The sequence below is a fragment of the Methylobacterium sp. 1030 genome (genome assembly GCF_040544715.1).
Lineage (GTDB): Bacteria > Pseudomonadota > Alphaproteobacteria > Rhizobiales > Beijerinckiaceae > Methylobacterium.
This window is the reverse complement of the sequence record NZ_JBEPKM010000001.1, coordinates 167,569-222,419: the sequence shown is the minus strand read 5'-3', so window position 1 is coordinate 222,419 and position 54,851 is coordinate 167,569. Positions and strand designations below refer to the sequence as shown.

General features: G+C 73.7%; 56 protein-coding genes and 1 pseudogene (2 of these 57 only partly in view). 41 read left to right on the top strand and 16 right to left on the bottom strand.

Annotated elements, in window-relative coordinates; translation table 11 throughout:
* Positions 1-1,806 carry the 5' portion of a S9 family peptidase gene (locus tag ABIC30_RS01050; protein ID WP_354453668.1) on the bottom strand. 330 nt of this gene lie to the left of the window's left edge, so only the first 1,806 of its 2,136 coding nucleotides appear in the window; it begins with the start codon at positions 1,804-1,806; the stop codon falls past the left edge of the window.
* Positions 1,807-2,270: 464 nt separating this feature from the next.
* Between ABIC30_RS01050 and ABIC30_RS01045 the strand changes: the two genes are divergently transcribed.
* The 3 genes from ABIC30_RS01045 to ABIC30_RS01035 all read left to right on the top strand — a co-directional run bounded on the left by ABIC30_RS01045 (position 2,271) and on the right by ABIC30_RS01035 (position 5,275).
* Positions 2,271-3,968: a porin gene (locus ABIC30_RS01045; protein ID WP_026604586.1), complete on the top strand. Its 1,698-nt coding sequence runs from the start codon at positions 2,271-2,273 to the stop codon at positions 3,966-3,968.
* A gap of 137 nt (positions 3,969-4,105) precedes the next feature.
* A complete protein-coding gene (locus tag ABIC30_RS01040; protein ID WP_103984631.1) occupies positions 4,106-4,333 on the top strand; it encodes a hypothetical protein in 228 nt (75 codons plus the stop codon).
* Between the two features lie 99 nt (positions 4,334-4,432).
* Entirely contained in the window at positions 4,433-5,275 is an 843-nt protein-coding gene (locus ABIC30_RS01035) for a DUF6456 domain-containing protein (RefSeq protein WP_419149861.1), read from the top strand.
* A 6-nt stretch (positions 5,276-5,281) separates the two neighbouring features.
* On the opposite strand, the gene ABIC30_RS01030 is transcribed toward ABIC30_RS01035, so the two are convergent.
* Both ABIC30_RS01030 and ABIC30_RS01025 read right to left on the bottom strand, forming a co-directional pair.
* A complete protein-coding gene (locus ABIC30_RS01030; protein ID WP_020090933.1) occupies positions 5,282-5,710 on the bottom strand; it encodes a SufE family protein in 429 nt (142 codons plus the stop codon).
* An 80-nt stretch (positions 5,711-5,790) separates the two neighbouring features.
* A complete protein-coding gene (locus tag ABIC30_RS01025; RefSeq protein ID WP_026604585.1) occupies positions 5,791-6,882 on the bottom strand; it encodes a sensor histidine kinase in 1,092 nt (363 codons plus the stop codon).
* Between the two features lie 359 nt (positions 6,883-7,241).
* Between ABIC30_RS01025 and ABIC30_RS01020 the strand changes: the two genes are divergently transcribed.
* The 3 genes from ABIC30_RS01020 (at position 7,242) to ABIC30_RS01010 (ending at position 9,595) form a co-directional block, all read left to right on the top strand.
* Positions 7,242-7,544 carry a DUF3761 domain-containing protein gene (locus ABIC30_RS01020; protein WP_091676159.1) on the top strand — a complete coding sequence of 101 codons (303 nt, stop codon included), beginning with the start codon at positions 7,242-7,244 and terminating at the stop codon, positions 7,542-7,544.
* A 115-nt stretch (positions 7,545-7,659) separates the two neighbouring features.
* The gene (locus tag ABIC30_RS01015; RefSeq protein WP_103984632.1) at positions 7,660-8,322 is read left to right on the top strand and encodes a helix-turn-helix domain-containing protein; all 663 of its coding nucleotides are present in this window, start codon (positions 7,660-7,662) and stop codon (positions 8,320-8,322) included.
* Positions 8,297-9,595 carry a DNA-packaging protein gene (locus tag ABIC30_RS01010; RefSeq protein ID WP_234082951.1) on the top strand — a complete coding sequence of 433 codons (1,299 nt, stop codon included), beginning with the start codon at positions 8,297-8,299 and terminating at the stop codon, positions 9,593-9,595. The genes ABIC30_RS01015 and ABIC30_RS01010 overlap by 26 nt, the downstream gene beginning before the upstream one ends.
* Positions 9,596-9,956: 361 nt before the next feature.
* On the opposite strand, the gene ABIC30_RS01005 is transcribed toward ABIC30_RS01010, so the two are convergent.
* On the bottom strand, positions 9,957-10,199 hold the full coding sequence (locus ABIC30_RS01005) for a hypothetical protein (protein WP_234081909.1): 243 nt from the start codon (positions 10,197-10,199) through the stop codon (positions 9,957-9,959).
* A 58-nt stretch (positions 10,200-10,257) separates the two neighbouring features.
* Positions 10,258-11,328, bottom strand: coding sequence for a hypothetical protein (locus ABIC30_RS01000; protein ID WP_354453664.1), 1,071 nt, complete (start codon positions 11,326-11,328; stop codon positions 10,258-10,260).
* Positions 11,329-11,358: 30 nt separating this feature from the next.
* On the opposite strand from ABIC30_RS01000, the gene ABIC30_RS00995 reads away from it, so the two are divergent.
* From ABIC30_RS00995 to ABIC30_RS00985, 3 genes are read left to right on the top strand one after another with little or no spacing between them, the layout of a single operon-like run.
* The gene (locus ABIC30_RS00995; RefSeq protein WP_234081912.1) at positions 11,359-12,552 is read left to right on the top strand and encodes a phage portal protein; all 1,194 of its coding nucleotides are present in this window, start codon (positions 11,359-11,361) and stop codon (positions 12,550-12,552) included.
* 41 nt (positions 12,553-12,593) lie between these two features.
* Positions 12,594-13,148 carry an HK97 family phage prohead protease gene (locus ABIC30_RS00990; RefSeq protein WP_020090926.1) on the top strand — a complete coding sequence of 185 codons (555 nt, stop codon included), beginning with the start codon at positions 12,594-12,596 and terminating at the stop codon, positions 13,146-13,148.
* Between the two features lie 24 nt (positions 13,149-13,172).
* On the top strand, positions 13,173-14,459 hold the full coding sequence (locus tag ABIC30_RS00985) for a phage major capsid protein (RefSeq protein ID WP_020090925.1): 1,287 nt from the start codon (positions 13,173-13,175) through the stop codon (positions 14,457-14,459).
* Between the two features lie 15 nt (positions 14,460-14,474).
* Here the strand turns inward: ABIC30_RS00985 and ABIC30_RS00980 are convergent, their stop codons facing one another.
* Positions 14,475-15,047 carry a hypothetical protein gene (locus ABIC30_RS00980; protein ID WP_020090924.1) on the bottom strand — a complete coding sequence of 191 codons (573 nt, stop codon included), beginning with the start codon at positions 15,045-15,047 and terminating at the stop codon, positions 14,475-14,477.
* Between the two features lie 702 nt (positions 15,048-15,749).
* Here ABIC30_RS00980 and ABIC30_RS00975 point away from each other — a divergent pair.
* Positions 15,750-17,405 (top strand): porin, encoded by a 1,656-nt coding sequence (locus ABIC30_RS00975; RefSeq protein WP_205833838.1) that lies wholly within the window; start codon positions 15,750-15,752, stop codon positions 17,403-17,405.
* A 152-nt stretch (positions 17,406-17,557) separates the two neighbouring features.
* On the opposite strand, the gene dps is transcribed toward ABIC30_RS00975, so the two are convergent.
* The 3 genes from dps to ABIC30_RS00960 form a co-directional block, all read right to left on the bottom strand.
* A complete protein-coding gene (dps, locus tag ABIC30_RS00970) occupies positions 17,558-18,103 on the bottom strand; it encodes a DNA starvation/stationary phase protection protein Dps (RefSeq protein WP_012321876.1) in 546 nt (181 codons plus the stop codon).
* Between the two features lie 148 nt (positions 18,104-18,251).
* Positions 18,252-19,163 carry a S1 family peptidase gene (locus ABIC30_RS00965; protein WP_020090922.1) on the bottom strand — a complete coding sequence of 304 codons (912 nt, stop codon included), beginning with the start codon at positions 19,161-19,163 and terminating at the stop codon, positions 18,252-18,254.
* Positions 19,164-19,312: 149 nt separating this feature from the next.
* Positions 19,313-20,074 carry a S1 family peptidase gene (locus ABIC30_RS00960; protein WP_020090921.1) on the bottom strand — a complete coding sequence of 254 codons (762 nt, stop codon included), beginning with the start codon at positions 20,072-20,074 and terminating at the stop codon, positions 19,313-19,315.
* 25 nt (positions 20,075-20,099) lie between these two features.
* On the opposite strand from ABIC30_RS00960, the gene ABIC30_RS00955 reads away from it, so the two are divergent.
* The 7 genes and pseudogenes from ABIC30_RS00955 (at position 20,100) to ABIC30_RS00925 (ending at position 23,061) form a co-directional block, all read left to right on the top strand.
* Positions 20,100-20,663, top strand: coding sequence for a head-tail connector protein (locus ABIC30_RS00955; RefSeq protein WP_020090920.1), 564 nt, complete (start codon positions 20,100-20,102; stop codon positions 20,661-20,663).
* Positions 20,664-20,686: 23 nt separating this feature from the next.
* Positions 20,687-21,040: a head-tail adaptor protein gene (locus ABIC30_RS00950; protein ID WP_020090919.1), complete on the top strand. Its 354-nt coding sequence runs from the start codon at positions 20,687-20,689 to the stop codon at positions 21,038-21,040.
* Positions 21,037-21,465 (top strand): tail completion protein gp17, encoded by a 429-nt coding sequence (gene gp17, locus ABIC30_RS00945; protein WP_020090918.1) that lies wholly within the window; start codon positions 21,037-21,039, stop codon positions 21,463-21,465. Before ABIC30_RS00950 ends, gp17 begins: the two co-directional genes overlap by 4 nt.
* A gap of 11 nt (positions 21,466-21,476) precedes the next feature.
* The gene (locus ABIC30_RS00940) at positions 21,477-21,887 is read left to right on the top strand and encodes a phage major tail protein, TP901-1 family (protein WP_020090917.1); all 411 of its coding nucleotides are present in this window, start codon (positions 21,477-21,479) and stop codon (positions 21,885-21,887) included.
* A gap of 5 nt (positions 21,888-21,892) precedes the next feature.
* Entirely contained in the window at positions 21,893-22,255 is a 363-nt protein-coding gene (locus tag ABIC30_RS00935; RefSeq protein ID WP_020090916.1) for a gene transfer agent family protein, read from the top strand.
* Positions 22,256-22,308: 53 nt separating this feature from the next.
* Positions 22,309-22,473: pseudogene (locus tag ABIC30_RS00930) on the top strand (phage tail assembly chaperone); the annotation flags it as partial.
* A 9-nt stretch (positions 22,474-22,482) separates the two neighbouring features.
* A complete protein-coding gene (locus ABIC30_RS00925; RefSeq protein ID WP_020090915.1) occupies positions 22,483-23,061 on the top strand; it encodes a phage tail tape measure protein in 579 nt (192 codons plus the stop codon).
* 18 nt (positions 23,062-23,079) lie between these two features.
* Here the strand turns inward: ABIC30_RS00925 and ABIC30_RS00920 are convergent, their stop codons facing one another.
* Positions 23,080-23,997: a TauD/TfdA dioxygenase family protein gene (locus ABIC30_RS00920; RefSeq protein ID WP_020090914.1), complete on the bottom strand. Its 918-nt coding sequence runs from the start codon at positions 23,995-23,997 to the stop codon at positions 23,080-23,082.
* A gap of 384 nt (positions 23,998-24,381) precedes the next feature.
* Between ABIC30_RS00920 and ABIC30_RS00915 the strand changes: the two genes are divergently transcribed.
* From ABIC30_RS00915 to ABIC30_RS00905, 3 genes are read left to right on the top strand one after another with little or no spacing between them, the layout of a single operon-like run.
* Entirely contained in the window at positions 24,382-25,023 is a 642-nt protein-coding gene (locus tag ABIC30_RS00915; RefSeq protein WP_354453658.1) for a phage distal tail protein, Rcc01695 family, read from the top strand.
* Positions 25,024-25,037: 14 nt separating this feature from the next.
* Positions 25,038-25,913 carry a phage/gene transfer agent baseplate hub protein gene (locus ABIC30_RS00910; RefSeq protein WP_234081918.1) on the top strand — a complete coding sequence of 292 codons (876 nt, stop codon included), beginning with the start codon at positions 25,038-25,040 and terminating at the stop codon, positions 25,911-25,913.
* Complete coding sequence (locus ABIC30_RS00905; protein WP_020090911.1) at positions 25,910-26,458, top strand: NlpC/P60 family protein; 549 nt, start codon at positions 25,910-25,912, stop codon at positions 26,456-26,458. Before ABIC30_RS00910 ends, ABIC30_RS00905 begins: the two co-directional genes overlap by 4 nt.
* Here ABIC30_RS00905 and ABIC30_RS00900 read toward each other — a convergent pair.
* Together ABIC30_RS00900 and ABIC30_RS00895 are read right to left on the bottom strand one after the other, a co-directional pair.
* Positions 26,389-26,673, bottom strand: a complete 285-nt coding sequence (locus tag ABIC30_RS00900; RefSeq protein ID WP_354453656.1) for an addiction module antidote protein — start codon at positions 26,671-26,673, stop codon at positions 26,389-26,391. The two genes, ABIC30_RS00905 and ABIC30_RS00900, sit on opposite strands and share 70 nt — an antisense overlap.
* Positions 26,673-26,975 carry a type II toxin-antitoxin system RelE/ParE family toxin gene (locus ABIC30_RS00895; RefSeq protein ID WP_234081919.1) on the bottom strand — a complete coding sequence of 101 codons (303 nt, stop codon included), beginning with the start codon at positions 26,973-26,975 and terminating at the stop codon, positions 26,673-26,675. Before ABIC30_RS00895 ends, ABIC30_RS00900 begins: the two co-directional genes overlap by 1 nt.
* A 75-nt stretch (positions 26,976-27,050) precedes the next feature.
* Between ABIC30_RS00895 and ABIC30_RS00890 the strand changes: the two genes are divergently transcribed.
* Both ABIC30_RS00890 and ABIC30_RS00885 read left to right on the top strand, forming a co-directional pair.
* Positions 27,051-30,959: a baseplate multidomain protein megatron gene (locus tag ABIC30_RS00890; protein WP_354453654.1), complete on the top strand. Its 3,909-nt coding sequence runs from the start codon at positions 27,051-27,053 to the stop codon at positions 30,957-30,959.
* A gap of 31 nt (positions 30,960-30,990) precedes the next feature.
* Positions 30,991-32,247 carry a DUF2793 domain-containing protein gene (locus ABIC30_RS00885; RefSeq protein WP_354453652.1) on the top strand — a complete coding sequence of 419 codons (1,257 nt, stop codon included), beginning with the start codon at positions 30,991-30,993 and terminating at the stop codon, positions 32,245-32,247.
* 37 nt (positions 32,248-32,284) lie between these two features.
* On the opposite strand, the gene ABIC30_RS00880 is transcribed toward ABIC30_RS00885, so the two are convergent.
* Positions 32,285-32,845: a GDSL-type esterase/lipase family protein gene (locus ABIC30_RS00880; protein ID WP_234081924.1), complete on the bottom strand. Its 561-nt coding sequence runs from the start codon at positions 32,843-32,845 to the stop codon at positions 32,285-32,287.
* 79 nt (positions 32,846-32,924) lie between these two features.
* Between ABIC30_RS00880 and ABIC30_RS00875 the strand changes: the two genes are divergently transcribed.
* The 17 genes from ABIC30_RS00875 to ABIC30_RS00795 all read left to right on the top strand — a co-directional run bounded on the left by ABIC30_RS00875 (position 32,925) and on the right by ABIC30_RS00795 (position 49,800).
* Entirely contained in the window at positions 32,925-33,431 is a 507-nt protein-coding gene (locus ABIC30_RS00875; RefSeq protein WP_234081925.1) for a phage tail tip lysozyme, read from the top strand.
* Between the two features lie 60 nt (positions 33,432-33,491).
* Positions 33,492-34,025, top strand: coding sequence for a hypothetical protein (locus ABIC30_RS00870; protein WP_049961863.1), 534 nt, complete (start codon positions 33,492-33,494; stop codon positions 34,023-34,025).
* A gap of 54 nt (positions 34,026-34,079) precedes the next feature.
* Entirely contained in the window at positions 34,080-34,424 is a 345-nt protein-coding gene (locus tag ABIC30_RS00865) for a hypothetical protein (protein WP_020090903.1), read from the top strand.
* Position 34,425: 1 nt separating this feature from the next.
* Positions 34,426-34,644, top strand: coding sequence for a hypothetical protein (locus ABIC30_RS00860; RefSeq protein WP_020090902.1), 219 nt, complete (start codon positions 34,426-34,428; stop codon positions 34,642-34,644).
* Between the two features lie 197 nt (positions 34,645-34,841).
* On the top strand, positions 34,842-35,213 hold the full coding sequence (locus ABIC30_RS00855; protein ID WP_020090901.1) for a PepSY domain-containing protein: 372 nt from the start codon (positions 34,842-34,844) through the stop codon (positions 35,211-35,213).
* A gap of 35 nt (positions 35,214-35,248) precedes the next feature.
* Positions 35,249-35,926: a response regulator transcription factor gene (locus ABIC30_RS00850; protein ID WP_012321897.1), complete on the top strand. Its 678-nt coding sequence runs from the start codon at positions 35,249-35,251 to the stop codon at positions 35,924-35,926.
* Complete coding sequence (locus ABIC30_RS00845) at positions 35,923-37,083, top strand: 2-methylaconitate cis-trans isomerase PrpF family protein (protein ID WP_354453649.1); 1,161 nt, start codon at positions 35,923-35,925, stop codon at positions 37,081-37,083. Before ABIC30_RS00850 ends, ABIC30_RS00845 begins: the two co-directional genes overlap by 4 nt.
* Positions 37,084-37,098: 15 nt before the next feature.
* Positions 37,099-38,517 carry an ATP-binding protein gene (locus ABIC30_RS00840; protein WP_020090899.1) on the top strand — a complete coding sequence of 473 codons (1,419 nt, stop codon included), beginning with the start codon at positions 37,099-37,101 and terminating at the stop codon, positions 38,515-38,517.
* Between the two features lie 219 nt (positions 38,518-38,736).
* Positions 38,737-40,224 (top strand): c-type cytochrome biogenesis protein CcmI, encoded by a 1,488-nt coding sequence (gene ccmI / locus ABIC30_RS00835; RefSeq protein ID WP_234081931.1) that lies wholly within the window; start codon positions 38,737-38,739, stop codon positions 40,222-40,224.
* A gap of 230 nt (positions 40,225-40,454) precedes the next feature.
* A complete protein-coding gene (gene ccmE, locus ABIC30_RS00830) occupies positions 40,455-40,967 on the top strand; it encodes a cytochrome c maturation protein CcmE (RefSeq protein WP_020090897.1) in 513 nt (170 codons plus the stop codon).
* A 10-nt stretch (positions 40,968-40,977) separates the two neighbouring features.
* Positions 40,978-42,978, top strand: coding sequence for a heme lyase CcmF/NrfE family subunit (locus ABIC30_RS00825; protein WP_354453646.1), 2,001 nt, complete (start codon positions 40,978-40,980; stop codon positions 42,976-42,978).
* Complete coding sequence (locus ABIC30_RS00820) at positions 42,978-43,442, top strand: cytochrome c-type biogenesis protein (RefSeq protein ID WP_020090895.1); 465 nt, start codon at positions 42,978-42,980, stop codon at positions 43,440-43,442. The genes ABIC30_RS00825 and ABIC30_RS00820 overlap by 1 nt, the downstream gene beginning before the upstream one ends.
* Positions 43,443-43,538: 96 nt before the next feature.
* Positions 43,539-44,195, top strand: a complete 657-nt coding sequence (locus ABIC30_RS00815; protein ID WP_020090894.1) for a glutathione S-transferase family protein — start codon at positions 43,539-43,541, stop codon at positions 44,193-44,195.
* Positions 44,196-44,595: 400 nt separating this feature from the next.
* Positions 44,596-45,069 carry a formate dehydrogenase subunit gamma gene (locus ABIC30_RS00810; protein ID WP_354453643.1) on the top strand — a complete coding sequence of 158 codons (474 nt, stop codon included), beginning with the start codon at positions 44,596-44,598 and terminating at the stop codon, positions 45,067-45,069.
* Positions 45,066-46,625 carry a formate dehydrogenase beta subunit gene (locus tag ABIC30_RS00805; RefSeq protein ID WP_354453641.1) on the top strand — a complete coding sequence of 520 codons (1,560 nt, stop codon included), beginning with the start codon at positions 45,066-45,068 and terminating at the stop codon, positions 46,623-46,625. The genes ABIC30_RS00810 and ABIC30_RS00805 overlap by 4 nt, the downstream gene beginning before the upstream one ends.
* 10 nt (positions 46,626-46,635) lie before the next feature.
* Positions 46,636-49,497 (top strand): formate dehydrogenase subunit alpha, encoded by a 2,862-nt coding sequence (gene fdhF, locus ABIC30_RS00800; RefSeq protein ID WP_234081939.1) that lies wholly within the window; start codon positions 46,636-46,638, stop codon positions 49,495-49,497.
* 9 nt (positions 49,498-49,506) lie between these two features.
* Positions 49,507-49,800 carry a formate dehydrogenase subunit delta gene (locus tag ABIC30_RS00795; protein WP_020090890.1) on the top strand — a complete coding sequence of 98 codons (294 nt, stop codon included), beginning with the start codon at positions 49,507-49,509 and terminating at the stop codon, positions 49,798-49,800.
* Positions 49,801-50,161: 361 nt separating this feature from the next.
* Here ABIC30_RS00795 and ABIC30_RS00790 read toward each other — a convergent pair whose 3' ends face one another.
* On the bottom strand, positions 50,162-50,824 hold the full coding sequence (locus ABIC30_RS00790) for a 3-oxoacid CoA-transferase subunit B (RefSeq protein WP_042671934.1): 663 nt from the start codon (positions 50,822-50,824) through the stop codon (positions 50,162-50,164).
* A 24-nt stretch (positions 50,825-50,848) separates the two neighbouring features.
* Entirely contained in the window at positions 50,849-51,589 is a 741-nt protein-coding gene (locus tag ABIC30_RS00785; protein ID WP_020090888.1) for a CoA transferase subunit A, read from the bottom strand.
* A 304-nt stretch (positions 51,590-51,893) separates the two neighbouring features.
* Here ABIC30_RS00785 and ABIC30_RS00780 point away from each other — a divergent pair, with 304 nt between their 5' ends.
* Positions 51,894-53,729 (top strand): AsmA family protein, encoded by a 1,836-nt coding sequence (locus ABIC30_RS00780; RefSeq protein WP_234081940.1) that lies wholly within the window; start codon positions 51,894-51,896, stop codon positions 53,727-53,729.
* A 67-nt stretch (positions 53,730-53,796) separates the two neighbouring features.
* Positions 53,797-54,576, top strand: a complete 780-nt coding sequence (locus ABIC30_RS00775; protein WP_234081941.1) for a DUF1499 domain-containing protein — start codon at positions 53,797-53,799, stop codon at positions 54,574-54,576.
* Between the two features lie 13 nt (positions 54,577-54,589).
* On the opposite strand, the gene ABIC30_RS00770 is transcribed toward ABIC30_RS00775, so the two are convergent.
* A protein-coding gene (locus ABIC30_RS00770) for an MBL fold metallo-hydrolase (RefSeq protein ID WP_419149862.1) crosses the window boundary here: on the bottom strand, positions 54,590-54,851 show its end. Its footprint extends 617 nt past the window's final position; the window shows 262 of its 879 coding nt (coding positions 618-879); its start codon lies off the right edge, out of view; the stop codon is at positions 54,590-54,592.

Here is a 54,851-nt window from a genome sequence, read left to right as displayed (position 1 = left end):
CGGCAGCTCCGCGTCGAGCATGGTGTTGAGCACGTCGACGAAGGGCACGTCGGCGACGATGCCGGCGAACAGCTCGGGCGCGAGGTTGGCCACAGCCCCCATCAGCATCCCGCCCGCCGACCCGCCATGGGCGACGATGCGTTTCTCGGCGGTGTAGCGCGCCGCGATCAGGGCGCGGGCGCAGGCGATGAAGTCCGTGAAGGTGTTGGGCTTCTTCTCGCGCTTGCCGTCGAGGTACCAGCGCCAGCCCTTCTCGGTGCCGCCGCGGATATGCGCGATGGCGTAGACGAAGCCGCGGTCGACGAGGCTCAGCAGGTTCGTGCGGAACGCCGCCGGCATCAGCGTGCCGTAGGAGCCGTAGCCGTAGAGCAGCAGCGGCGCGCTGCCGTCGAGGGCGAGGTCCCGCCGGTGCAGCAGCGAGATCGGCACCTGCTCGCCGTCGGGCGCGGTGACGAAGAGCCGCCGGGTCACGTAGGCGGCCGGGTCGTGCCCGCTCGGCACCGCCTGCCGCTTGCGCAGGAGCCGGGTGCGGGCCGCGCAGTCGTAGTCCCAGGTCTCCGACGGGGTCGTCATCGACGAGTAGACGAAGCGGATCGTGGCCGTGTCGAAGGCGAGCCCGGCCCGCAGGCCGAGGGAGTAGGCCTCCTCGGCGAAGGCGACGCTGTGCTCGGTGCCGTCAGCGAGGTCTCTCACGACGATCCGCGGCTTGGCGTTCTCGATCTCCAGCCGGACCAGGTGGCCGGCCAGCAGGTGCAGGTGGCGGATCATCACCCCGGGCCGGTGCGGCACGAGGTCGGTCCAGTTGGCGCGGCCCGGATCGTCGAGCGGCGCGGTGACGATCTTGAAGTCCTCGGCGCCGTCCGCGTTGGTGCGGATGAACAGGCGGTCGCCGCGGTGCTCGACGCCGTAGATCAGCAGCGGCGTGCGCGGCTCGACGAGGCGCAGGGGGGCGTCTTCCGCGTGCCGGTCGAGCAGCCGGACCTCGGAGGTCTCGTGGTCGCTCACCGTCACGTCGAGGAAGGCGCCGGACTGCGTCTTGCCGATGTGGACGAAGTAGCCGGCATCGGCCTCCGTGTAGACGGTCTCGTCCTCGCTCTGCCCCGTGCCGACGCGGTGGCGCATCACCTTGGCGGGGCGGTGGTTGGCGTCCACCGCCACGTACCAGAAGCTCGCGCCGTCCGCGGCCCAGACCGCCTCGCCGGAGGTCGCCTCGACCCGGTCGTCGAGATCGAGGCCGGTGGCGACGTCGCGCACCCGGATCGTGTAGAGTTCCGAGCCCTTGGTGTCGGCGCTCCAGGCGAGCCGGGCGTGGTCGTCGGAATGCACCGCGGCGGCGATCTCGAAGAACGGCAGGCCCTCACCCTCGCGGTCGCCGTCGATGAGGATCGTCTCGTCCGGGTCCAAGCCCGACTCGGGCACGTCGGGTGATGTGGCCGGCCGCCGGCAGATCAGCGGGTGCTGCCCGCCCTCGCGGTGGCGGGTGTAGTAGGCGAAGGGCCCGTCCGGCTCGGGGACGCCGCTCTCGTCCTCCTGGATCCGCCCGCGCATCTCGGCGACGAGCTGCCGCCGGAGCTCCGCGCTCCCGGCGAGCGCCGCCTCGGCGAAGGCGTTCTCGGCGTTCAGGTAGGCGGCGATGTCCTCCGGCAGCGCGGCCGGGTCCTTCAGGACCGTCTGCCAGTTCTCGGCCTTCAGCCACGCGTAGTCGTCGGTGATCTCCTGCCCGTGGACGCTGAAGCGTCGCGGCCGGGCCTCGGCCACCGGCGCGCCGGTCCTGTGAGCGAGCAAGCCGTGGCCGATCTCCGTCATCGTCTCTCCCGTCGGGTCCCGTCGCGCGCGGGTGTCGCGTCCGGGTGAGGGGATGTGTCCCGCCGGGCGCGCGGATGCAAGGCGTCCGGGGGCGCGGCCGGGGCGGGCGGCGCGTATCGCCGGCCGGGACGGCGCGGCCACGGGACCGGGGCCGATCCGTTGCTTTCCGGCATCGGTGGCGCGGGAAACGGTCCGGCCGACGACGCGATCCGCCGGCGCGGTTCCGCGCCGGAGCGGCGTCTGGAGCCGCGCCGGGGCGGCCCGATCGTGCGGTCTCGGCGAAGGTCCCGAACCCGCCAGGGACTTGGCGCAGCGGCCGATTTCGGCCTCAACGCGGCACCGGAACGCCGCGGGTGCGCCACAGATCCTGACAAGTCGAGCCGAGCACAGGCCCGAGAAAATCGCTCTGGGATTATCCGGCTCCGCGATCCGTCCGACATGAAGGGGGACTTGCGGATGGTGGAATGGCCGATTCGATGCATGTTGTGTGTGCGGAGTACCGGAAACATCGTGCGAAGCGGGGGACAACGGGCGTACTGGCGGGTGTTGCGGGGTTGCTGAGTCTGCCGGCGGAGGCGGCGGAACTTCCCGATCGGCGAAAATCGCAGCTCATCGAGCACGTGCGGATCTGCTCGGCCTACGGCCAGGCCTTCTTCTTCATCCCCGGCACCGATACCTGCCTGCGCCTCTCCGGCCGCGCGCGCTACGAGTACGCCTACCAACCTTCCTACAGCCGTTCGGGGAGTGCGACCGCCACCCCGGGGGATTACAGCGGCTACCAGGGCCGCCTCCGGATCAACCTCGACGCCCGGTCCCAGACGTCCTACGGCACCCTGCGCGCCTTCCTCCGCCTCGACGCCGGGAGCCGGACCGGTTTCGCCACCATGCATGCCGGCGCGCTGAACCGGATCGGCGGCGCCTTCCCGGCCCTGGGCGTCGACCAGTTCGGGCGGGCCCAGCAGCAGTTCAACGTCGACAAGGCCTTCATCCAGTTCGCCGGCATCACCGCCGGCCGCGCCTCCTCGTTCTTCGATTTCTACGCTCACGACTTCGAGTTCATCGTCGCCTCCATCGGCTCGGACAATCCCTCGACCAACCTCGCCGCCTACACGGCGACGCTAGGCAAGGGCCTGTCCGCCTCGCTGTCGATGGAGGACCCGGTATTCCGCCGCACGCCGGTCTACGCGTCCCAGAACGCCGCGGCCTCGGCGTTCCCGAATCCCGGCGCGATCCTCTCGCCCGGGAACCCCGTCGCCCCGGTCTTCGTCGGCTACGACGCCGCCGGCCGCCCGACCGGGGTGGGCTTCGTGGACACGGTCCAGCGCAGCCGCATGCCCGACATCGTCGGCGTCCTGCGCTCCGACCAGTCCTGGGGCTCCGCGCAGCTCTCGGGGGCCGTGCACGAGGTCAACCACGGCCTGCTCAGCAGCGTCTCGTTCGCCGGCACCAACCTGGGGGCGCCCGTCTCGGTGGGCAACAACCGCACCCCGGGCGGCGCGGCCTCCGCCCTCGGCTGGGCCGTGCAGGGGGGCGTGAAGATCAACCTGCCAGCGATAGCGACCGGCGACACGCTCTACCTGCAGGGCGCCTACGGGGAGGGCACCGCCCTGTATACCGGCCTGCCGGCCTATAACGGCCCCTGGGCGCAATCGGCCACCGCGGTGCAGGGGGCGGCCTTCTCCCAGTTCTTCAGCGACGGCGTGATCAACCCCTTCACGCAGCGCCTGGAGCTGTCGACGAGCTACTCGTTCACGGCGGCGATGCTGCACTACTGGACGCCCGCGGTCCGCTCCGCCTTCTTCGGCTCCTACGGCGCCCTGAGCTTCGCCCGCGGCGCCCGCGCGGCGCAGGGCGCCTATTTCGGCGTGACCGGGACCGGGCCGGGCACCCCCGGCACGCGGTTCTTCGACCTGAGCCAGGTCCTGCGGGACAGCTACCGCTTCGTGGTCGGCGGCAACCTGATCTGGTCGCCGGTGAAGGAGTTCGATATCGGCGTCGAGGCGATCTACACGCGCTACGGGCCGCAGAGCGGCCGCATCCTCGACCTGGGCCGGTATCCCAACCAGAACGCGGCCTACGTCAACAACCTCGCCAACCCGGTCTCGACCGCCCGCCACGTCGACGTCATCCAGGTGCGCGCGCGCGTGCAGCGGGACTTCTGAGGGCGGCTGCGGATCCGGGGTGATCCAAGAGGGCTGGCGGCGATGCCGGCTCGGCCGGGAGCCGGTTCCGGCCTGGGGCGTTGAACCGCGGGCCGTGGCTTCGACCACGGTCGCCGGTTCGATCCCGAGGTGCCGACATGGACGCGACCCCCGATCCGCAGCCGGATCCGCAGGACGATCACCCCGCCGCGGACCTGGAGCGGGTGAACGACATCCTCGCCGCCTGGGCGGCGCGCTCCGCCACCGAGAGCGCCGCGCTGATCGACCGGTTCGAGGCGATGGGCTACGAAGTCCGCGGCAAGTCGGAGGGTGAGATCGCCGACATCCTGCACCGGCCGCCGACGCGCGCGGCCGTCGCTAGATAGCTGTGGGTTGTAGGTAAAAAAGCCTTGACCTTCTGATTTTTCCTGAGAAACTGGAGGCTTCGCACGTCCGTCGTCGCACACACGGAACAAAACATGAACATGCGAGTGAAGAGCGGCCGTTCCGCCTCCGCGGGGACGCGTCGCCGCGGCGCCGCTCCGGGGGATCTCCCGTCGGAGGCGGGGCGCCTGCTGGCGCGGCTCGGGGAGCCCGGCGCCTACGCGCGGCCCGACCCCCTGGTCGAGGACGCGCTGGTCGCCCGGCGCGGCGGCGACGGGATCTCGGTGGGGAGCGGCCGCTTCGCGGCCGCCTCCGGGCGCGCCCTGGCGGCGGCCGATCTGGCGACGTGGAACGCGGCCGGCACGCGCCTGACGATCAGCGAGGCCGGGCGGGCGCGCCTGCGCCGGGAGGCCCGGCCGGGCGACTTGGCCTTCGCGGACCAGCACCGCGACCTCGCCGTCGTGGAGGGCGGCGCCGGGCCGACCCTGCGCAACGCTGCCGAGAACCCCCTGGCCTGGATGGTGCGGCGGCGCGACCGGGACGGCGCGCCGCTCATCGACGCGGCCGCCTTCGAGGCCGGGGAGCGGCTGCGGCGGGACATGACCACCGCCGCCCTGCTGCCGCGGATGGGCGCGGATCTCGGGGCGCCCCGGATCGACGGCGGCGGCCCGCGCGACCCGGCCTCCGCGGCCGACCACGTGATCGCGGCCCGGCAGCGGGTGCGCGGCGCCCTCGACGCGGTCGGGAGCGACCTCTCGGGCCTGCTGATCGACCTCTGCGGATTCCTGAAGGGCCTGGAGCGGATCGAGGCCGAGCGCCGCTGGCCGGCCCGCTCCGCCAAGGTCGTGGCCCGCATCGCCCTGGGGCGGCTGGCCGAGCATTACGGGCTGGAGCGGGAGGCGACCGGTCCGGACCGAGCCCGCCTGCGCCTCTGGCGCGGGTGAGGCCGCTCAGGCCTCGGCGGCGAGCCGGACCGCGTCGCGGTGGATGCGCTCCGCCATCGCCCGGACGCCGTTGGAGCGCTTCGACGTGACGTGGGCGCCGAAGCGGAGCTGCCGGAACAGGTCGAGGCCGTCGGTCTCGGCGGCCTCCTGGGGCGTCTTGCCGGTGTAGAGCGCGATCATCAGCGCCACGAAGCCGCGGACGATGAACGAGTCGCTGAAGCCGTGCAGGACGAGGCGCGGCGTGCCGTCCGCCGGCTCCGCCCGCGTGTCGATCCAGACCTGGCTCTCGCAGCCGTGGACGCGGTTCGCCTCGGTCCGCTCCGATTCGGGCATCGGCGGCAGGGCGCGGCCGAGCTCGATCAGGTATTCGAGCCGCATGTCGTCGTCTTCGACGATCTCGAAATTCTCGATGATGGTGTCGATGGGAGGGAGCATGCTCGGCCGGGTCCGGAAAGGTCTGGGCCGCTATAGGCCGGCCGCGCCGTTGTGGCGACGGGGTCCGGCGCCGCGGGCGCTCATTGCGGGCCTGGGCGCGCCGCCGGCAGGGTCAGCCACAGGGGGTCGCCCGGGCTGGCATCGCCCGCGACGCTGATCTCCGCCTGGGCCGCGTAGGCGGCGATGAGGCGGGGGCCGAGCTTCGGGACGTTCGGTCGGCCCGACTCGGCCGTGTCGCTCACCTTCGAGACGATCGAGAGGCGCAGCGGCGCGGCGGCCTCGATGTCGATGGCGATGGCGCAGGCGACGTGCTCGGCGGTGGCGTCCAGGCACTCGGCCACGATCTCCGCGACGATCATGCCCAGGGCGTTGGCGGTGCGCGGCTCCACGAGACCGTTCCCCGAGCCGCCGACCTGGACGCCGATCCGCCCGGCCCGCCGGAGCTGCCCGAGCCCGGAGGCGAGGCGGTGCAGGTAGTCCTTGAGGTCGATCGACGCGATGTGCGGCGCCTCGTGCAGGTGCTGCTGCACCAGCGCGATCGCCCGGACCCGCTGGCCCAGCGCCTCGAAGCTGCCGCGGCAGGGGTCGGGGGCCGCCCGCCCGTAGAGGCCGATCAGGCTAACCATCACCTGGAGGTTGTTGCGGACCCGGTGGTAGACCTCGGCCAGCAGCGCCTCCTTCTCGGCCAGCGCGTGCTCGATGTGCTCCTCCGCGTGCTTGCGGTCGGTGATGTCGAAGCAGGAGCCGAGATAGCCCTGGAACCGGCCGTCCTCCACGAGGGGGCGGGCGGTGTCGAGCAGCCAGCGGTACTCGCCGTCGTGTCGCCGGAGGCGGAACTCGACGGTGAAGGGCGCCCGCGCCTCGAACGCCTCGGCGACGATCCGGGCGTGCCGCTCGAAATCCTCGGGATGCAGCCCGCTGCGCCAGCCCAGGCCGAGCTCCGCCTCCAGGGGGCGCCCGGTGAATTCCAGCCAGCACTCGTTGTGGTGGATCGCCTGACCGGCCTCGTCCGAGCGCCACATCATCAGCGGCACCACGTCGGCGAATCGCCTGAAGCTGTCGCTGAGGGCGGCGGCTTCCGCGGTGCCCTGCGCCGGGCCCCGACCAGGATCCCCCGCGGGGCCGTTGCCCAGCGGGTCTTCCGCGCCGGACCCTGGTGGCTCACCGACCATTCTGTACCCGATTCACTCTGACGAACTGCGTGAAAGGCGACGCCTGCGTGCGGATGGCGCCGGTCAACGTGTCGACCGGACGGCCGTTCCGGTCCTGAACCGCGTTCAGATCTGCCATTCACCGGGACATTAGCGGCAATACCTTTCGAGCCCGTTCAGCATCCCGCCGACATGCGGGGCCGCACCGGGCGCGCGGACGCGGCGGAGAGCCGGTCGGACGACCCCGGCCGAGGTCCGGCCCGCGCGCACCCCGTGACCCACGCGCACAACCTGTAGCTGGCTTCTGGATAACCACAGATAGTTCGTGACGCCCCGATCCGGTTGTGTCTCTTGGCAGATGATACAACCTTGAGGGTGCCGTGCTGCCTGTCCCGACCGCGACGAACGCCGCCCGCTGGCCGGTGCTCGCCGGCCTCGTCCTCCTCGGCCTGTCGGGCGGCGCCGTCGCCCGGCCGTTCTCGGAGCCCGACGACCGGAACCTCGACCGCCACGGCCACTACCGCAGCCGGGACGGGTCCGACGTCCACCGGCCGGCCAAGAGCCTCGACGGCAGGAAGCCCGCGGGCGCCACGGCCAAGTGCCGGGACGGCACGTGGAGCTTCAGCCACACCCGTCGAGGCACCTGCTCGGGTCACGGCGGCGTGGCGCACTGGGCGGGCTGAGACCGAACGATGCCTTAAGTCCTAGATCAGTCGAGAAATAGGAATTAACGCTTGACACCGGCGCGCTGCCGGGGTATCAACCAGGCACGGTCGAGACGTGTGCGGAGAGACCCCGATGTGGCCACCCCCTCCCAGCAGGGCGGACAGCCGCGCCGAGGCCCTGACGCTCCTGCGCGAGACCGACCTGACGTGCGACGCGATCGCGGCCCTTCTCGGCGTCCACCCGAAGACCGTGCACACCTGGAACGCCCGGGCCGGCTGGCCGAGGCCGCGGCAGCACCGGCCGCGGCTCCTGACGGGGCGCTGGCCGGCGGCGCGCCGGGCCGCCCTGATCCGCCTGCTGTGCACGCCTGGCGCCGATCCCGGCGACGTCACCGAGATCCTCGGTCTCGGCCGGCTCGACCCGGCGATGATGGCCACGGCCTTCGGGGCTGACCTGCCGCCGGCGGTCACCGGGCGCGGCGACCCCGCGGCCGACCCGGCGACCCTGCGGGCGCGTCTGCGCGCCCACATCGCCCGGCAGATCGCCGCCTTCGACGCGGCTCTGAGCGGGGCCGGGGCGGGCGCGGGCGACTCCGCCCGAATCCTGCGCGACCTCGGCGGCCTCAAGCGGCTCCTCGACACGGTGGATGCGGAGGGCGCGCGCGGCGCCGCGGGGGAGGGGGGCGATGGCACCGGACGCGACACCGAACCCGACACCGAGCCCGACCTGCCCGCCCTGCGCGCGGAGATCGCGCGACGCGTTGCTGGCTTTGTCGGCGGCCGGGCGGCTGCCTGACTTCCTCGAGACGCTGCCGCCGGACCTCCTCCGGGCGCTCGCGGGCGACTGGCTGCACCAGGCCCGGCCGGACCAGCTGCCGCCGCCCGACGCGGCGCCCTGGACCACCTGGGCGGTGATCGGCGGCCGCGGCAGCGGCAAGACCCGCACCGGGGCCGAGTGGGTCGACGCCCTCGCGCGCGGCGACCCGGCCTTCGCGGGCGCGCCGGTCGGGCGGATCGCCCTGGTGGGCGAGACCCATCTCGACGTGCGCGACGTGATGGTCGAGGGACCCTCCGGCCTCCTCGGCCTGCCGGCGCGGGGACGGGCCCGGCCCGCCTGGTCGCCGAGCCGCCGCCGGGTGGAGTGGAGCAACGGCGCCGTCGCGCTCGCCTTCTCGGCGGAGGAGCCCGACGCGCTGCGCGGCCCGCAATTCGGCGCCGCGTGGTGCGACGAGGCCGCCAAGTGGCGCCGGCCCGAGGTGGCCTTCGACATGCTGCAGTTCGGCCTGCGCCTCGGCGCCCGGCCGCGCAACCTCGTGACGACGACGCCCCGGCCGGTGCCGCTGATCCGCCGCCTGCTCGCCGACCCGCGCACGGTGGTGAGCCGTGCCCGGACCCACGACAACGCCGCGCATCTCGCGCCCGACTTCCTCCAGCAGGTGGTCGGGCGCTACGCCGGCACGCGGCTCGGCCGGCAGGAACTCGACGGCGAGCTCATCGCCGACCGGGACGACGGCCTGTGGACGCGCGCGGCCCTGGAGGCCGGCCGCCTCGCCGCGGCGCCCGATCTCGGGCGGATCGTCGTGGCGGTGGATCCCCCCGCCGCCTCGGGCGCGCGCTCGGACGCCTGCGGGATCGTGGCGGCCGGGCGCGCGGGCGGGCACGCCTACGTGCTGGCCGACGCGAGCCTCGCCCGCGCCACCCCGCAGGCCTGGGCGGCCGCGGCGCTGGCGCTCTACCACCGGCTCCGGGCCGACGCCCTCGTGGTCGAGGTCAACCAGGGCGGCGAGATGGCCGCCGCCGTGCTGGGCCAGTGCGACCCCGCCGTGCCGGTGACCCGGGTCCACGCCACGCGGGGCAAGTACCTGCGCGCCGAGCCGGTCTCGCTGCTCTACGCCCGCGGGCTGGTCCACCACGTCGGCGCCTTCCCGGCGCTGGAGGACGAGCTGTGCGATTTCGGTCCGGACGGCCTGTCCGGCGGGACCTCGCCCGACCGTCTCGATGCCCTGGTCTGGGCGCTCACGCACCTGATGCTGGAGCCCCGGGCCGAGCCCCGGATCCGGCGGTTGTGACAGCGGTCGCCGGAAACAATTCGGCGCGCTTCGGGTGAAGCGCGCCGGAGTCGGTTCGTGGTCTCTGGAACGAACTGCATGCTGTATACACAATGTCGTGCGCCAAATCTGTAGCGATCAGGCCACGGCACGCGGTCCTGAGCTGGGAATCCCCACCGTAATTCTCCGTATTGCGCGCCGACGGCGGGCGGATTGAGGGGCGCATCTGTCGGGTTGATCCCCGCCGTCCTTCCCGGGCGCCGCGGCCCGGCTCCGATTCCCGAACCGTCGTCGCTGCCCGACCCCGGCACATCGGCATGCCGGGTTCTTGGGCGTGCCGGGTTCCTGGGCGTGCCGGGCTCCTGGACGCCCGAGCGGTCGCTCAATCGCCGCCGCCACCGCCATCACCGCCGCCGCCGCCGTCGCCGCAGCTGCCGCCGTCGCTGCCGTGGCAGCCGCCATCGCCGAAGATCGCGCCGCCGTCGCCGCCGGAGCCCGAATCGTAGCTGAGGGAGCCGGAGCGGCGGGGCCCCCGGGAGCGCGTCGCGGAGGGCATGAGGCAGCGGAGGAAGGGGACGAGCGCGATGACGAAGATCGCGAGTTCGAGGGCCTGCTTCCTGTCCATCGGAACCTCCATCGGTTCGTCGGTCCGGACAGTCTAGCACAGGTCGGCGCCGGGCCGGTCAGGGCGGCGTGGTCAGGCTCCGCAGGGCGGCCCGGACGTCGGCGAGGGTGCCGACCAGGGCGTAGCAGGCGAAATCGTGCGCGCCGGCGGCGGCGTTCGCCAGCCGGAAGCGGCAGCTCAGGCGGTTCGCCCCGGCCTCGGGCGCGACCGCGAAGCCGGGCCGCGGCGCGTCGGGCTCCTGCTCCGGCGGACCCGGGGCCCAGACCGCGAGGGCGTGCGAGCCCTCCGGCGTCGCCAGGATCACCGGGTCCGGCCGCTCCCCCGCTCCGGGGCCGAGGGGCGCAAGCCCGCCGGTCGACGGGTCGAAGCGCCAGGCCGCGGAGAACTCCGGCGGCACCGCGGCGGCGAGGGGTTCGAGACGCAGCGCCGCCGCGGGCTCGGTCAGGTTGAAGCTCGCCTGCACCTCCACGGCGTTGCCGAGGCCCGGCAGGCCGAGGGCGACCCGCTTGCGCAGGAGCGGGGCCGGGGCCGGGATCGCGGGGCTCGCGGAGGCGGTCGGGCAGTCCGCGGGCGGCTCGTCGGCCGGGTCGGCGGGGCCGTCCCAGGCCATGCGGGTCTCGGTTTCGGCCCAGCTCCGGCCGGCGCGCAGGGCGCGGAGCCGCCGGGCCGCGGGCGCGCCGGACCCGTCCTGCGGGGTGCCGGCCTCGCTCGCCCGGCGGCAGGCGGCGCCGGAGCCGATCTCCGCCCGCGCCTGCAGGGCGTCGCCGGGCTCGGTGTCGGCGAGGAAGGTGACGCCGTCCCAGGTCAGCGTGTCCACCGCCCCGGCGACCCGCCGGGACAGGCGCAGGCTGATCTCGGACCGGCCGAAGGGGCGCGCCAGGATCAGGGTCCCGTCGGGCTCCGGCCACAGGGGCGCGGGTGCGGGCGCATCCGCGGCCCGGGCCGGCGCGGCCGGGGGCGCGGCCAGTGGCCCGGCCAGGGGCCCGCCCAGAGGCCCGACGACGAGCGCTGGGACCAGAGCCGCGACCCGCGCCGCGACGCGGGACTCCGCCCGGACCCGTCCCCGGACCCGTCCCCCGAACCGCGCCTGGGGCCGCGCCTGGGGCCGTGTGGGGATCCGGGGCTGCATCGCGTGACCATAGCTCAGGAACGGACCGGCATGTCGACCCTCCTCGAACGCCTGGCGCGGGTCGCGCGCCGCGCCGCCGGCGGCCCGGCCCTCGCCACCAAGGCCGCCGCGGCCCCGGCCTTCGCCCTCTACGCCGAGGGACGGGCCAGCTGGACGCCCCGCGATCCGGCGGCGCTCGCCCGGGCCGGCTACCAGGCCAACCCGGTCGTCCACCGGGCGGTGCGGCTCGTCGCTGAGAGCGCCGCCGGCCTGCCGCTGATCGCCACCGGCCCCGGCGCCGAGCGCGCGGGCGACCTGCTCGCCCTGCTGGCGCGGCCGAACCCCCGGGAGAGCGGGCCGCACCTCTTGGAGACGCTCTACGCCGACCTCCTCCTCACCGGCACGGCCTACCTGGAGGCGGTGAGCCTCGACGGGCGGGTCGCCGCGCTCCAGGCCCTGCGTCCCGGACGGATGCGGGTGCTGCCGGGCCCGGACGGCTGGCCGGCGGCCTATCTCTACACGGCGGGCGGGCGCAGCCGCCGGTTCGACCTGCCCGAGCCGGGAATCGCCGTGGCGCCGATCCTGGCGCTGACGCTGTTCCACCCGGAGGACGAGACCGGCGGGCTCGCCCCGATCGCGGCCGCCGCCGCCGCCCTCGACATCCACAACGCCGCGAGCGCCTGGAACAAGGCGCTGCTCGACAACGCCGCCCGGCCGTCCGGCGCCCTGGTCTTCGCCGGGGCGACGCTGTCCGAGCCGCAATTCGACCGGCTGAAGGCGGAGCTGGAGGCGAACTACCAGGGTTCCGCCAATGCCGGCCGGCCGCTGCTGCTGGAGGGCGGCCTCGACTGGAAGCCGCTCGCGCTCTCGCCGCGCGACATGGATTTCGTGGCGGCCAAGGACGCGGCCGCCCGGGAGATCGCCCTGGCCTTCGGCGTGCCGCCGCTGCTGCTCGGCCTCCCCGGCGACAACACCCACGCCAACTACGCCGAGGCCAACCGCGCCCTCTACCGCCAGACCCTGATCCCCCTCGCGGCCCGCACCGCCCGGGCGCTGGCCGGCTGGCTGGAACCCGCCTTCGGGGCGATCGACCTGGAGCCCGACCTCGACCGGATCGAGGCGCTGGCCGGCGAGCGGGAATCCCTGTGGCGCCGGGTCCAGGCCGCGGACTTCCTGTCGGCGGCGGAGAAGCGGGAGGCCGTGGGCTACCCGCCCGCGATGCCGGGGGCGCCGGGCACACCCTGAGGCGCGGGGCGCGCCCTCACTGTCCCATCCGAGGATCCCCCATGGACGGCCACTTCTCCGGCTATGCCAGCCTGTTCGGCGTGCCCGATCTCGGACGCGACGTGGTGGTGCCGGGCGCCTTCGCGGCGAGCCTCGCCCGCCGCGGGGCCGCGGGCGTGCGGCTCCTGTTCCAGCACGATCCGGCCGAGCCGATCGGCCGCTGGCTCGCCCTGCGCGAGGACGGCCGCGGCCTGTTCGCGGAGGGCGCGCTCAACCTCGCGGTGCAGCGCGCCCGCGAGGTCGACGCCCTGATGCGCGGCGGCGGCCTCGACGGGCTCTCGATCGGCTTCCGCACGCTGCGCGCCCGGAAGGGCACCGGCGGCGAGCGCCGGCTCCAGCAGGTCGACCTCTGGGAGATCTCGCTCGTGACCTTCCCGCTGCAGCCGGGGGCCAGGGCGAGCTCCGCGTCGATCCCGGCTCCGGACCCGGAGGCCGACGCGATCCGCGGCCTCGCCGGCCTGATCGCGCCGCCGGGCGCCCTCGGACCCGCCGCGAGACCCGCCGCGAGACCTGCCGCGAGACCTGCCGCTTGGCCGCTGCCGGCCGCGCGGTCCTGACTTCCACCCCCGACGAGGCCCATCATGGACGCCCAGACCCCGATCGCCGATCCCGCCCCGCTGGGCGGCCTGCCGCCGCTGGAGAACAAGGCCGCCCATTCCGACGGCGGCCCGGTCCGCTCCGCCCTGGACGAGCTCGCCGCCGCCTTCGCGGCCTTCAAGGAGACGAACGACGCGCGGATCGACCGGATCGAGGGCCGCCTCGGCGTCGACGTGCTCACCGAGGAGAAGCTCGCCCGGATCGACGCGGCCCTCGACGCCGCCCGCACCCGGCTCGACCGGATCGCCCTGGAGCGGGCCCGGCCGCCCCTCGGCCAGCCGGACGTCCGGGAGACGGGGGCCGCGCACGAGCACAAGGCCGCCTTCGACCTCTACGTCCGGGCGGGCGAGAGCGCCGGGCTCAAGCGCCTGGAGGCCAAGGCGCTCTCGGCCGGCTCCGGGCCGGACGGCGGCTACCTCGTCCCCGACACGATCGAACGGACCGTGCTCGCGCGCCTCGGGCAGGTCTCGCCGATCCGGTCGATCGCCAGCGTGCAGCCGATCTCGGGCGCCCAGTACAAGCGCGCCGTCTCGGTGGGCGCGCCGGTCACCGGCTGGGCCGCCGAGACCGCGCCGCGCCCCGAGACCGCCGCGCCGGCCCTGTCGGAGATCGCGTTCCCCGCGATGGAGCTCTACGCGATGCCGGCCGCCACCCAGACGCTCCTCGACGATTCCGTGGTCGATCTCGACGCGTGGCTCTCGGCCGAGGTGGAGACCGCCTTCGCCGAGCAGGAGGGCGTCGCCTTCGTGTCCGGCAACGGCGCGAGCCGCCCGCGGGGCTTCCTGAGCTACGACACGGTCGCCAACGCCGCCTGGGTGCCGGGCAAGATCGGCACGGTCGCCACCGGGACGGCGGGTGCGTTCCCGTCGGCGAGCCCGGGGGACGCGCTGTTCGACCTGATCTACGGGCTGCGGGCGGCCTACCGGCAGAATGCCGGCTTCGTCATGAACCGGCGCACCCAGAGCACGATCCGCAAGTTCAAGGATTCGGAGGGCAACTATCTCTGGCAGCCGCCCCTCGCCGCCGGCCGGTCCGCGACGCTGGTCGGCTTCCCGGTCACCGAGGCCGAGGCGATGCCGGACCTCGCCAAGGACAGCCTGTCGGTGGCCTTCGGCGACTTCCGCCGGGGCTACCTCGTGGTCGACCGGACGGGGATGCGGGTGCTGCGCGACCCGTACTCGGCCAAGCCCTACGTGCTGTTCTACACCACCAAGCGCGTCGGCGGCGGGGTGCAGGATTTCGACGCGCTCAAGCTCCTGAAGTTCTCCTGACGCGCGGCGGCGACCCTAGCCGGGGCAGCCCGCGCGGTCGCCGCAGCTCGCGAGCCGCCCGGCCTGCTGCTTGGCCCGCTCGAGATTGGTGCGGGCGGTGACCAGCCGCTCGCTGGCCTCCCGGCGGATCCGCACCGAGGTGCCGGGCTTCGCCTCGCGGACGTCCACGGCCTCCCAGTAGGCCATCGCGGCCTGCAGCTCGGCCTGCGCCTCCTTGAGGGTCGGAACCGGCGGCTGCGGCATCTCGGGCATCTCGGTCAGGCGGCCCTCCAGCACGGCCCGCGCCACGGCGATCTCGAACCGCCGGTCGACGCCGAACTGCGCCATCCGCTCCAGGTTCGGCTCGATCATCTCGAGGAGCGCCAGGGTCGGGACGGCCAGCGCGTGCGCGTCCCCGCCCCAGCCCGGATCGCATTTCTCGCCGTTGACCGCCCAGAAGATCCCGCGCGCGGTGGCGATGCGGCCGTTCCGCACCTCGCGGACGCGCAGGAAGAAGAAGCGCTCGCCGTAGATCGGGTCGAGCGAGCGAATACAGGCCAGACTGCCGGTTCTGGCCGCCTGATAATATGTCTCAAGATCGATTTCCACTGACGTCTCACAATTTCAAGGGCTGCATGACGCGGATCCGCTCGGGCGGACGCGCGGAAATCATGGAAACGCTGAAACAGTACGCGGACGACTCGGGCGTGGGACGGGATGAAACGAAGCGCTGCGCATGGGCGGCTCGCCTAGGGCCGATCGGCCGTGCCGGTCGACCCGATGGGGTGAGAGGGGACCGGGACCCCGGCGCCGCCTCTCGATACCGAGCAGTCCGGGTCCGGTCCCGTCGGCAGACGTCCGTCGCTGCGGGGCCCGCGCACCGCCCGGCGCGGCGCCATCCTGCAGGGCGATCGGATCCGCGTCCGAGCCGGCCCGTGAGGGCTCGACGGCCGAATACCCCTTCGTTTCCGGTAGATCAATACGATCTGTCAGGGAAGTACAGTGTTTCTGATAGAAACATGGTCTGTTAGTACGCTTTCCAGCCGAAACGCTCGTGCTGTGTCTGTTTCCGTCGGACAAACAAGATCATTTTTATGTGGCCGCGTGGCCACCGAATACATTGGCACGGGTGGCCGTTCCGATTTGGGATTGATGGCTGCGGCCATTTGCGGGAACTTATTCGAACAAGAGCTCGAAAGAACCAGAGCTTATCGGCAAGACGAATCAATTCGGCCGAAACAAATAATAGCAGCGCGGCCTGCGTGGCTGAATGCTGTCTCCAATATGGGTCTCGACGTTTTGGGGAAATCGATGAGGATCTTGAAGCACACGCTCCTCTGTTCCGCCGCGGCTCTGTCCGCGGCGAGCGCAGCGCAGGCGGCTGATCTGCCGGTCAAGAAGGCTGTCCCGATCGAGTACGTCCGCGTCTGCGGCGCGTACGGCGCCGGCTTCTTCTACATCCCCGGCACCGACACCTGCCTGCGTCTCTCCGGCCGCGCCCGGTTCGAGGGCGGCTACATGACCAGCTACTCGCGGCAGAACGGCTCGAACGTCGGTGATACGTCGGGCTACCAGGGCCGGATGCGCATCAACCTCGATGCCCGCACCCAGACCGCCTACGGCACCCTGCGCGCCTTCGTGCGCCTCGATGCCGGATCCCGCACCGGCTATTCCGGCGTCGGCCAGTCGGGCACCCAGCAGCGCATCGGCCAGGCCTTCCCGGCTCTCGGCATCGACCAGTTCGGTCGCGCCTCGCAGTTCGTGAACGTCGACAAGGCCTTCATCCAGTTCGCCGGCATGACCGCCGGTCGCGCCTCGTCGTTCTTCGACTTCTACGCCCACGACTTCGAGTTCGCCGGCGCCACGCTCGGCTCCGACATCGCCTCGACCAACCTGCTCGCCTACACGGCCACGCTCGGCAACGGCCTGTCCGCCACGATCTCGGCCGAAGACCCGGTCTTCCGCCGCAGCCCGATCTTCTCGCAGACCAACAACCCGGCCGGCGTGACGAACAACTCCAACATCGTCAATTTCGCTCAGACGAACGCTCCGGCCGAGGTGTTCATCGGCTACACCGGCGGCGTGCCGACCCGGTACAGCTTCGTCGACGTGATCCAGCGCTCGCGCATGCCCGACGTCGTCGGCGCCCTGCGCCTCGACCAGGCCTGGGGTTCGGCGCAGCTGTCGGCGGCCGTCCACGAGCTGAACGTCGGCAACGTGGCCAACGGCGCCGGCACCGGCACCGGCTCGAACATCAGCATCCCCCACACCAGCAACTCGTACGGCTGGGCGGTGCAGGGCGGCCTGAAGATCAACACGCCGTTCATCGCGCCGGGCGACGCCCTCTACCTGCAGGGCGCCTACGGCTCCGGCTCGCAGATGTACACCGGCTACTGCGCGTTCAGCGGCTGCTACTCGCAGAACCCGACGACCATCCAGGGGCAGAAGTTCGCGCAGTACTTCAACGACGCCACGGTGAACCCTTTCACGGGCCAGATGGAGCAGTCGACGAGCTTCACCGCGACGGCCTCGTACCTCCACTACTGGTCGCCGGAGTGGCGCTCGGCCTTCTTCGGGTCGTACGGTGAGATGAGCTACGGCAGCGGCGCCCGTCTGGCCCAGGGCGCGGCCTTCGCGCTGGCGAACAACACCGGTGGCAACTCGTTCGGTGTGAACGGCGTCGGCGTGCCGGGCACCCGGTTCTTCCAGCTGAGCGAGGCGCTGCGCGACACCTACCAGTTCGTGGCGGGCGGCAGCATCATCTGGTCGCCGGTCAAGGACCTCGATATCGGTGTCGAGGGCTTCTACACCCAGGTCGGCGTCAAGAACGGCCGCGTGATCGACCGCGACAAGAGCCCGACGGCCTACGCGAACGTCGCCGGCATCAACAACGGCACCTTCGTGCCGCGGACCACGACGGCGGACAGCGTGTCCACCTTCCGCTTCCGCGTCCAGCGCGACTTCTGATCCCCGATCGGGACCGGTTCGCCCTCCAAAGCTTCCCGGTCCTGATGTCCCCGTGCAAAGGGACCCCACTGAGCCCGGCCTCGCGGCCGGGCATTTTCGTATCCCCGATCGCGTCGAGTCGCGCCCCGCCCGAAGGCGGGGCGCCGCGATCCTCAGCGGCCCGCGTTGCCGTCGCGCAGGGTGCCGGTCGGCTCCTGCACGTGCGCCTCGAGGAACCAGAGGTGCTTGTCGACCGCCCGCGAGATCTCGGTGAACAGGTCGGCCGTGTCGGGGTCGCCCGCCTCGTCGGTCTCGTCGATGTTCTGCCGGACCGCGTTGGCGTAGGCGGCGTAGCTGTCGATCAGCGCGGCGATGTGGTCGGCGATGGCGTAGATGCCGGTCGGGTAGGCCGGCAGCTTGGTGCGCTCGGCGACCGCCTGGGTCGAGCCGAAGGCCGTGGCGCCGAGCTGGACCGCGCGCTCGGCGACGCTGTCGTTCAGCTCGTCGAGCTGGGTGCGGAACCCGTCGAGCATCTCGTGGACGCCGATGAACTGCGGGCCCTTGAGGTTCCAGTGGGCCTGCTTGATCGCCAGGGCGAGGTCGATGCCGTCCGCGAGCCGGGCGTTGAGCGCCTCGATCGAGACCTTCTTGGCGTTCGAGTCGGTGTTGTTGCGGGTCTTGTGCGTCCGCGGGGTGTTGCTGGTGCCGGTGTCGGCCATGCTCTCGCTCCGTGAGCCGGGAAGGTTCGGATGCGAAAAGTGCCGATCGGCCTCCGGGTTCCCGCAGGCGCGAAGGATCCGGGAGCGGGCAGCGGCTTTGCGGCGGTCAGGCCGCGGCCGGGCCGCGGCCCGACTGCGGTGAGGCCCCTCAGCGGCGGCGGCCCGGGCGGGCCATCCAGTCGGACCGGTTGCCGCGGGGCAGGGCGTCGCCGACCTGGATGCGCGACAGTTCCGCCGTGCGCGCGGCGATCCAGCCGGCATGCTCGGCCACCGGGGTCACGGCGGTGAAGCCGCCGCAGGCGGTCCGGCGCGCGCCCTGCTGCAGGGCGCCGCTCGACCAGCTCACCACGCCGACGATCCGGTAGCCGCCGGGGCCGCCGGTCAGGATCGGGCCACCGGAATCGCCCAGGCAGGCGCCGGCGCCCGAGGTCTCGGCCATGCGCCGCCGGTCGGTGACGACGGTCACCCGGTTGGCGACCTGGAGCGAGCCGATCGACACGAGGTGGGCGAGCCGCAGGATGCGCGCCGAGTTCCGCCGGTTCTCGGCCACCACGCCGAAGCCCGCGATGTCCACGGGCTGCCCGTCGGTGATCGAGCCCGCGCCCCGGGGATCGAGGGGCACGTAGTCGTTGCCGAGCGGGCGCTCGAGCTTGAGCAGCGCCAGGTCGACGCCGGGCTGGTCCTCGGGGGTCGTCCCGGGCACGAAGTCCGGGTGCATGGAGGCGGTGATCACCGCGGTCCGGTGCTGGCGGAAGTTCCGGTCGACGCTGATCACCGTGTAGCCGGCCGGCCGCATCACGCAGTGGGCCGCGCTCAGCACGAGGTCCGGGGCGATCAGGGTCCCCGAGCAGATCTCGCCCTCGGTGCTCTCGATCCGCACCACGAAGCTGCGCGCCCCGTTCGGGTCCCGCGTCGTCGTGCCGTTGATCACCGCCGCCGCGGGCGTGGGCAGCAGGCCTCCGAGGGCGCCGAGCAGCGACAGGCCCAGGAACCCGCCCCACAGGCCGCCGCGCAGGCTGCGCTCGCGGGGGCCGGCCTTTCGGATCGGGCGAGGGGACATCGGGAACTCCGGGCGCGCGCGGGCGCGGGTGGGGGACGCCGGAGGCGGCGCCGAGGGAGCCTGGGGCGAGGGGCCCCAGATCGAGTGAGCCTAGAGCAAGGCAATAGCCCGGCCAAGCTGAGGTTCCCTGCGCACGCGGCGCCGCGCCGCTACTGCACCCAGCGCGCCGTCCGGTCCCAGCCGTCGAGCACGCGGTCGATCCAGCCCCGCTGCGGCCCCACCAGGACGCCCTGGGTGAGGCCGCCGCAGGCGCCCCCGATCCAGGCCGACAGGGCCAGCACCGCCCCGTCCGGTCCCGCGATCGGGCCGCCGGAATCGCCCTGGCAGGCGCCGCCGCCCGCGCCCTTCAGCCAGACCAGGATGCGGCTCGGCCCGTAGGGCTCGATCACCGGCAGGCCGAGGCTGCGGTAGGTGCCGGTGGAGCGCGGGTCGCCGGGCTTGGCCGCGCCGTAGCCCGACAGGGTCAGGGTCTCGCCCGCCCGCGCCGGGGCGGCGCTCAGGGTCACGGGCGCGAAGCGCGGCGGCAGCGGCGTCTCGGTGCGCAGCAGCGCGAGATCGACGGAGCGCCGCCGGGAAGCGGCCGCGCCGGCGTCGTAGCCCGGATGGACCGCCTGGGCGGTGACGTCGACGAGCACCGGCGCCCCGGCGGCGTCGCGGAAATGGACGCGGTGCTCCTTGGCGTCGGCGAGGCAGTGGCCGGCGGTCAGCACCGTGTCGGGGCCGAGCACCACGCCGGTGCAGACACCGCCCTTCGACGACAGGACCATCACGGCCCCGCCGGCCGGCGCCTCGGTGCCGCCGACGATCGCCCGCGCCGGGACGGCCGCGAGCACCGGGATCGCCATCAGGATCGCCGTGACGGTCGCTACCCGCGCGGCGCGGGCCGCCGGGCGGCGCTTCGAGATCGGCATCGGACCACCTGCAGAGAGACGTGCGATGATCCCGTTACGCATCGCCGCCGCCGCCGTCGAGCCGGTGGGCGTGCCCGACCTGCGCGCCTACCTGCGCGTCGACTCCGACGCGGGCGCCGACGAGGACGGCCTGCTCCAGGCCCTGATCGCGGCGGCCCGCGCGAGCCTGGAGATCGAGACCCGGCGGATCCTGGTCCCGGGCCGGTACCGGATCGCCCTGACGGCCTGGCCGCCGGACGGGCAGGTGCCGCTGCCCCTGAGCCCGCTGGTCGCGATCCTCCGCGCCGGCCTCGCGGACCCGTCCGGAGGCGTCACCGACCTCGACGCCGGGCTGGTGCGCCTCGGCCCCGACCCGGACGGGGCACCGTCCCTGCAGGTGGATCCGGCCGCGCCGGATCCCGCCGGCCGCACGATCCTGATCGAGGTCGCGGCCGGGTACGGCGGCGACGGTCCGCCGCTTCCCGAGCCCCTGCGCCTCGCGATCCTGCGCCTCGCCGCCGCCCGCTACGAGCGTCGCGGCGACGAGCCCGACGCCGCCCGCACCGACGCCGCCGCGCTCGGCGCGCCGTTCCGGCGCCTGCGGCTGTGATCCTCGCACCCGGAGCTTCCCCGATGGCGACCTCGTTCCAACGCCCGCCCCTCGGCGCGCGGCGGCGCCGCTTCGTCCTCGAGCGGCCCCTGGAGGAGCCCGACGGGTTCGGGGGCGTGCTGCGCCGCTACGTGGCCGGCCCGGTCCTGTGGGGCGCGATCGCCCCGGCGGGACTCGCCGACCGACCGGCCGGCGGCCGCACCGACACGCGGCCCGCCTACCGCGTCACCCTGCGGAGCCGGGCCGCGCTCGACCCGACCATGCGGCTCGCCGCCGGGCCGCGCCGCTTCGCGATCCGCGCCGTCGCCGAGCCCGACGCGCGGGGCCGCGACCTGATCTGCCACGTCGAGGAGCTGCCCGGGGAGGGGCGGTCGTGAGCGATCCGGGCCCGCTCCTGGCGCTCCGCGCCGGCCTGATCGCCCGCTTCGCCGCCGACGCCGCCCTGGCCGCGCTGCTGGGCGGCCGCGTCCGGCTCTACGACGAGCCGCCGCGGGGCACGCTCCCGGTCTACGCGCTGTTCGGCGACGCCGAGATCGCGGACGAATCCGTCGACGGCGCCGAGCGCCACCGGCACAGCCACGCGATCGCGGTGATCGCCCAGGCGGGCTCGGTGCGCACCGCCCTCGACGCCGCTTCGCGCATGGCGGCGCTCCTCCGGGACGCCCCGACGCCCCTCGTCCTGCCGCTGGCCGGCTGCCGGCTCGTGACCCTCCGGGTGCGGGCCGTCCGCGCCCGGCGCGACGCCCGGACCGGCGAGGCCAGGGCGACCCTGACGGTCGAGGCCGTCACCGAGAACCTGTGAGGAGGGTGCCGATGGGCGCGCAGAAGGGCAAGGACCTGCTGATCCGGGCCGGCGACGGTGCGGGCGGCTTCGTGGCGGTGGCGGGCCTGCGCAGCCGCCAGATCACCCTCAACGCCGAGACCGTCGACGTCACCAACGCCGATTCCGCCGGGCGCTGGCGCGAGCTGCTCGCCGGGGCCGGGGTGCGGCGGGCCGCGATCGCCGGCTCGGGCGTGTTCCGCGACCAGGCCTCGGACGCGCGCCTGCGCCTGCTGTTCTTCGAGGGCGCGGTCGAGGTGTTCCAGATCGTGATCCCGGCCTTCGGGATCCTGGAGGGGCCGTTCCAGATCGCGAGCCTGGAGTACCGGGGCGACCATGCCGGTGAGGTCACCTTCGACATGAGCCTCGAATCCGGCGGCGCGCTCGCCTTCGCGGCGGTCTGAGCGCCGTGGCCAACCGGATCCGCGGCGAGGTGCCGCTCACCCTCGGCGGGCGGCGCTACACGCTCTGCCTCACCCTCGGCGCGCTCGCCGAGCTGGAGACCGCGCTCCAGGCCGGCGACCTCGCGGGCCTCGCCGCGCGCTTCGCCGGCGGGCGCGTCTCGGCCCGCGACCTGATCGCCCTCCTGGGCGTCGCCCTGCGGGGCGGCGGCCACGACCTCGACGACGCGGCGGTGGCGCGGCTGCCGCTGGCGGGCGGGCTCGACGCCGTCTCGGCCGCCCTGGGCGACGTCCTGGCGGCGGCCTTCGGGGAAGCGCCGGGCGGGGAGGCGGCGGGCGGGGAGGTACCGGGCCCGGCAAACCCTCCCTAGGGCCGGACGCGGAGCCGCCGCCGCGTCCGGCCCCGGAGCGCTTCCCCTGGGACGACGCCCTCTCCCTCGGCCTCGGCGCGCTGGGTTGGCGGCCCCGCGACTTCTGGTCGGCGACCCCGCGGGAGTTCGCCGCGGCGCTCGGCCGGCGCGCCGGCCCGGAGCCGCTGTCCCGCGCCGCCTTCGCGCGGCTCCTCGCCGCCCATCCCGACCCACCGTGAGGCACCGCCATGGCCGAGACCGACCCGCAGGCCGACTCGCTGTCCGACGACCGGATCCGGCAGCTCGAGACCCTGGACCGACTGGCGCAGAGCTTCGGCCGCAGCCTCGACACTGCCCTGACCCGCGGGGCCGCGTCCGGCCGCAGCCTCGACGGCGTGCTCGGCACCATTGGGGCGCGCCTCGCCGGCGTGGCGGCGCGGGCGGCGGCCGGGCCGATCCAGTCGGGCCTCACGGGCCTGATCGGCGCGATGCTGGGCTCCGGCGCGGAGACGGGCTTCGCCCGCGGGGGCGTGTTCCGGGGCGGCCGCGTCCAGCCCTTCGCCGCCGGCGGCGTCGTGGCCGCGCCGACCTACTTCCCCATGGCGGGCGGCGCCGGCCTGATGGGCGAGGCCGGCCCGGAGGCGATCCTCCCCCTCGGCCGCGGGCCGGACGGTCGCCTCGGCGTGGCCGCGGGCGGCGCCGCGGCGCGGCCGGTCTCCGTGACGGTCAACATCGCGACCCCCGATCCGGGCGCCTTCCGCCGCTCGGAGGCGCAGGTGACCGCGAGCCTCGCCCGGGCGGTGGCGCGCGGCCAGCGGGCGACCTGAGGCGCGCGCGGCCACAGCTCACGCCGCCCTGCGCGCCTCCGTCTCCCGCGCCCGGCTGGTGCGGCCGTCGACGCTCACCGGCGCGACGCCCTGGATCGTCACGCGGCGGACCACGCGGGGCGCCTCGCCGTAATCGTCCACCGCCCGGTGGACCGTGGCGCGGTTGTCCCAGATCGCCACGTCGCCCGTCCGCCACGACCAGCGCACGGTGTTCTCGGGCCGGGTCGCGTGGTCGTGGAAGATCGCCAGCAGGTGCTGCGAATCCGCGGTGGTCAGGCCCAGGATCCGCTGGATGAAGTGGCCGACGATCAGCGAGCGCTCCCCGGTCTCCGGGTGGACGTGGACCAGCGGGTGCTCGGTCTCGAACACGGTCCTGGTGAACACCTCGTCGTAGCGCCGCCGCCCGGCCTCCGACACGTTCACCCGGCCGCCGACATAGTCGTAGACGTTCGAGTGCAGCGCCCAGAGCTTGTCGGCGAGGTCGCGCAGGGGCTCGGGCAGGTCCGCGTAGGCCGCCGCCGTGTTGGCCCAGAGCGTGTCGCCGCCGTGGGGCGGCAGCGTCACGGCCCGCAGGATCGAGAGCGCCGGGTAGGCCGGCACGAAGGTCACGTCGGTGTGCCAGGAACTCGCCCGCTCGCCCCGGCTGCCGTCGATGTCGAGGATTCCCGCCGTGCCGGCGAGGGAGGGCACGGTCGGATGCGGGACGAGGTCGCCGAGGCGCCGGCCGAACGCCTCCTGCCCGGCCTCGTCGAGGTCCTGGTCGCGGAAGAACACCACTTTGTGGGTGTTCAGCGCCTGCCGGATCGCCGCGACCGTCCCGTCGTCCAAGTCACCCGAGAGGGTGACGCCGCGGATCTCCGCGCCGATGCGGCCGGCGACGCGGCGGATGTCGAGGGCAGGGGCGGATGCGTGCAGGGGCTGGGGGATGGCGCTCATCGGAAGGTTTCCCTGGCAGAACGGCGCCGCGTCGTGCGGATCGCGCGGTGAACCGAGATGTGCGGACCGAGAGGACTTCGGAGAACATCCGCTTCGGTGCGGCGATCTTCGATCAACTGCCGTCCCGTGTCGATGAACGGCGCTTTTGATTTTCCGGCGCCTCTCGGAAGACTTTTTTCAGCTGCTCCGATCCGGCAGCGATACCGTTCCCCGGGCGTCGCGCGGGATCTGCGGCCCGGCCTCCGTCCTCGCGGGCGGAGCGAAGCGATCCCGGAGTGCCACGGTCACGGATGTCGCGCTGCCCTGGGTCGCGTCGCTGCGCTCGCGAGGACGCCCCGGAAGACCGGCGCGGCCCTGTCGCCACCCGAACCGGAGAGGCCCGCCATGGCCGACGATTTCCACGAGGTGCTGTTCCCACTCGACGTCTCGCTGCGCGCCGGCGGCGGCCCGCAGCGGCTCACCGAGATCGTGACCCTGGCCTCGGGCCGGGAGCACCGGAACGGCCGCTGGGCCGATTCCCGCCGCTGCTACGAGGCCGGGTTCGGGATGCGCGGCCTCGACGCCCTGCACGCCGTGCTGGCCTTCTTCGAGGAGCGGCGCGGGCGGCTCTACGGATTCCGGTTCCGCGACCGGGTCGACGACCGCTCCGGGCCGCCCGGCCGACCGACGAGTCCCTCTGACCAGCCGCTAGGCACCGGCGACGGCGCCACCGCGTCCTTCCCGCTGGTCAAGACCTACGGGTTCGGCTTCGCGCCCTACAGGCGCCGGATCGCCAAGCCGGTGGCCGGCAGCGTCCGGGTGGCGGTCGGCGGCCGGGAGGTCGAGCCCGGCGCCTTCGCGTGCGACCCGACGACCGGCCTCGTCACCTTCGCGGCGGGCCGCGTCCCGCCGCCCGGCGCCGCCGTGACGGCGGGCTTCGCCTTCGACGTGCCGGTCCGGTTCGACACCGACGCGCTGACCATCGACCTCGCCGCCTTCACGGCCGGGGAGATCCCGAAGGTGCCGCTCGTCGAGATCGTGCCCTGAGGAGGCGTGACGCCATGCGCGACATCCCGGAGGCCTTCGCGGCCCATCTCGCCGGCGGGGTGACCACCCTGTGCCGCTGCTGGTCCCTGCGGCGGCGGGACGGGCTCGCCCTCGGCTTCACCGACCACGACCGCGACCTGACCGTCGCGGGCCTCGTCCACGCCGCCCGCACCGGGCTGGAGGCGGCCGAGGCCAGCGCCGAGCTCGGCTTCGCGGTCTCGGGCGGCGACGTGGCGGGAGCGCTCAGCGGCCTCGGCCTCACCGAGGCGGACATCGCCGGCGGCCTCTACGATGGCGCCGCCGTGGAGACCTGGCTGGTCGACTGGCGCGACACGGAGACCCGGCTCCTCCTCGACGTCGCCACGATCGGCGAGGTGCGCCGGGACGGCGACGCCTTCGTGGCGGAGCTGCGCGGCCTCGCGCACCGGCTCGGCGCCGAGCGGGGCCGCACCTACCGGGCGACCTGCGGCGCCGATCTCGGCGATGCCCGATGCCGGGTGGACCGCGCCGCGTGGACGACGGCCGGCCGGGTGACCGGCGTCCCGGAGCCGGCCACGCTCGCGGCGGCGCTCGCCGGGTCCTTCGCGGACGGCCTGTTCACCGGCGGGCGCCTGACCTGGACGACGGGCGCCAATGCCGGGCTCGCGGCCGACGTGCGCCTCCAGCTCGGGCCCCTGATCGAGCTCTGGACGGTGCCGCCCCGGCCGGTCGCCGCCGGCGACAGGTTCAGCCTGACGGCCGGGTGCGACAAGCGCCTCGCCACCTGCCGCGACCGCTTCGCCAACGCGGTCAATTTCCAGGGCTTCCCGCACATGCCCGGCAACGACGCGGTCATGCGGGCGGTCCCCGGCTCGGACCCCATCCTCGACGGCGGGAGCCTCTTCCGATGAGCGCGATGCGCCGCGAGATCGGCCGGGATATCGGTGTCGCGGCGCTCGGCGAGGCGCGGCTGTGGCTGGGCACGCCCTACCGCCACCAGGCGTCGCTGCGCGGCGTGGGCTGCGACTGCCTGGGCCTGCTGCGCGGGGTCTGGCGCGGGCTCTACGGCGCCGAGCCGGAGGTGCCGCCGCCCTATTCCGGCACCTGGGCGGAATCGGCCGCGCCCGGGACCGACCCGCTCACCGAGGCGGCCGCCCGCCACCTCGTGCCGGTGCCCGGACCCCTGGCGGACCTGGCGCCGCGGCCGGGCGACGTCCTGCTCTTCGCCTTCCGCCGCCACCTGCCGGCTCGCCACTGCGCCATCGCCACCGGCGCCGGCGCGATGATCCACGCCCACGACGGGGCCGCCGTCACCGAGGTGGCGCTCACCGGATGGTGGCGGCGGCACGCGACGGGGGTGTTCCGGTTTCCGGCGCGCTGCGGCGCCTACGAGGAACGCGTCGATACGGTGAGCTTGACGCCGAGCACGTCCATGATCTTGCGGACCGTCTCGTAGCGGAGCTTCGAGCCCGGCGTCAGCGCCTTGTAGAGGCTCTCCCGACCGACACCCGCTTCCCGGGCGATCTGCGCCATGCCGCGTGCCTTCGCGACATCGCCCAGGGCCGCGATGAACAGCTCGGGGTCGGGGTCGTCGAGCGCCGCCGCCACGTATTCGGCAATCGCCTCCTCACTGTCGAGGAATTCCGAGGCGTCGAACGGTGTGAAACGCATCAGGTGATTCCGTCGAGAGAGGCGGCCATGGATTTGGCCCTCTGAATGTCCCGTGTCTGACTGGACTTATCGCCGCCGCACAGGAGCAGGTACGTTACCTCGCCGCGTCGGACATAGTACACGCGAAAGCCCGGGCCATACGGGATCCGTATCTCGAACACACCTGTTCCGACCGGTTCGGCATCCCCGAAATTGCCGAGCCCCGCGCTGCGGATACGTGCCGCGATGCGTGCCCTGGCGCGGTGATCCTTCAGGCCCGTGAGCCAAGTCCGGACGGTGTCGGACAGCAGGATCGTCGTCACCGATCGAACGTATCCGATCGGATACGGACCGGCAACCCGTCCACGCGATACCGCCATCAGATCCGGAGCCCCGCCATGGCGACGCTGATCCTGTCCTCGGCCGGCGCGGCGGTCGGCACCGCCCTCGGAGGCCCGATCGGCGGCCTGGTCGGGCGCGCGCTCGGCTCCGTCGCGGGCGCGGCCCTCGGCGGCGCCCTGTCGGGGTCCGGGCGGCACGCGCGCTTCGTCGAGGGGCCGCGGCTCGCCGACGTGGCCGGGCTCACCTCCACCGAGGGCGATCCGATCCCGCGGGTCTACGGGCGGGCGCGGATCGGCGGCACCCTGATCTGGGCGACCCGACCGCTGGAGGTCGCCAACACCACCGTCGCCCGCGCGGCCGCGCCCTCCAAGGGCCTGGGCGGGCTCGCGGGCGGCCCGAGGACCGTCACCACCCGCTACAGCTACTTCGCCAACCTCGCGGTCGGCCTGTGCGAGGGCGAGATCGCCTGCGTCCGCCGGATCTGGGCGGACGGGCGGGAGATCGACCAAGCCGGCCTGACCCTGCGGGTCCATACCGGCGGCCCCGGCCAGGAGCCGGACCCGCTGATCGTCGCCAAGGAGGGCGCGGAGAACGCGCCCGCCTATCGCGGCCTCGCCTACGCGGTGTTCGAGAACCTCGCCCTCGCGGCCTTCGGCAACCGCGTCCCGCAATTCGCCTTCGAGGTGATCCGCCCGGTCAACGGCCTGTTCGACCGCGTGCGCGCCGTCGACCTGATCCCCGGCGCCAGCGAGTTCGGCCTCGATCCGGACCGCGTCACCGTCGATCTCGGGCTCGGCCGCACCGAGGCCGCCAACCGGCACCAGCTCCAGCGCGGCACCGACGTGATCGCCTCCCTCGACGCGCTCCAGGCGCTGTGCCCGAATCTGCGCCGGGTCGCCGTGGTGGCGACGTGGTTCGGCACCGACCTGCGGGCGGGATCCTGCCGGGTCGTGCCCAAGGTCGAGGCCGCCGACAAGCGCGCCCGGCCGGAGGATTGGCGCGTCGCCGGGATCGCCCGCGACCGGGCCGAGACGGTCTCGACCCTGCCGGACGGCAGCCCGGCCTACGGCGGCACGCCGGCGGATGCGGGCCTGACCCGGCTGATCGCCGAGCTGGCGCGCCGGGGGCTGGCGGTGTCGCTCTACCCGTTCGTCATGATGGACGTGCCGGCCGGCAACGCGCTCCCCGATCCGCACGCCCCCGGCGCCGCGCAGCCCGCCTATCCCTGGCGCGGCCGCATCACCTGCGATCCGGCCCCGGGCCTTCCGGGGAGCCCGGACGGGACCGCCGCGGCCGACGCGCAGGTCGCGGCCTTCTTCGCGGGTGGCTACCGCGACGCGGTCCTGCACTACGCAGACCTCGCGGCCGGCTGGGCGGCCTCGGGCACGCCCCTCGCGGCCTTCGTGATCGGCAGCGAGCTCGTCGGCCTGACCCGGGTGCGCGGCGCGGCCGGCTACCCGGCGGTGCGGGCCCTGCGCGACCTCGCCGCCGCGCTCCGCGACCGCCTCGGCCCGGCCGTCACCCTGGTCTACGCGGCGGACTGGACCGAGTACGGCGCCCATGTGGGCGACGGCGGCGCCACCGTCCGCTTCCCCCTCGACGACCTGTTCGCCGACCCGAACATCGGCGCCGTCGGGATCGACTGGTACCCGCCCGTCTCCGACTGGCGCGACGACCCGGACCACGCCGACCTCGCGGTGACGGGCGACATCGCCGACCGGGCCTATCTGAAGGCCCGGGGTGCGTCCGGCGAGGCCTTCGACTGGTACTACGCCGACGCGGCCGACCGCGCCGCCCAGGCCCGCCGGCCGATCACCGACGGCGCCGCCGGCAAGCCCTGGATCTACCGGGCCAAGGACCTCGTCGCGTGGTGGTCGAGCCCGCACGTGGAGCGCGACGGCGGCGTCGAGACCCGCACCACCGCCTGGGTGCCGGCCGGCAAGCCGATCTGGCTCACCGAGATCGGCGTTCCGGCGGTGGACAAGGGCACCAACGGCCCCAACGTCTTCCCGGACCCGAAATCGTCCGAGAGCGCCGTCCCGCCGGAATCCCGCGCCCTGCGCGACGAGCTGATCCAGCTCCGCGGGCTGGAGGCCGTGATCGCGCGGTTCGACCCGGCCGTGCCGGGCTTCCGGGAGGCCGACAACCCGGTCTCGCCGGTCTACGGCGGCCGCATGATCGATCCCGACGGGATCTTCGTCTGGGCCTGGGACGCGCGGCCCTTCCCGGCCTTCCCGACGGTGCGGGGCGTCTGGGCCGACGCCGCCAACTGGCGGGTCGGCCACTGGATCACCGGCCGGATCGAGGGCTGCGACCTCGACCTGCTGGTCCAGCGGATCCTCGCGGATTTCGGGTTCGACGCGCCGGTCTCCGTGGAGGCCGCCGCCTATCTCGACGGCTACGTGATCGACCGGCCGCTCACGGCGCGGGGCGCCCTGGAGACCCTGGCGGAGGTCTACGGTCTCGACGTCTCGGCGGTGGCCGGGACCCTGCGGCTGCGCGGTCCCCGGCGCGACCGGCCCGTGATCCTGGCCGAGACCGACCTCGTCCGGCTGTCGGAGGAGCGGCCGGTCCTGCACCAGGTCCGGGCCGAGGAGAGCGCCCTGCCGCGCTCCGTGGAGCTCGGGATCACCGATTCCGAGAGCCCGGATTACCGGCGCGCCGCGGCCTCGGCCGTGCGGCCCGCCGGCCTGCGGCGGCGCGAGACCCGGATCGAGGCGGCGATCGTCACCCGCCGGGAGACCGCCGACGGCTTGGCCGAGGCGCTGCTCGACCGGCTGATCGCGACCCGCGACACCGCGGTGTTCACGCTGAGTCCGCGCCGGGTCGAGCTGGAGCCCGGCGACCTCCTGGCGGTCCCGGCCGACGTGCCCGGCGGCGCGGTCCTGCGCCGGATCGACCGGATCGACGACGCGCCCACGGGCCGCCGGATCGAGGCGAGCGGCGTGCCGCCCCGGGCGGGGCCCGGGCGCGGGCTGCCCCGCGCGATGGCCCGGGCCGAGGTGGCGCCGCCCGCCTTTCCCGGCCCGCCGCTCGCCCTGGCCCTCGACCTGCCGGTCGACCGCGGCGACCCCACGGTCCTTCAATCCTGCGCGGTGGCGGCCGAGCCCTGGCCCGGCGCGGTCGCGATCTGGCGCGCCGCGGGCGACGGGCCGCTCGCCCTGCACCGCCTCGTCGACTACCCGGCCTGCCTCGGGCGCACCCTGTCGGCGCTGCCGCCCGGCCCGCTCTGGCGCATCCAGCGGGGCGCGCATCTCGACGTCGCCCTGCGGCGCGGCGCGACGCTGGCCTCGATCGGGGCGGGCGCGATGCTGGCCGGGGGCAACCTGTTCGCCCTGCTCGGCGCGGACGGGACCGTGGAGTTGCTCGGCGCCGCGTCCGCGGTCCTGACCGGGCCCGACACCTACCGGCTGTCCGGCTTCCTGCGCGGGCTCGCGGGCAGCGAGGCGGCGGCGGGGCGGGTCTGCCCGGCGGGGAGCCTGATCGTGCGCCTCGACGACGGCGCCGTGGCGCCCCTGGTCGACCGGCTGGACGAGGTCGGCCGCGCGTTCCGCTACCGGATCGGGCCGGCGGATCGCGACCCGGCCGACCCGGCCTTCACCGAGATCACCGCCACGGCCGGCGTCGCGGCGCTGACGCCGCTGCGGCCGGTCCACCTGCGGGCGCGGCGCGCGGCGGACGGGGTGCGGCTCTCGTGGATCCGGCGGGCCCGCCGCGACGGCGACGCCTGGGAGCCGGCCGAGATCCCGCTCGACGAGCCGGAAACCTACGCCGTGACGGTGTTCTCGGACGCCGGTACGGCCCTGCGCACGCTCCGGGCCGAGGCCCAGCACTGTCTCTACGCGGACGAGGCGGCCGATTTCGGCGGCGCCCAGACGCATGTCGACGTCGCGGTGGCGCAGATCGGTCTCGTCGCCGGGTCCGGACCCGCCTGCCGCGCCCGTATCCCCGTCCGCTCGGCCTGACCGCTCGACCTGACCGCCCGGGAGCCGCCCCATGTCCGACGCCACGCCCCATCTCGGCCTGCCGCTGATCGCCGCCAGCCAGGCGCAGAAGCACGTCACCCACAACGAGGCGCTCGGCCTTCTCGACGCGCTGGTCCAACTGGCGTGCCTGGACAAGGACCTCGCCGCGCCGCCGCCGGGCCCCGCGGAGGGCGACCGTTACCTCGTGGCCGCCGCCGAGCCCGGGGGGGCCTGGGCGGGGCTCGCGGGCCAAGTGGTGCGCTACGCCGACGGGGTCTGGACCGGCGCCGCGCCGCGGGCCGGCTGGCTCGCCTGGCTGATCGACGAGGCCGACCTCTACGTCTTCGACGGCGCGGCCTGGACGAGCCTCCGTCGCGCGCTGACCGCGCTCCAGAGCGTCGGCCGCCTCGGGATCAACACGGCGGCCGACGCCACCAACCGTCTCGCGGTGAAGTCCGACTCCGCGCTCCTGACCTGGGACGACGCCACGCCGGGCACCGGCGACATGCGGATCTTCGTCAACCGGAAATCCGCCGCCCGCGACGCCGCCCTGGTCTTCGAGACCGGCTACGCGGCGCGGGCGCTGCTGGGCACGCTCGGGAGCGACGACTTCACCCTGAAGGTCTCGCCCGACGGCGCCGCCTTCGCCACGGCGCTCACCGCCTCGGCGCGGACCGGCGGGATCGACTTCGCCTCGGCGGAGACCGCCCTCGCGGCCGCCCCCACCACCGACCTCGGCGCGGCCGGCACCCGGCGGGTGCTCGTCACCGGCGCGGCCCGGATCGCGAGCTTCGGCGCCGCCGCCGACCGGGAGCGGTTCGTGCGCTTCTCGGGCGCCGCGACCCTGGTCCACGATCCCGAAGTGCTGGTGCTGCCGACCCGCGCCGATCTCGTGACAGCCGCCGACGACACCTGCATCGCCACCTCGGATGCGGCGGGCCGCTGGCGCGTGCGCCACTACCAGCGCGCCGACGGGACGCCGCTGGCGACCGGCGCGCAGGTGCTCGGCGCGAACGGGTCGGTGCGGCTCCCGGGTGGCCTGATCGCGCAATGGGGGCTCGTCACCGCCGCCGAGGCGGATGTCGCGGTGGCGTTCGGCATCGCCTTCCCGGGGAGCTGCCTCGGCGTCTGGGCGCAGCCGGTCGCCGGCGCCGGCGACGCGCTCCACGCCGCGCAGGTCAGCGACGTGGCGGCCACCGGGTTCACGCTCCGCACCCGCCGCGCGACGTCCGGCTCCGTGGCGGGGGTCGGGTCGGTGCCGACCTACTGGCTGGCGCTGGGCGCGTGAGCGCCGCGGATCCGCAGGCGGCGCCTCGCGGCCGCTCTCAGTCCGGAACGGCGTCGAGGGCCCGGAGCATCGCCGGCTCCACGGCCGCGTAGCCCGCGCCGTTGAGGTGGATGCCGTCGTCGGTGAAGTCCCGCCGGAGCGCGCCCGCCTCCGTGGCGAGCGGCGGCCCGTAATCGACGAGGCGGGCCGGGCCCGCCGCGCAGTAGGCGCGCAGCCACCCGTTCAGGGCGCGGATCCGCGCCACCGGCCGCAGCTCGGGGCGCCAGCCCCAGAAGTCGCTCGGCATCACGGTGCCGATCGTGAGCGGCAGCCCGGCCGCGAAGGCCATCCGCCCCATGGCCATGATGTTCCCGGCGATCGCCCGGTCCGGCACCGGGCCGCCGATCTCCGCGATGTCGTTGATCCCGCAGAGCAGATGCACGCCCCGGGCGCCGACCGTGTCCCGCAGGAAGCGCGCCCGGATCTGCACGCTCGTCTCGCCCGGGACGCCCCGGGCCACGAAGCCGTGGCGCGCGAAGGTCTCGGCCCGCACTGCGCCCCAGGCGGCGGTGATCGAGTCGCCGATGAACACGAGCGGCCGGTCCTGTCCGCGTCCCACGCTTCCCTCTCGGCGCCGCCCACGGCGCGGGCCGCCTTAGCCCGGCGCGCCCGGGGAGGCCAGTTTCCGGAGCACGCCCATGCCGCCTCCCGTTCCGGCCGCGCAGGAGCCCTTCGCCGCCGCCTGCCGCCGGCTCGGCCCGCGGCTGATGCGCGATCTCGGCCTGAGCGACGTCCAGGCCGCCGGCCTGCTCGGCAATCTCGGCCACGAGACCGGCGGGTTCCGCCATCTCCAGGAGGTCGCCCCCGCAGTGCCGGGCTCCCGCGGCGGCTGGGGGCTCGCCCAGTGGACCGGGCCCCGGCGCCTCGCCATGGAGGCGTGGTGCCGGGCGCGCGGCCGCGATCCCGCCGACCCCGAGGCGGGCTACGGCTACCTCTGCGCCGAGCTGCGCGGTCCCGAGGCGCCGGCCCTCGTGGCCCTGCGGGCCACCACCACCCTCGCTGCCGCCACCGAGGCGGTCTGGCGCCGCTACGAGCGGCCCGGCGTCGTGGCGCCCGCGCGCCGCCTCGCCTGGGCCCGCCGGGCCCTCGCCGCCCTGCGCGACGGTCCCGCCGCGATGCCGGCTCAGCCGCCGGGCCGGCCCTGACCCGTCGTCACCCGATCCCGAGCCGGCCGGGTCCGCCGCGCGCTGAGAAGGAGTCCCACGATGATGCACCCGATCCGGGCGGCCGTCGCCCTGGCCGTCACCGGCCTGCCGCTCGCCGCCCTCGCCGGGCCGGCCGGCGGTGCCGCGCCCGCCGTTACTCCCGTCGCCGGCCTGCTGCCGTGGGGCGACTGGCTCTCCGGCCTGCTCCAGCCGGTGACGGCCGCCCTCGTTCCGCTCGCCGCCGCCGCCGTCACCGCCGGCATCGCCCGGGTCGCGCCCTGGGCCGCCTCGGTGCTCACCCGCGACCGGATCGAGGCCGCGATCCGCGCCGGGGCCGAGTTCGGCCAGAACGCCGTGGCCGGGGCCGCCCGGGGCCGGACCGTCAGCGCCGATCTCGGCGCCGCGGTGGTGGCCGCCGGCGCCCGGCACGTGCTCGCCACCGCCCCCGCGCACGTCGTGCGGAAGGCGGGCGGCCCCGAGGGCGTGGCCGCGCGGATCTTCCGGGCGCTGCCCCTCGATCCGCAGGCGAGCGCCGCCAACGTCCTCGCCCCAGCGCTCGCGCAGCTGCGCGGGGCGGACAAGCACCCGGCCTGAGGCCGGGCCTCGCCGCTTCGGCGGCGCGGGGGCCGTGTAACAGGGATCGTCACCATGAAGCCCCTCCGCATCGAGGCACGGCAATCCGCGCCCCCCCAGGACGCCGAGGGCGCGGGTGTCGCCCTCGGCGGGCGGCCCCGGACGATCCGCTTCCCGCCCGTCTGGCACGCGTGGTTCGCCCGGCAGTCCGAGCCGCGCCTCGCCGCCCTCGACGAGCTGGTCGACGCGCATCTCGAGCGCCGCGCGCTGCGCCGCTACCTGCGCCGGCTCAAGCACGCGACGGTGCTCGCCTTCGTCGCCGCGGCGGCGGCCGCGCACTGGTTCTCCGACCAGGTCGCGTGGCTCGCCGCGCATATCCCGGCCCTGCGGACCCTCTGGAAGCTGCTGACGGGAGGGTGAGATGCGCCTGCTCTGGGACAGGGTTCTCGACCGGGCGTGGCTCGGCCTGGCGGCCGCCGCGGCGGTGACGGTCGCCGTCCACGAGGGTGCGGCGGTCGGCCGGCTTGCCTGGACGCTGGGGTCCGGCGGCGTCGCGCAGGCCGCGCCGGCGGGGACCGGCCGGGCCGGGCCGCCGGCCCGCGCCGCGGCCTGCGGTCCCGCCCCGGCGCCGTCACCGTGAGACCGGCCGCGGCGCCTGTGGGAAGCGGCGCGCGGCGTGGAACCGGGCGCCGCCTCGGCCGTCATGTCCGCACGATGCCGCCCGCCACCGATTCGACCGCGAAGGGACTGTCCGGACCGCCGCCGACGAATGCCGGGGGCGACGCACGGCCACGTATTCAGGACGCATTCAGTGCCCTGGGCTCACATCGTCTGCCAATGCGCTACGCCATCGCCCTCGTCGCCATCAGCCTGACCGCCGCGGCCCTCGCCGCGGGCGGCCTCGGCTCCATGGCCGACGACGGGCCGGCCCCTCAGACGGGCGCGGTGTCGAGCCAGCCGCCGCTGCGGATCGAGAGCTGCCTGTCCCCCGCGGACCTGCGCGAGGAGGTCGGCGAGCGCCGGGTGATCCCGCCGGTCGCGGCGATCCGCGCGGCCCGGACGGTGATCCCCCGCGCCGAGATCCAGCGGGCGAGCCTCTGCCGTCACGCGGACGGCCTCGTCTACATGCTCACCGCCTTGCGCCGCGACGGGCATTTCGTGCACGTGATCGTCGACGCGCGCACCGGCACCGTGGCGGGACAGTATTGAGCGGGCGCGGGGACCGTTTCGGAGGGGAGTGAGCCGTGCGTCTGCTGGTCGTGGAGGATGACAAGGACATCAACCGGCAGGTCGTGGCCGCGCTGGAGGAGGCCGGCTACGTCGCCGACAAGGCCTATGACGGCGAGGAGGGCGGCTATCTCGGCGAGAGCGAGCCCTACGACGCCATCATCCTCGACATGGGCCTGCCCAAGGCCGACGGCGTCACCGTGCTGCAGAAGTGGCGCCGGGCCGGCGTGAAGACCCCGGTGATCATCCTCACGGCCCGGGACCGCTGGTCCGACAAGGTCGACGGCTTCGACGCCGGCGCCGACGACTATGTCACCAAGCCCTTCCACATGGAGGAGCTGATGGCCCGGGTGCGCGCCCTGCTGCGCCGCGCCGCCGGCCACGCCACCAGCCAGATCGCCTGCGGGCCGGTGACCCTCGACACCCGCTCCGGCAAGGTCTTCGTCGACGGCGCCCAGGTGAAGCTGACGAGCCACGAGTACCGGCTGCTCTCCTACCTGATGCACCATACCGGCCGGGTCGTGTCCCGCGCCGAACTCACCGAGCACCTCTACGACCAGGATTTCGACCGCGACTCGAACACGATCGAGGTGTTCGTGGGCCGCCTGCGCAAGAAGCTCGCGGTGGACTTGATCCAGACAGTCCGCGGCCTCGGCTACCTCGTGGACCCCAACCAGCCGCCGGCGCGGATGTGAGCGCGGCCGCGCGTTCCGGCACGCTGCCGGCCGTCTTCATGCGCGGCGGCACCAGCAAGGCGCTGATGCTGCACCGCCGGGACGTGCCGGGGGATCTCGCCGCCTGGGAGCCGGCCTTCCTCTCCGCCATGGACAGCCCCGACCCGTTCGGGCGGCAGCTCAACGGCATGGGCGGGGGCGTCTCGTCGGTCTCGAAGATCTGCGTGGTGGAGCGCTCCGCGCGGCCGGACGCCGACATCGACTACACCTTCGTGCAGGTCGTGGTCCGGGACGGCCGCATCGACCTCTCGGGCAATTGCGGCAACATGCTCGCCGCCGTGGGGCCGTTCGCGGTCGACGAGGGGCTCGTCGACGTCCCGGACGGCCCGGTGCGGCTGCGGATCTTCAACACTAACACGCGCAAGCTGATCGTGGCGGGCTTCGCGGCCGCGGGCGGCCGCAGCGTCTACCGCGGCGACCTCGCGATCCCCGGCGTCACCGGCACGGGCGCGCCGATCCAGCTCGACTTCTTGGATCCGGGCGGCGCCACGACCGGCCGGCTGCTCCCGACCGGCGCCGTCCGTCAGTGGCTCGACGTGCCGGGCCTCGGCGCGATCGAGGCCTCGCTGATCGACGCCGCCAATGCCTGCGTGTTCGTCCGCGCCGCCGATCTCGGCCTCGCCGGCACCGAGCTGCCCGCCGCCCTGGAGGCCGTGCCGGGCCTCCTCGACCGGCTGGCGCGGATCCGCCGGGCCGGCTCCGTGGCGATGGGCATCGCGCCCGATCTCGAGGCGGCGGCGCGCGTCGTCCACGTGCCCTTCGTCGGCCTCGTGGCGCCGCCGCAGGATTCCGGCAGCCTCTCCGGCGCCACGATCCGCGCCGCCGAGACCGACCTGACCGCCCGGGTCATCTCGAACGGCGTGCCGCACCAGGCGCTGCCGCTCACCGCCACCCTGTGCCTCGCGGTCGCCGCCCGGCTCGAAGGCAGCCTCGTCCACGAGGCCGCGCGCCCCACCGAAGCGGTCCTGCGGGTCGGCATGCCGTCGGGCATCCTCACCGCCGACGCCGCCGTGACCCGCGGGGCCGACGGCTGGCGGGCCGAGCGCGGCGCCTTCTTCCGCACGGCGCGCCCGCTGATGCGCGGCGCGGTGTTCTACGATGCGCCGCCGCACGTCTGAGCGACCGACGCATCCATGATCGACCTCATCGGCCTCTTCTCCCTGCGCCGCCGCTCCATCGCGGTGCGACTCGCCGTGTCGGCGTTCCTGTCGAGCTCCGCGATCCTGCTGATCGCGGCCTGGATCCTCACGACCCTCTACCGCGAGAACACCGAGCGCTCCTTCGACAGCCGGCTCCTCGTCTTCGCCAACAATCTCGCCACCGACCTCGTCTCGCCCAACGACCCCGAGAGCCGGACCTTCTCGCTCGGCGACCCGCGCTTCGACCTGCCCCTGTCCGGCTGGTACTGGCAGGTCGGCAAGCCCGACGCGAAGCCGCGCGACGTGCGCACCTCGCGCTCCCTCGTGGGCGTGCCGCTGCCGGCCGCGACCGATTCCGACGGCAAGGTCGGGGTCGGGCAGATCCGCCAGGGCTACGGCAAGGGGCAGGACGGACGCCTCCTGCGCATCATGGAGCGCGACGTCGATCTCGGCGAGGAGGGCCGCTACACGGTCCGGGTCGCGGGCCCCGCCGACGAGATCGTCAACGACGTCGACCGGTTCCGGAACTCGCTGACCATCACCTTCGGCCTGCTCGGCCTGTCGCTTGCGATCACCACGCTGCTGCAGATCCGCTTCGGCCTCGCGCCCCTCAAGAAGATGCGCGCTGCGCTCGGCGCCGTCCGCCGGGGCGAGGCCGACCGCATCACCGGCACCTATCCCCGCGACATCGCGCCGCTCACCGGCGAGGTGAACCTCCTGATCGAGACCAACCGCGAGATCCTGGAGCGCGCCCGCACCCAGGTGGGCAACCTCGCCCACGCCCTGAAGACGCCGCTCTCGATCATCGTCAACGAGGTCGGGGCCTCCGACGCCCCCGAGGAACTCGCGCAGAAGATCCGCGAGCAGGCCGCGGTGATGCGCGATCAGGTCAACTACCACCTCGACCGGGCCCGCGCCGCGGCGCTCGCCGGCACGCTCGGCACCTCCACGGAGGTCGAGCCGGCGCTCGCCGGCCTCGTGCGCACCTTCGGGAAGATCTACCGGGACAAGGACATCGCCTACGACGTCCACGTCCCGCCGGGCCTGCGCTTCCGCGGCGAGCGCCAGGATTTCGAGGAGATGGTCGGCAACCTCGTCGACAACGCGTCCAAGTGGGCCCACGGGCGGGTGGCGATCCGGGCCGAGGCGGTGAGCAAGGACGATTATCCCCACCTCGTCGTCGCCATCGAGGATGACGGTCCGGGCCTGCCGCCGGAGGCCCGGCAGGCCGTGCTCGGCCGGGGGCGCCGCCTCGACGAATCGAAGCCCGGCTCGGGACTCGGCCTGTCGATCGTGGCCGACCTCGCCGCCCTGTACCGGGGGCGCTTCACCCTGGAGCAGGCGGCGCTCGGCGGCCTGCGCGCGGTGCTGGAGGTGCCGGGGGACCTGCCGGTCGGCACGGCCGCCCACTGAGGTCGTCGGCCGCGCCCGGGCAAATCCGGGCACGTCCGGCCGCGTCCGGGTACGGGCCGGGAGGCGGCGCGCGGCCTCATGGCTCCCGCCCGGGGCCTTGTCATCGCAACAGAGTTGCGTGACACCGAGCCGCCGCCGGGAGGCGTCGTGGCATCACGCCGCCGGCTCCACAGGGCGTGGGGAGGGGCGGGCCGGTGCGGCCCGTTGGCGATAAGGTCCATGACGGCGATCTGGTTCATCCTGGCGGCCATGACCGCGGCGGCCGTGCTCGGCCTGCTCTGGCCGATGTCGCGGCGCGCCGCCGTGCCGACCGGCGAGGCCGGCGGCAGCGGGCTCGCCACCGAGACGGCGTTCTACGAGGATCAGATCGCCGAGATCGACCGCGACCTCGAGCGCGGCCTGATCGCCCCCGACGAGGCCGAGACCGCCAAGGCCGAGGCGGCGCGCCGCCTGCTCCGGTCGAGCCGCGAGGCGCAGCGCGAGGCCGAGGATTCCGGCATCGCCGAGGCCGCGCGCCCGGCCGAGCCGCGCCTGCGCCGCCGGCGCGCCGCCTCGGCCTTCGCGCTCTCCACCATCCCGCTCGTGGCGCTGATCGCCTACGGGCTCTACGGCTCGCCCGAGGTGCCGGCGCAGACCGAGGCCGACCGGCAGGCCGCCCGCGGCGGCGCCGACGAACTGATGAAGGCGGTCGGGCAGATCGAGGCGCGCCTCGCCCGGGACCCGAACGATGCGCGCGGCTGGGCCGTGCTCGCCCCGGTCTACATGCGCACCGGCCGATTCGACGACGCCGCCCGCGCCTACGGCCACCTCGCGCGGATCAAGGGCGAGACCGCCGACCTCCTAGCCGACCAGGGCGAGGCCCTCACGGCGGCCGGCGACGGCACCGTGTCGCCCGAGGCCAAGGCGCTGTTCGAGAAGGCGCAGGCCAAGGAGCCGAACGCGCCCAAGCCGCGCTTCTACCTCGCCCGCGCGGCCGAGCAGGCCGGCGACACCGGCGAGGCGATCCGCCAGCTCACCGAGCTCGAGGCCAGCAGCCCGCCGAACGCCCCGTGGCTCGGGATCGTCAAGCAGAGCCTCGCCCGCCTCAAGGGCGAGCCGCCCCCGCCCGCGACGCCCCAGGCCGCCCCCGAGATCCCGGCCGAGCAGCAGGCGGCGATTCGCGGCATGGTCGACGGGCTCGACGCCCGCCTCAAGACCGGCGGCGGCACCCCCGACGAGTGGCTGCGGCTCGTCCGGTCCCGGATGGTCCTCGGCGAGCGCGCGCAGGCGACCGACGCCCTGGCCCGCGCGCGCACGGCCCTCGCGGGCGACCCGCAGGGTCTCGCCCAGGTCGAGCAGGGCGCCCGCGCCGTGGGTCTCGGCGCCGAGGGCGCGGCGCCCGCGCCGGCCGAATCGGGCCGGGCGGGACCGGGCGTCCAGGCCGAGAAGGAGGCCGCGATGGCGGCCGTGCGCGCCATGCCGCAGGCGGAGCAGCAGGCGGCGATTCGCGGGATGGTCGAGGGACTCGACCGGCGCCTCGCCGCGCGGGGCGGCACGCCGGACGAGTGGATGCGGCTCGTGCGCTCCTACAGCGCGCTGGGCGAGCGCGACCAGGCGGTGAAGGCCCTCGACCGCGCCCGCATGGCGCTGGCCGCCAACAGCGAGGCGGTGGCGCGGCTCGACGGTCTCGCCCGTGAGCTGGAGCTTCCTGCCAAGCCGAACCCCTGACGCACCGAACCCCTGACGCACCGAACCCCTGACGCACCGAACCCCTGGCGCGCCCGTTCCCCGGCGCCACGAAATCGCGAGCCCGCCTCCGTGGAGCGGTCCGTACGACAATCGGTCCCGACGCCCGCCCTTGACCCGCGGGCGCCTGGAGCCGACACCCTCAAGACTAGAATGAGAACGGTTCCGGTCGAGGCGGGTCTCCGCGCGCCGGACCGCGGGGTGGAAGTATCGTGACGCGTAAGAAACGCCGCCTGATCCTGATCGCCGCCTGCGGCAGCGTCCTGGCGCTCGCCGTGGGGCTGATGCTGTACGCCATGAGCGGCTCGATCGTGTTCTTCCGCTCGCCCACCGACATCGCCAAGCAGGCCATCGCCCCGGGCACGCGCCTGCGGCTCGGCGGGCTGGTGAAGGACGGCTCGCTCAGGCGCGGCCCCGACCAGACGGTCGATTTCGCCGTCACCGACACGAACGAGACCGTCGAGGTCCACTACAAGGGCCTGCTGCCGGACCTGTTCCGGGAAGGGCAGGGCGTGGTCGCCGAGGGCGTGCTGGAGCCGGGCGGGCAGTTCCGCGCCGACACGGTGCTGGCCAAGCACGACGAATCCTACATGCCCCGCGAGGTGGCCGACGCGCTGAAGGCGCAGGGGCGCTGGCAGGAGGGCGGCCCGAACAAGGGCGGCCCGGCGCCGAAGCCCGCCACCGCGGCGGCGGACAGCACCCTTGGTCCCCGCAGCGAGCGGTGAGGGAACCCGCATGATCGTCGAGACCGGCCACTTCGCCCTCGCGCTCGCGCTGGCGATCTCCCTCGTTCAGGTGGTGATGCCGATCTGGGCCGCCCGCTCGGGCGATCCGGCCCTGCGCCAGACCGCCTCGCAGGCGGCGCTCGGCGCCTTCGCCTGCGTGCTCTTCGCCTTCGCGGCGCTCACCTACACGCACGTCACCTCGGACTTCTCGGTCCAGAACGTCGTCGAGAACTCGCACACGCAGAAGCCGCTGATCTACAAGATCTCCGGCGTCTGGGGGAACCACGAGGGCTCGATGCTCCTCTGGGTCTTGATCCTCACCCTGTTCGGCGCCTGCGTGGCGGCGGCCAAGAATTCGGTGCCGCCACGGCTGCGGGCCAACACCCTGGCCGTGCAGGGGCTGATCACCTTCGTGTTCGTGCTGTTCATCATCACGACCTCGAACCCGTTCACCCGGGTGATCCCGGCCCCGCTCGAAGGCAACGACCTCAACCCGCTGCTGCAGGATCCGGGTCTCGCGGTCCACCCGCCGCTCCTCTACGTCGGCTATGTCGGCTTCTCGATCAGCTTCGCCTTCGCGGTGGCCGCGCTGATCGACGGGCGGATCGACGCCGTCTGGGCGCGGGCTGTGCGGCCCTGGACCCTCGCCGCGTGGTGCTTCCTGACACTCGGGATCGCGATGGGCTCCTACTGGGCCTACTACGAGCTCGGCTGGGGCGGCTGGTGGTTCTGGGACCCGGTCGAGAACGCCTCCCTGATGCCGTGGATCGCCGGCACGGCGCTGCTGCACTCCACCGTGGTGATGGAGAAGCGCGACGCCCTGAAGGTCTGGACGGTGCTGCTCGCCATCCTGACCTTCTCGCTCTCGCTGATCGGCACCTTCCTGGTCCGCTCGGGCGTGATCACCTCGGTGCATTCCTTCGCCACCGACCCGACCCGCGGCGTCTTCATCCTGGCGATCCTGATCCTGTTCATCGGCGGCTCGCTGACGCTGTTCGCGTGGCGGGCGCCGCTGCTGCGGCAGGGGGGCTTGTTCGCGCCGATCTCCCGCGAGGGCTCGCTCGTCCTCAACAACCTGTTCCTGGTGGCGGCCTGCGCCACCGTGCTGGTCGGCACGCTCTACCCGCTGGTGCTCGAGATGCTGACGGGCGAGAAGATCACGGTCGGGCCGCCCTTCTTCAATTCCACCTTCGTGCCGCTGGCGATCCCGCTGCTGCTGATCGTGCCCATGGGCCAGGCGCTGGCCTGGAAGCGCGGCGACGTGCTCGCCGCCGCCCAGCGCCTGTTCGCCGCGCTGGCGGTCGCCCTGGTGGTCGGCTTCGCGGTGCTGGCGCTGACCTGGGGCGGGCCGGTGCTGGCGCCGGTCGGGATCGGCCTCGGCGCCTACCTGCTGATCGGGTCCGCCCTGGAGATCGTCACCCGCGCCCGCGGCTACGGGGCGAGCCGCGCCCGGTCCCTCGGACAGATCGGCCGCCGCGCCGTCGGCCTGCCGCGCTCGGCCTGGGGCACCGCCATCGCCCATGCCGGGGTCGGCGTGGTGGTGCTGGGCATCGCCGCGCAGGGCTGGGCCACCGAGGGGCTGGCGACCCTCAAGCCCGGGGAGAGCCTCGCGACGGGGCCCTACGTGGCGACCCTGGACCGGGTCGCGCCGCGCAAGGGACCGAACTACGAGGAGGCCGCCGCCTACCTGACGATCCGCACCCGCGGGGGCGACGAGGTCGGGAAGGTCGAGACCGGCAAGCGCTTCTACCCGAGCCGCAAGATGGCCGTGACGGAATCGGGGCTGCTGACCAACGGTGTCAGCCAAGTCTACGCGAGCCTCGGGGAGATCGGGCAGGACGGCGGCGTCGGCCTGCGCCTCTACTACAAGCCGCTGGTCCTGCTGATCTGGCTCGGAGCGGTGGTGATGGCGCTGGGCGGCGGCCTGTCGCTCACGGACCGGCGGATGCGCGTGGGCGTCCCCGCCAAGGCGAAGGCGCGGCCGCTCTCGGTCGCGGTGCCGGCCGAGTGATGGCGCGCCGTTCGCTCCGCCCGGCGCTGGCCGCGCTCGCCCTGCTGGCGTCACTGCCGGCCCTGGCGGTGCAGCCCGACGAGGTGCTGAAGGATCCCGCGCTGGAGCACCGCGCCCGGGAGATCTCGGCCGAACTGCGCTGCCTCGTCTGCCAGAACCAGTCGATCGACGATTCCGACGCGCCGCTCGCCAAGGACCTGCGCCTGATCGTCCGCGAGCGGCTGGAGAAGGGCGACAGCGACACGGCGGTGCTCGACTACGTCGTGGCCCGCTACGGCGAGTTCGTGCTGCTGCGCCCGGTCTTCGCGTTGCACACCCTGCTGCTGTGGCTGACCCCGGTGCTCGCGGTGCTGCTCGGCGGGCTCGGCATCTGGCGCCTCGCCCGCCGCCGCCCGCCCGCGCCGGCCCGGAACCTGTCGGCCGCCGAGCAGGCGGAGGTCGCGGCGCTGCTGCGACGGGAGTAGAATCGCCGCCGGAAGCGATTCGCCCGCCCCGTTCGGCACGAGTCTTGGATCGGGCCTCGCAGACCGCACGATCGGCGACGCGCCCGGGGCAGGACGATGACGGCCGCTACGCTCACCATCTCGAGCCGCAACTACTCCTCGTGGTCCCTGCGGGGCTGGCTGATCTGCCGGATGGCCGGGCTCGACTTCCGGACGGAGGTCCTGTCCGGAACCGACGCCACCACCCGGGCGGAGCTGCTGCACCTGTCGCCCTCGTTCCTGGTGCCCCGCCTGCGCCACGGCGACGTGGTCGTCTGGGACACGCTGGCGATCGCCGAGTATCTCGCCGAGACCTTCCCGGAGGCCGGCTTCCTGCCCGGCAACGTGGCGGAGCGCGCCCATTGCCGGTCGATCTCGGGGGAGATGCATTCCGGTTTCGTCAATCTGCGCTCGGCGCTGCCGATGAACCTGCGCGCCTTCCACCCCGATTTCCGCGTGTTCAACGGTGCCAAGGCCGATATCGAGCGCATCGTCACGATCTTCGACGATTGCCTGGACCGCTACGAGGGGCCGTACCTGTTCGGCGCGCGGCCGTGCCTCGCCGACGCGATGTTCGCCCCGGTCTGCACCCGCTTCCGCACCTACGACGTCGCGCTGCCGCCCCGCGCCGCCGCTTACCGCGACACGATCCTGCACTGGCCGCTGATGGTCGAGTGGGCGGAGGCCGCCGCCGATGAGCCGGACGAGATCGAGGAACTCGAGATGGAGTTCTGACGCGGCCGAGGCTGCCGTCTTGGAGCCCCGCCACCGTCCTTGCGAGCGGAGCGAAGCAATCCAGTCGCGCCACGCTTGCCGAGGTCGCGCTGCCCTGGATTGCTCCGCTCCGCCCGCAAGGACGGAGTGCTCTAACCGGACGTTCCGGACCCGACCTGGCGGAATGCAATTTCTTGCAGGGCACAAATTTATGTTGCGACGCACGCAACAAATCCTGACTGCCGATCGGATTTGAAAAATCGCGCTGCGGCAACAGGTTAACGAATTGGCTCCGCTCCTCGGGCCGGCGCGTTACAGCTCGACAAACGTCCTTTGTCGCCCGACCGGACAGCGCGATTGATGCCATTCGGCATTTCTGTTCCTCTTCGCATTAGAACAGGAACAGACTGGGCTGGAAACCATGGCGCGTCACGAGCCCTGGAGCGCGGAGCGCGCATCCGGGATCATCGCCGAGCACACCCATCTCGAGGGGGCCGCGCTGCCGATCCTGCACGCGCTGCAGGAAACCTTCGGCTACGTGGATTCCGGTGCCGTGCCGCTGATCGCGGACGCGCTGAACCTGTCGCGCGCCGAAGTCCACGGCTGCATCACCTTCTACCACGACTTCCGGGCGCACCCCGCCGGCCGCCACGAGGTGAAGCTGTGCCGGGCCGAGGCCTGCCAGGCCATGGGCTCGGACAAGCTGCACCGCGAGATCCTGGGCCGCCTCGGCTGCGGCTGGCACGAGACCACCGCCGACGGCAGCGCCACGGTCGAGCCGGTCTACTGCCTCGGCCTCTGCGCCAACGGCCCCGCCGCGCTGGTGGACGGTGAGCCCGTCGCGCACCTGACTGCCGACGCCCTCGAAGCTGCCCTGACGGAGGTGCGCCAGTGAGCGTCACGCTCTACGTTCCGCGCGACGCCGTCGCCCTCGGGCTCGGCGCCAACAAGGTTGCCCGCGCCCTCTTCGCCGGCGCCGAGCGCCGCGGCCTGGACGTCACCATCGTCCGCACCGGCTCCCGCGGCCTGTTCTGGCTGGAGCCGATGGTGGAGGTCGGCACCCCCGAGGGGCGCGTCGCCTACGGGCCGGTGACGGTCGAGGACGTCGATGCCCTGCTGGATGCCGGCCTGACCACGGGCGGCGACCACGCCCTGCGCCTCGGCGATCCGGAGAAGATCCCCTACCTCGCCCGGCAGCAGCGCCTGACCTTCCACCGCTGCGGCGTGGTCGACCCGGTCTCCGTGGACGATTACCGGGCCCATGGCGGCTACCGCGGCCTCGAGGCCGCCCTGAAGCTCGATGCCGAAGGCATCGTGGCGGCGGTGCGCGATTCCGGCCTGCGCGGCCGGGGCGGTGCCGGCTTCCCGGCCGGCATCAAGTGGAACACCGTGATGCTCGCCAAGGCGGACCAGAAATACGTGGTCTGCAACGCCGACGAGGGCGATTCCGGCACCTTCGCCGACCGGATGATGATGGAGGGCGACCCCTTCAACCTCATCGAGGGCATGACCATCGCGGGCGTCGCGACCGGCGCCACCCGCGGCTACATCTACCTGCGCTCCGAGTACCCGCAGGCCTTCGCCACCCTCAAGGAGGCGATCGCCAACGGCATCCAGGCCGGTGTGCTCGGCGACAACATCCTCGGTTCGGGCAAGACCTTCCACCTGGAAGTGCGCCTCGGCGCCGGCGCCTACATCTGCGGCGAGGAGACCTCGCTGCTGGAGAGCCTGGAGGGCAAGCGCGGCATCGTGCGGGCGAAGCCTCCGATCCCGGCGCTCAAGGGCTTCCTCGGCAAGCCGACGCTGGTCAACAACGTCATGACCTTCACGGCCGTGCCGTGGATCCTGGAGAACGGCGCCAGGGCCTACGCCGATTACGGCATGGGGCGGTCGCTCGGCACCCTGCCGATCCAGCTTGCCGGCAACGTCAAGCACGGCGGCCTGATCGAGATGGCCTTCGGCATCACTCTCCGGCAGGTGATCGAGGATTTCGGCGGCGGCACCCGTTCGGGCCGGCCGGTCCGGGCCGTGCAGGTCGGCGGGCCGCTCGGGGCCTACTTCCCCGACCATCTCCTCGACACGCCCCTCGACTACGAGGCGATGGCGGCCAAGAAGGGCCTCGTCGGCCACGGCGGCATCGTGGTGTTCGACGACACCGTCGACATGGCCTCCCAGGCTCGCTTCGCCTTCGAGTTCTGCGCCACCGAGTCGTGCGGCAAGTGCACCCCCTGCCGCATCGGCGCGACCCGCGGCGTCGAGACCATGGACAAGGTGATCGCCGGCATCCGGCCGGACGCGAATCTCAAGCTGGTCGAGGACCTCTGCGAGGTCATGACCGACGGGTCGCTCTGCGCCATGGGCGGGCTGACGCCCATGCCGGTGATGAGCGCGATCACCCATTTCCCCGAGGATTTCAGGCGCGCCGGCGATCTGCCGGCCGCGGCCGAGTGAGGAGACGTCGATGGGCCTGATCAAGGAGATCGACTACGGCACGCCGATCCGCGTCAGCGAGCAGACGGTGACGCTGACGATCGACGGCATGTCGGTGACGGTGCCGGCCGGCACCTCGGTGATGGCGGCGGCGATGCAGGCCGGCACCCAGATCCCGAAGCTCTGCGCCACAGACTCGCTGGAGCCGTTCGGCTCCTGCCGCCTCTGTCTCGTGGAGATCGAGGGCCGGCGCGGCACCCCGGCCTCCTGCACGACCCCGGCCGAGAACGGCATGGTGGTGCACACGCAGAACGAGAAGCTCGCCAAGCTCCGCAAGGGCGTGATGGAGCTCTACATCTCCGACCACCCCCTCGACTGCCTGACCTGCGCGGCGAACGGCGACTGCGAGCTGCAGACCCAGGCGGGCGTCGTCGGCCTGCGCGACGTGCGCTACGGCTACGAGGGCGACAACCACGTCCGGCCGAGCTCCGAGAAGTACCTGCCGAAGGACGAGTCGAACCCGTACTTCACCTACGACCCGTCGAAGTGCATCGTCTGCAACCGCTGCGTCCGGGCGTGCGAAGAGGTGCAGGGCACCTTCGCGCTGACCATCGCGGGCCGCGGCTTCGACAGCCGCGTGGCCGCCGGCCCGACCAATTTCTTCGAGTCCGAGTGCGTTTCCTGCGGCGCCTGCGTCCAGGCCTGCCCGACCGCGACGCTCCAGGAAAAGTCGATCCACGAGTTCGGCCAGCCCGAGCACGCGGAGGTCACGACCTGCGCGTATTGCGGCGTCGGCTGCTCGTTCAAGGCCGAGATGCAGGGCGAGCGCGTCGTCCGCATGGTCCCCTACAAGGGCGGCAAGGCCAACGAGGGCCATAGCTGCGTGAAGGGCCGCTTCGCCTACGGCTACGCCACCCACAAGGACCGCATCACCAAGCCGATGATCCGCGAGAAGATCACGGATCCGTGGCGCGAAGTGTCCTGGGAGGAAGCGATCGACCGGGCGGCGAGCGAGTTCAAGCGCATCCAGGCGAAATACGGAAAAGATTCGGTCGGCGGCATCACCTCGTCGCGCTGCACCAACGAGGAAGCTTACCTCGTCCAGAAGCTGGTGCGCGCCGCCTTCGGCAACAACAACGTCGATACCTGCGCCCGCGTCTGCCACTCGCCGACCGGCTACGGCCTGATGTCGACGCTCGGCACCTCGGCCGGCACCCAGGACTTCAAGTCGGTCGAGAAGTCCGACGTGATCTTGGTGATCGGCGCCAACCCGACCGACGGCCACCCGGTCTTCGGCTCGCGCATGAAGAAGCGGCTGCGCGAGGGCGCCAAGCTGATCGTCGCCGATCCGCGCAAGATCGACCTCGTGAAGTCGCCCCACATCAAGGCGGACTTCCACCTGCCGCTGAAGCCCGGCTCCAACGTCGCCTTCATCAACTCGCTGGCGCACGTGATCGTCACCGAGGGGCTGATCGACGAGGCCTATGTCCGCGAGCGCTGCGACCTCGCCGAGTTCGAGTCCTGGGCCCGGTTCATCGCCGACGAGCGCCACTCCCCGGAGAACCAGCAGTCCTTCACCGGCCTCGACCCCGAGCAGGTCCGCGGGGCGGCCCGGCTCTACGCCAAGGGCGGCGCGGCCGGCATCTACTACGGGCTGGGCGTCACCGAGCACAGCCAGGGCTCGACGATGGTCATGGGCATGGCCAACATCGCCATGGCCACCGGCAACATCGGCAAGCTCGGCGCCGGCGTGAACCCGCTGCGCGGCCAGAACAACGTGCAGGGCTCCTGCGACATGGGCTCGTTCCCGCACGAGCTGACGGGCTACCGCCACGTCTCGGACGACGCCACCCGCGAGAGCTTCGAGGCCCTCTGGGGCGCCAAGCTCGACAACGCGCCGGGCCTGCGCATCACCAACATGCTGGACGAGGCCGTCGAAGGCACGTTCAAGGGCATGTACATCCAGGGTGAGGACATCGCCCAGTCGGATCCCGACACGCACCACGTGACCTCGGGCCTGATGGCGATGGAGTGCATCGTCGTCCAGGACCTGTTCCTGAACGAGACCGCCAAGTACGCCCACGTCTTCCTGCCGGGCGCCTCGTTCCTCGAGAAGGACGGGACCTTCACCAACGCCGAGCGCCGCATCTCGCGGGTCCGCAAGGTCATGGCCCCGATGGGCGGCTACGGCGACTGGGAGGGCACGGTGCTGCTCTCCAACGCGCTGGGCTACCCCATGAACTACAATCACCCGTCCGAGATCATGGACGAGATCGCCTCGCTCACCCCGAGCTTCACCGGCGTGTCCTACGCCAAGCTCGACGAGCTCGGCTCGGTGCAGTGGCCCTGCAACGAGAAGGCGCCGCTCGGCACGCCGATGATGCACGTGGACCGGTTCGTCCGCGGCAAGGGCCGGTTCATGATCACCGAGTTCGTGGCCACCGAGGAGCGGACGGGGGCGAAGTTCCCGCTGATCCTGACCACGGGCCGGATCCTGTCCCAGTACAATGTCGGCGCGCAGACCCGGCGCACCGAGAACTCGCGCTGGCACGAGGAGGACGTGCTGGAGATCCACCCGTTCGACGCGGAGCTGCGCGGCATCGTCGACGGCGACCTCGTCGCCCTGGAGAGCCGCTCGGGCGACATCGCGCTGAAGGCCAAGATCTCGGAGCGGATGCAGCCCGGCGTGGTCTACACGACCTTCCACCACGCCAAGACCGGCGCCAACGTCATCACCACCGACTACTCGGACTGGGCGACCAACTGCCCCGAGTACAAGGTGACGGCGGTGCAGGTCCGGCGGACCAACCGGCCCTCCGACTGGCAGGCGAAGTTCTACGAGGAGGACTTCTCCCTGACCCGGATCGCTCAGACCCTCGACGCGGCAGAGTAAGAGTTTCCGATGAGCGCCGTGACGCAGGCGGACAAGCTCGTCCGCATGGCCAACCAGATCGCCACCTTCTTCCGGTCCTACCCGGAGGAGGAGGCGGTCGCCGGGATCCAGAAGCACATCAAGGCGTTCTGGACGCCCAAGATGATCGCGCATCTCGAGGCCGCCCTGCCGGAGCAGGGCGACCGGGTCGACGGCTACGTGCGGCGGGCGCTGCAGGGCGAGGAACCGGCGGCCGACAGCCCGGTGCGACCCGCGACCCGGGATCCGCAACTCGCGGGCGCGGGCGCCAGCGACGCGGGCTGAGCCGCCCGAGGCCGGGCGGGACCCACAGCCCGCGCCACGCCTGGCCGGCACGCAGTCACGCGAAGCACCCCTGTCCCGACTGGGAGCGGGGGTGCTTCGCGTTCGATGCGGTTTCCGGGTCACCGACCGGTTCCGCCGTCCTCGCGAGCGGAGCGAAGCAATCCAGCAGCGCCCCGCTCTGCACGATGGCGCGACCCTGGGTCACTTCGCTGCGCTCGTGACGACGGAGCGCGCCGTCTGAACCGGAAACCGCCTGAGTCGATGTGGAAAGGCGGTGAGCGGCGGCACCGCGGGACAGTCGGGTGCCCGGCCGTCTCCCGCCCGGCGGACCCGGCGACGCCGGCCGCCGGGCCCCGAGACGTCAGTTCTTCAGGGCGACGGTGAAGTCGGCCTCGGTCTTGCCGCGGATCTCGTCCTCGGTGACGCCGTCGGCGAGCTCGATGAGTCTCATGCCGCCGTCGCCCTTCTTGTCGATCTCGAACACGCCGAGATCGGTGATCACCAGGTCGACCACCTGCGTGCCGGTGAGCGGCAGGTCGCAGGCCTTGAGCAGCTTCGGGCTCTCGGTGCCGTCCTTGTTCTTGGCGACGTGCTCCATCACCACGACCACGCGCTTCACGCCGGCCACGAGGTCCATGGCGCCGCCCATCCCCTTCACCATCTTGCCGGGAATCATCCAGTTGGCGAGGTCGCCGTTGCCGGCCACCTGCATGGCGCCGAGGATCGACAGGTTGATGTGCCCGCCGCGGATCATCCCGAAGGAATCCGCCGAGGAGAAGTAGCTCGTCGTCGGCAGAGCGGTGATCGTCTGCTTGCCGGCGTTGATCAGGTCCGGGTCCTCCTCACCCTCGTAGGGGAAGGGGCCCATGCCCAGCATGCCGTTCTCCGACTGGAGCTGCACCGACATGCCCTCGGGGATGTAGTTCGACACCAGCGTCGGGATGCCGATCCCGAGATTCACGTAGAAGCCGTCCTCCAGCTCCTTGGCGGCGCGCGCCGCCATCTGCTCGCGGGTCCAGGCCATCGTTCTCGCTCCCTTCCCGTCCGATCAGTGCGTGCCGCCGCCGGCCGCCGCGGCCGGGGTGCTGTCGCCGCGCTTGCGCGTGGTGCGCTGCTCGATGCGCTTGTCGCGCTGCCCGACGTCGATGATGCGCTTCACGAAGATGCCGGGCGTGTGGATCGTGTCCGGATCGATCTCGCCCGGCTTCACGAGGTGCTCGACCTGCGCCACGGTCATCTTGGCGGCGGTGGCCATCATCGGGTTGAAGTTGCGCGCGGTCATCCGGTAGCGCAGGTTCCCCTCGGTGTCGCCCGTGTGGGCGTGGACCAGGGCGAGGTCGGCGAACAGGCCGCGCTCCATGACGTATTGCTCGCCGTCGAACTCGCGGACTTCCTTGCCCTCGGCGACCTTGGTGCCGACGCCGGTCTTGGTGAAGAAGGCCGGAATGCCGGCGCCGCCGGCGCGGATCCGCTCGGCCAGCGTGCCCTGCGGGTTGAACTCGATCTCCAGCTCACCGCCGAGGTACTGCCGGGCGAACTCCTTGTTCTCGCCCACGTAGGACGAGATCATCTTGGCGACCTGGCGGGTGTCCAGGAGCTTGCCGAGACCGACCCCGTCGATGCCGGCATTGTTCGACACGACGGTGAGGCCCTTGACGCCGGAGAGGCGCACCGCCTCGATCAGCTCGTCGGGGATGCCGCAGAGGCCGAAGCCGCCGCACATCACCATCATGTCGTCGCGCAGGAGGCCGGCCAGGGCCGCGGCGGCATCCGTGTAGACCTTCTTCATCGAACCGTCCTTTTCCCGCCGGACCCGACCGGCCGAAACCTCGGGACGCGCGTGTCCTCGCGCCTGCTCTTCCCGATTCCGCGCGCGAAATCCAGTGGTGCACCGCACCGGCCGGCGCGGTCCCGGGCGATCCGTAACCGGCACTGCGCTGGGGAGGGCAGGGCGGCCCTGCGCGGGCGCGGCAGACAAAACCGGCCGGGGACGCTAAGTTGCCCACTCGACGTGCAGACCCTGCCGGGCCGTGGCAGCCCGAGGGGCCGGCGCGGCGCCCGGCTTCCGGCCACAGCCGCCGCCCTCTCGGAGCATGATGTCGCTGCGCCGCCCGATCTTCATCCTCGCTCTCGGGAGCCTGATCGCGGCCGGCCTCGGCCTGCGCGACTGGCCCCTGGAGGATGGCCGGGCCACGGCCTTCGCCCGCCGCGCCTTCGACGCCTACGGACTCGGGCTGACGCTGCAGGGGCCCGCGCGCCTCGCGGTGCTGCCCTGGCCGCGCCTGACCCTCGACCGCGTCCGGCTCGCTGCCGGTTCCGACGGCCCGGTCCTGGCGGATGAGGGCCGTCTGACCATCGATCTCGACCCGCTGAGCCTCCTCGGCGGCCGCGCCGCGGTGAGCGGCCTCCGCCTGGAGGGCGCGCGGCTGTCGGACGACCCCGCCGGCTGGGCCGCCCCCCTCGCGCGCCTCGCCGAGCAGGCCCGATCCGGCGAGACGGCCCGGCCGCGCCGGATCGTCGTGCGCGACGCGCGCCTCGCCGCCGGCGACACGGCCCGGGACATCGACCTCGACATCGCGTGGCCGCTCTGGGGCAAGGCCGCCGAGGGCCGCGCCAGCCTCATCTGGCGCGGCGTGCCGACCCGGATCGCCCTCAGCCACCTGCGTCCGGCCGAGATGGCCCAGCGCCGCGGGAGCCCGTTCACCGCGGAGATCACGTGGCCGGACGGCCGCCTCGCGGCGGACGGAACGGTGGCGCCGCCGGCGGAGGGGAGCGCGCTGCCCGTCATGTCCGGGCAGGTCCGGTTCGAGACGCGATCCCTGCCGGAGAGCTTGGCCTGGATCGGCCGCGATATGCCGCTGGCGCCGCTCGCCGGCGCCTTCTCGGTCGACGGCCGGTTCGAGACGGGCGAGCGGTCCGTCTCGTGGCCGAGCCTGCGCATCGGCCTGGGTCAGAACGTGCTCGAGGGGGCCGGCGCCGTCGCGTTCGGGCCCGGCAAGGCGCCGCGCCTCTCGGTGCAGGCGACCCTGGCGGCCGAGACGCTCGATCTCACGCCTCTCGTCGCGGATCTGTCGCGGCTCCTCGACCCCGCGCCCGCGTCGATCGCCCTGGCGCCCTTCACGCGCGGCGACCTCGACCTTCGCCTGTCGGCGGCCGAGGGGCGCGCCGGCGCCGTCCGGGTGCAGGATCTGGCGGCGAGTGTCCTGGTGCGGGAGGCCGCCCTGGAGGTCGCGGTGAACCGGGCCCGGATCCAGGACGGCACGTTCAAGGGGCGCGTCAATCTGACGAGCGGGTCCGATCCGGCCGCGACCGAACTGCGCACGCAGGGAAGCCTCGACCGCGTCGACCTCGGCGCGCTGCTCGGCGAGATCGGCGCGGCCCGCTGGGTGGTGGGGCCCGTGCAGGGGCATTTCGCCCTCGAATCCAGGGCCCGGGACACGGTCGGATTGCTGGCGCACCTGAATGGCCGGGCCACGCTCGCCATGGACGGTGGTGCCATCGCGGGCCTCGACCTCGCCGACGTCATCCACCGCAACGGCGCGGTGGCGTCCGGCGCCCTGGCGCGCCGCAATGGCCGGACGGCCTTCGAACGGGCCGTGGTGACGCTGCGCTTCGCCGACGGCGTGGGCGAGATCGCCGAGTCGGGTCTCCTGGGGCCGAGCGTCGGGGCGACCCTGCACGGCCAAGTCTCGCTGCCGGAGCGTCGGCTTGATGCCAAGGGCGACCTCGTCCTGCGTCCGCCCGGCGATTCCTCCCGCGGGATCCTGTTCGCGGTGACGGGCCCCTGGAGCGCCCTGACGGCTCAGACGGTCGCGCACAGCGAGATCCCCGACCCGGTCGGCCGGTACGGGGGCGCGATGCTCCCCGACCCGCTCAAACTGCCCGCCACGCTCGGCCTGCCCGGCAACGCCCGCGCGTACGCGCCGTGACCGCGGCGCCATGGCGCCGGCTCCGGCCAAGCTCTAAGATCGGGCCTCGAACGCCTTCATGATCCCCATGCGCCGCCTGCTCATCGAGGAACCCGTGACCCGTGCGGGGCCGCTGGCCCGGCGGCTCGCCGTGTTCTCCGTCATCGCCACCGGGATCGCGCTGGTCCTCGTCCGGGATCCGCGCTCCGACACGGACGCCGCCCTCGTGGCTCTCGTGGCCGGGCTCGGCGTCGCGCTGCTGGCGGCCGCGGCCGCGATCTTCGCCTTCGTGCGGGTCTGGCGCGATGGCGCCCGCGGTCTCGGGGCCGCCCTCGCCGGATTGATCCTGGCGCTGGCGGTTCTCGGCTACCCCGCCTTCCTGGGCCTGCGCGGCCTGCGTCTTCCCGCCCTGTCGGACATCACCACCGACATCGACAATCCGCCGGCCTTCTCGCGCTCGCGGGCGGCCTTCGCGGCCCGCGGCGGACGCTACCCGGCGGACCCGAGCGCGGCTGCGCGCGAGAGCCAGCGCGGCGCCTACCCGCAGATCGCGCCGCTGACCCTCGATATCGGCGCCGACGAGGCCTTCGAACTCGCCCGGCAGGCTGCCCTGAAGAGGCACTGGCAGATCGTCGAGGCGATCCGGCCGGGCGGCCGGACCGGCAACGGCCGGATCGAGGCCGTGGCGCGGGGGCTGATCCTCAACCTGCCGGACGATGTCACCGTGCGCATCCGCCCCCGCGCCGACGGGGCGCGGATCGACGTGCGCTCGGCCTCGCGGCTCGGCGGCCGCGATTTCGGCAGCAATGCCGACCGGATCCGGGCCTATCTCGACGACGTCGCCAACCTCGCCCTCGCGGTGAAGTGAGCCGCCGCGCCTCTCAGGCCGGCGCGTAGGTGCCGTCGAGGCGGGGGGCGCCGTCGCAGGACGCGAGCCCGCGTCCGACCAGATCCTCCAGGTGGGCGAAGACCGACAGCGCCGCCGCGCCGCGGAGCCGGGGATCGAGCCCCTGGTAGATCGCAGCGACGATGTCGGCGATTCGCCCGTCGCCGGCGGCCAGCCGCGCGCGGATCGCCGCCTCGCGCTGGCGGCGATGCCCGGCGAGCCCGCGGAGGAACCGGGCGGGCTCGGGCACCGGTCCG

Coding starts and splice junctions, on each gene's coding strand:
- ABIC30_RS01045 (WP_026604586.1), top strand. CDS start 2,271: ATGGCCGATTCGATGCATGTTGTGTGTGCGGAGTACCGGAAACATCGT.
- ABIC30_RS01040 (WP_103984631.1), top strand. CDS start 4,106: ATGGACGCGACCCCCGATCCGCAGCCGGATCCGCAGGACGATCACCCC.
- ABIC30_RS01035 (WP_419149861.1), top strand. CDS start 4,433: ATGCGAGTGAAGAGCGGCCGTTCCGCCTCCGCGGGGACGCGTCGCCGC.
- ABIC30_RS01030 (WP_020090933.1), bottom strand. CDS start 5,710: ATGCTCCCTCCCATCGACACCATCATCGAGAATTTCGAGATCGTCGAA.
- ABIC30_RS01025 (WP_026604585.1), bottom strand. CDS start 6,882: ATGGTCGGTGAGCCACCAGGGTCCGGCGCGGAAGACCCGCTGGGCAAC.
- ABIC30_RS01015 (WP_103984632.1), top strand. CDS start 7,660: ATGTGGCCACCCCCTCCCAGCAGGGCGGACAGCCGCGCCGAGGCCCTG.
- ABIC30_RS01005 (WP_234081909.1), bottom strand. CDS start 10,199: ATGGACAGGAAGCAGGCCCTCGAACTCGCGATCTTCGTCATCGCGCTC.
- ABIC30_RS01000 (WP_354453664.1), bottom strand. CDS start 11,328: ATGCAGCCCCGGATCCCCACACGGCCCCAGGCGCGGCCCCAGGCGCGG.
- ABIC30_RS00995 (WP_234081912.1), top strand. CDS start 11,359: ATGTCGACCCTCCTCGAACGCCTGGCGCGGGTCGCGCGCCGCGCCGCC.
- ABIC30_RS00990 (WP_020090926.1), top strand. CDS start 12,594: ATGGACGGCCACTTCTCCGGCTATGCCAGCCTGTTCGGCGTGCCCGAT.
- ABIC30_RS00985 (WP_020090925.1), top strand. CDS start 13,173: ATGGACGCCCAGACCCCGATCGCCGATCCCGCCCCGCTGGGCGGCCTG.
- ABIC30_RS00975 (WP_205833838.1), top strand. CDS start 15,750: ATGAGGATCTTGAAGCACACGCTCCTCTGTTCCGCCGCGGCTCTGTCC.
- dps (WP_012321876.1), bottom strand. CDS start 18,103: ATGGCCGACACCGGCACCAGCAACACCCCGCGGACGCACAAGACCCGC.
- ABIC30_RS00965 (WP_020090922.1), bottom strand. CDS start 19,163: ATGTCCCCTCGCCCGATCCGAAAGGCCGGCCCCCGCGAGCGCAGCCTG.
- ABIC30_RS00960 (WP_020090921.1), bottom strand. CDS start 20,074: ATGCCGATCTCGAAGCGCCGCCCGGCGGCCCGCGCCGCGCGGGTAGCG.
- ABIC30_RS00955 (WP_020090920.1), top strand. CDS start 20,100: ATGATCCCGTTACGCATCGCCGCCGCCGCCGTCGAGCCGGTGGGCGTG.
- ABIC30_RS00950 (WP_020090919.1), top strand. CDS start 20,687: ATGGCGACCTCGTTCCAACGCCCGCCCCTCGGCGCGCGGCGGCGCCGC.
- ABIC30_RS00940 (WP_020090917.1), top strand. CDS start 21,477: ATGGGCGCGCAGAAGGGCAAGGACCTGCTGATCCGGGCCGGCGACGGT.
- ABIC30_RS00925 (WP_020090915.1), top strand. CDS start 22,483: ATGGCCGAGACCGACCCGCAGGCCGACTCGCTGTCCGACGACCGGATC.
- ABIC30_RS00920 (WP_020090914.1), bottom strand. CDS start 23,997: ATGAGCGCCATCCCCCAGCCCCTGCACGCATCCGCCCCTGCCCTCGAC.
- ABIC30_RS00915 (WP_354453658.1), top strand. CDS start 24,382: ATGGCCGACGATTTCCACGAGGTGCTGTTCCCACTCGACGTCTCGCTG.
- ABIC30_RS00910 (WP_234081918.1), top strand. CDS start 25,038: ATGCGCGACATCCCGGAGGCCTTCGCGGCCCATCTCGCCGGCGGGGTG.
- ABIC30_RS00905 (WP_020090911.1), top strand. CDS start 25,910: ATGAGCGCGATGCGCCGCGAGATCGGCCGGGATATCGGTGTCGCGGCG.
- ABIC30_RS00900 (WP_354453656.1), bottom strand. CDS start 26,673: ATGCGTTTCACACCGTTCGACGCCTCGGAATTCCTCGACAGTGAGGAG.
- ABIC30_RS00890 (WP_354453654.1), top strand. CDS start 27,051: ATGGCGACGCTGATCCTGTCCTCGGCCGGCGCGGCGGTCGGCACCGCC.
- ABIC30_RS00885 (WP_354453652.1), top strand. CDS start 30,991: ATGTCCGACGCCACGCCCCATCTCGGCCTGCCGCTGATCGCCGCCAGC.
- ABIC30_RS00875 (WP_234081925.1), top strand. CDS start 32,925: ATGCCGCCTCCCGTTCCGGCCGCGCAGGAGCCCTTCGCCGCCGCCTGC.
- ABIC30_RS00870 (WP_049961863.1), top strand. CDS start 33,492: ATGATGCACCCGATCCGGGCGGCCGTCGCCCTGGCCGTCACCGGCCTG.
- ABIC30_RS00865 (WP_020090903.1), top strand. CDS start 34,080: ATGAAGCCCCTCCGCATCGAGGCACGGCAATCCGCGCCCCCCCAGGAC.
- ABIC30_RS00860 (WP_020090902.1), top strand. CDS start 34,426: ATGCGCCTGCTCTGGGACAGGGTTCTCGACCGGGCGTGGCTCGGCCTG.
- ABIC30_RS00855 (WP_020090901.1), top strand. CDS start 34,842: ATGCGCTACGCCATCGCCCTCGTCGCCATCAGCCTGACCGCCGCGGCC.
- ABIC30_RS00840 (WP_020090899.1), top strand. CDS start 37,099: ATGATCGACCTCATCGGCCTCTTCTCCCTGCGCCGCCGCTCCATCGCG.
- ccmI (WP_234081931.1), top strand. CDS start 38,737: ATGACGGCGATCTGGTTCATCCTGGCGGCCATGACCGCGGCGGCCGTG.
- ABIC30_RS00825 (WP_354453646.1), top strand. CDS start 40,978: ATGATCGTCGAGACCGGCCACTTCGCCCTCGCGCTCGCGCTGGCGATC.
- ABIC30_RS00820 (WP_020090895.1), top strand. CDS start 42,978: ATGGCGCGCCGTTCGCTCCGCCCGGCGCTGGCCGCGCTCGCCCTGCTG.
- ABIC30_RS00815 (WP_020090894.1), top strand. CDS start 43,539: ATGACGGCCGCTACGCTCACCATCTCGAGCCGCAACTACTCCTCGTGG.
- ABIC30_RS00810 (WP_354453643.1), top strand. CDS start 44,596: ATGGCGCGTCACGAGCCCTGGAGCGCGGAGCGCGCATCCGGGATCATC.
- fdhF (WP_234081939.1), top strand. CDS start 46,636: ATGGGCCTGATCAAGGAGATCGACTACGGCACGCCGATCCGCGTCAGC.
- ABIC30_RS00795 (WP_020090890.1), top strand. CDS start 49,507: ATGAGCGCCGTGACGCAGGCGGACAAGCTCGTCCGCATGGCCAACCAG.
- ABIC30_RS00790 (WP_042671934.1), bottom strand. CDS start 50,824: ATGGCCTGGACCCGCGAGCAGATGGCGGCGCGCGCCGCCAAGGAGCTG.
- ABIC30_RS00785 (WP_020090888.1), bottom strand. CDS start 51,589: ATGAAGAAGGTCTACACGGATGCCGCCGCGGCCCTGGCCGGCCTCCTG.
- ABIC30_RS00780 (WP_234081940.1), top strand. CDS start 51,894: ATGATGTCGCTGCGCCGCCCGATCTTCATCCTCGCTCTCGGGAGCCTG.
- ABIC30_RS00775 (WP_234081941.1), top strand. CDS start 53,797: ATGCGCCGCCTGCTCATCGAGGAACCCGTGACCCGTGCGGGGCCGCTG.